Annotated in this window: 59 protein-coding genes, 1 tRNA gene and 2 pseudogenes (2 of these 62 cut by a window edge); 35 read left to right on the plus strand and 27 right to left on the minus strand. The window is 57.0% G+C overall.

The window, feature by feature from the left end:
- The 5 genes from pgsA to BM399_RS21170 form a co-directional block, all read left to right on the plus strand.
- A protein-coding gene (pgsA, locus tag BM399_RS10625) for a CDP-diacylglycerol--glycerol-3-phosphate 3-phosphatidyltransferase (RefSeq protein WP_092867676.1) crosses the window boundary here: on the plus strand, positions 1 to 77 show its 3' portion. It extends 511 nt beyond the left edge of the window; 77 of the gene's 588 nt are visible here — the last part of the coding sequence; its start codon lies off the left edge, out of view; the stop codon is at positions 75 to 77.
- Positions 78 to 84: 7 nt separating this feature from the next.
- A complete protein-coding gene (moaD, locus tag BM399_RS10630) occupies positions 85 to 363 on the plus strand; it encodes a molybdopterin converting factor subunit 1 (protein ID WP_092867677.1) in 279 nt (92 codons plus the stop codon).
- Position 364: 1 nt separating this feature from the next.
- The gene (locus BM399_RS10635; RefSeq protein ID WP_092867678.1) at positions 365 to 829 is read left to right on the plus strand and encodes a molybdenum cofactor biosynthesis protein MoaE; all 465 of its coding nucleotides are present in this window, start codon (positions 365 to 367) and stop codon (positions 827 to 829) included.
- 182 nt (positions 830 to 1,011) lie between these two features.
- Positions 1,012 to 2,316: an N-acetylmuramoyl-L-alanine amidase gene (locus BM399_RS10640; protein WP_092867679.1), complete on the plus strand. Its 1,305-nt coding sequence runs from the start codon at positions 1,012 to 1,014 to the stop codon at positions 2,314 to 2,316.
- A gap of 449 nt (positions 2,317 to 2,765) precedes the next feature.
- On the plus strand, positions 2,766 to 2,933 hold the full coding sequence (locus BM399_RS21170; protein WP_177228122.1) for a hypothetical protein: 168 nt from the start codon (positions 2,766 to 2,768) through the stop codon (positions 2,931 to 2,933).
- Positions 2,934 to 2,971: 38 nt separating this feature from the next.
- Here BM399_RS21170 and BM399_RS10645 read toward each other — a convergent pair whose 3' ends face one another.
- The 3 genes from BM399_RS10645 to BM399_RS10655 form a co-directional block, all read right to left on the minus strand.
- Complete coding sequence (locus BM399_RS10645; RefSeq protein ID WP_244531191.1) at positions 2,972 to 3,910, minus strand: diacylglycerol/lipid kinase family protein; 939 nt, start codon at positions 3,908 to 3,910, stop codon at positions 2,972 to 2,974.
- Positions 3,911 to 4,033: 123 nt separating this feature from the next.
- Positions 4,034 to 4,939 (minus strand): RNA polymerase sigma factor RpoH, encoded by a 906-nt coding sequence (gene rpoH, locus BM399_RS10650; RefSeq protein WP_092867681.1) that lies wholly within the window; start codon positions 4,937 to 4,939, stop codon positions 4,034 to 4,036.
- Positions 4,940 to 5,116: 177 nt separating this feature from the next.
- Positions 5,117 to 6,184 (minus strand): RluA family pseudouridine synthase, encoded by a 1,068-nt coding sequence (locus BM399_RS10655; RefSeq protein WP_092868176.1) that lies wholly within the window; start codon positions 6,182 to 6,184, stop codon positions 5,117 to 5,119.
- Between BM399_RS10655 and BM399_RS10660 the strand changes: the two genes are divergently transcribed.
- The 6 genes from BM399_RS10660 (at position 6,104) to BM399_RS10695 (ending at position 10,938) form a co-directional block, all read left to right on the plus strand.
- A complete protein-coding gene (locus BM399_RS10660; RefSeq protein ID WP_244531243.1) occupies positions 6,104 to 6,580 on the plus strand; it encodes a hypothetical protein in 477 nt (158 codons plus the stop codon). The genes BM399_RS10655 and BM399_RS10660 overlap by 81 nt on opposite strands.
- Before the next feature lie 128 nt (positions 6,581 to 6,708).
- A tRNA-Glu gene (locus BM399_RS10665) sits at positions 6,709 to 6,784 on the plus strand.
- A gap of 1,103 nt (positions 6,785 to 7,887) precedes the next feature.
- The gene (locus BM399_RS10680; protein WP_092867685.1) at positions 7,888 to 8,865 is read left to right on the plus strand and encodes a DNA cytosine methyltransferase; all 978 of its coding nucleotides are present in this window, start codon (positions 7,888 to 7,890) and stop codon (positions 8,863 to 8,865) included.
- A 60-nt stretch (positions 8,866 to 8,925) separates the two neighbouring features.
- Positions 8,926 to 9,771 (plus strand): NaeI family type II restriction endonuclease, encoded by an 846-nt coding sequence (locus BM399_RS10685; RefSeq protein WP_092867686.1) that lies wholly within the window; start codon positions 8,926 to 8,928, stop codon positions 9,769 to 9,771.
- A complete protein-coding gene (locus BM399_RS10690) occupies positions 9,768 to 10,490 on the plus strand; it encodes an HNH endonuclease (protein WP_092867687.1) in 723 nt (240 codons plus the stop codon). Before BM399_RS10685 ends, BM399_RS10690 begins: the two co-directional genes overlap by 4 nt.
- Complete coding sequence (locus BM399_RS10695; protein WP_092867688.1) at positions 10,483 to 10,938, plus strand: very short patch repair endonuclease; 456 nt, start codon at positions 10,483 to 10,485, stop codon at positions 10,936 to 10,938. Before BM399_RS10690 ends, BM399_RS10695 begins: the two co-directional genes overlap by 8 nt.
- Before the next feature lie 158 nt (positions 10,939 to 11,096).
- Here the strand turns inward: BM399_RS10695 and BM399_RS10700 are convergent, their stop codons facing one another.
- Positions 11,097 to 11,975: a hypothetical protein gene (locus BM399_RS10700; RefSeq protein WP_092867689.1), complete on the minus strand. Its 879-nt coding sequence runs from the start codon at positions 11,973 to 11,975 to the stop codon at positions 11,097 to 11,099.
- 398 nt (positions 11,976 to 12,373) lie between these two features.
- Between BM399_RS10700 and BM399_RS10705 the strand changes: the two genes are divergently transcribed.
- From BM399_RS10705 to BM399_RS10720, 4 genes are all read left to right on the plus strand, one after another.
- Positions 12,374 to 12,961, plus strand: a complete 588-nt coding sequence (locus BM399_RS10705; protein WP_177228123.1) for a recombinase family protein — start codon at positions 12,374 to 12,376, stop codon at positions 12,959 to 12,961.
- Positions 12,962 to 13,370: 409 nt separating this feature from the next.
- Positions 13,371 to 13,937, plus strand: a complete 567-nt coding sequence (locus BM399_RS10710; protein ID WP_143117798.1) for a hypothetical protein — start codon at positions 13,371 to 13,373, stop codon at positions 13,935 to 13,937.
- A 294-nt stretch (positions 13,938 to 14,231) separates the two neighbouring features.
- Complete coding sequence (locus tag BM399_RS10715; protein ID WP_092867692.1) at positions 14,232 to 16,223, plus strand: hypothetical protein; 1,992 nt, start codon at positions 14,232 to 14,234, stop codon at positions 16,221 to 16,223.
- Between the two features lie 164 nt (positions 16,224 to 16,387).
- Complete coding sequence (locus BM399_RS10720; protein WP_092867693.1) at positions 16,388 to 18,028, plus strand: GmrSD restriction endonuclease domain-containing protein; 1,641 nt, start codon at positions 16,388 to 16,390, stop codon at positions 18,026 to 18,028.
- Between the two features lie 60 nt (positions 18,029 to 18,088).
- Here BM399_RS10720 and BM399_RS10725 read toward each other — a convergent pair whose 3' ends face one another.
- The 14 genes and pseudogenes from BM399_RS10725 to BM399_RS10790 all read right to left on the minus strand — a co-directional run bounded on the left by BM399_RS10725 (position 18,089) and on the right by BM399_RS10790 (position 30,918).
- Complete coding sequence (locus BM399_RS10725; RefSeq protein WP_143117799.1) at positions 18,089 to 18,922, minus strand: hypothetical protein; 834 nt, start codon at positions 18,920 to 18,922, stop codon at positions 18,089 to 18,091.
- Between the two features lie 242 nt (positions 18,923 to 19,164).
- The gene (locus BM399_RS10730) at positions 19,165 to 20,385 is read right to left on the minus strand and encodes a tyrosine-type recombinase/integrase (RefSeq protein WP_092867695.1); all 1,221 of its coding nucleotides are present in this window, start codon (positions 20,383 to 20,385) and stop codon (positions 19,165 to 19,167) included.
- A gap of 223 nt (positions 20,386 to 20,608) precedes the next feature.
- The gene (locus tag BM399_RS21175) at positions 20,609 to 20,932 is read right to left on the minus strand and encodes a tyrosine-type recombinase/integrase (protein ID WP_177228124.1); all 324 of its coding nucleotides are present in this window, start codon (positions 20,930 to 20,932) and stop codon (positions 20,609 to 20,611) included.
- The gene (locus tag BM399_RS21180; protein ID WP_177228125.1) at positions 20,917 to 21,348 is read right to left on the minus strand and encodes a hypothetical protein; all 432 of its coding nucleotides are present in this window, start codon (positions 21,346 to 21,348) and stop codon (positions 20,917 to 20,919) included. Before BM399_RS21180 ends, BM399_RS21175 begins: the two co-directional genes overlap by 16 nt.
- A gap of 437 nt (positions 21,349 to 21,785) precedes the next feature.
- Positions 21,786 to 22,196 (minus strand): cupin domain-containing protein, encoded by a 411-nt coding sequence (locus BM399_RS10740; protein WP_092867697.1) that lies wholly within the window; start codon positions 22,194 to 22,196, stop codon positions 21,786 to 21,788.
- An 86-nt stretch (positions 22,197 to 22,282) separates the two neighbouring features.
- Positions 22,283 to 23,266, minus strand: a complete 984-nt coding sequence (locus tag BM399_RS10745) for a nitrilase-related carbon-nitrogen hydrolase (protein WP_092867698.1) — start codon at positions 23,264 to 23,266, stop codon at positions 22,283 to 22,285.
- Positions 23,267 to 23,318: 52 nt separating this feature from the next.
- A pseudogene (locus BM399_RS10750) lies at positions 23,319 to 23,640 on the minus strand (DMT family transporter).
- Positions 23,641 to 23,723: 83 nt separating this feature from the next.
- Positions 23,724 to 24,596: an NAD-dependent epimerase/dehydratase family protein gene (locus BM399_RS10755; RefSeq protein WP_092867699.1), complete on the minus strand. Its 873-nt coding sequence runs from the start codon at positions 24,594 to 24,596 to the stop codon at positions 23,724 to 23,726.
- Between the two features lie 221 nt (positions 24,597 to 24,817).
- Complete coding sequence (pdxR, locus tag BM399_RS10765; RefSeq protein WP_092867701.1) at positions 24,818 to 26,236, minus strand: MocR-like pyridoxine biosynthesis transcription factor PdxR; 1,419 nt, start codon at positions 26,234 to 26,236, stop codon at positions 24,818 to 24,820.
- A gap of 832 nt (positions 26,237 to 27,068) precedes the next feature.
- Positions 27,069 to 27,515, minus strand: coding sequence for a DUF3617 domain-containing protein (locus BM399_RS10770; protein ID WP_244531194.1), 447 nt, complete (start codon positions 27,513 to 27,515; stop codon positions 27,069 to 27,071).
- Position 27,516: 1 nt separating this feature from the next.
- The gene (locus BM399_RS10775) at positions 27,517 to 28,164 is read right to left on the minus strand and encodes a hypothetical protein (RefSeq protein ID WP_092868178.1); all 648 of its coding nucleotides are present in this window, start codon (positions 28,162 to 28,164) and stop codon (positions 27,517 to 27,519) included.
- Between the two features lie 78 nt (positions 28,165 to 28,242).
- Positions 28,243 to 28,932 (minus strand): response regulator transcription factor, encoded by a 690-nt coding sequence (locus BM399_RS10780; RefSeq protein WP_092867702.1) that lies wholly within the window; start codon positions 28,930 to 28,932, stop codon positions 28,243 to 28,245.
- Positions 28,929 to 30,410 (minus strand): ATP-binding protein, encoded by a 1,482-nt coding sequence (locus BM399_RS10785; protein WP_092867703.1) that lies wholly within the window; start codon positions 30,408 to 30,410, stop codon positions 28,929 to 28,931. The genes BM399_RS10780 and BM399_RS10785 overlap by 4 nt, the downstream gene beginning before the upstream one ends.
- 4 nt (positions 30,411 to 30,414) lie before the next feature.
- Entirely contained in the window at positions 30,415 to 30,918 is a 504-nt protein-coding gene (locus BM399_RS10790; RefSeq protein ID WP_092867704.1) for a hypothetical protein, read from the minus strand.
- Positions 30,919 to 31,302: 384 nt separating this feature from the next.
- On the opposite strand from BM399_RS10790, the gene BM399_RS10795 reads away from it, so the two are divergent.
- The 12 genes from BM399_RS10795 to BM399_RS10850 all read left to right on the plus strand — a co-directional run bounded on the left by BM399_RS10795 (position 31,303) and on the right by BM399_RS10850 (position 42,480).
- On the plus strand, positions 31,303 to 33,162 hold the full coding sequence (locus BM399_RS10795) for a methanol/ethanol family PQQ-dependent dehydrogenase (RefSeq protein ID WP_244531231.1): 1,860 nt from the start codon (positions 31,303 to 31,305) through the stop codon (positions 33,160 to 33,162).
- A 222-nt stretch (positions 33,163 to 33,384) separates the two neighbouring features.
- Complete coding sequence (gene moxJ / locus BM399_RS10800; RefSeq protein WP_092867705.1) at positions 33,385 to 34,293, plus strand: methanol oxidation system protein MoxJ; 909 nt, start codon at positions 33,385 to 33,387, stop codon at positions 34,291 to 34,293.
- A 53-nt stretch (positions 34,294 to 34,346) separates the two neighbouring features.
- Positions 34,347 to 34,928, plus strand: a complete 582-nt coding sequence (gene moxG, locus BM399_RS10805) for a cytochrome c(L), periplasmic (RefSeq protein ID WP_092867706.1) — start codon at positions 34,347 to 34,349, stop codon at positions 34,926 to 34,928.
- Positions 34,929 to 35,025: 97 nt separating this feature from the next.
- Positions 35,026 to 35,328 (plus strand): methanol dehydrogenase [cytochrome c] subunit, encoded by a 303-nt coding sequence (locus BM399_RS10810; RefSeq protein WP_092868180.1) that lies wholly within the window; start codon positions 35,026 to 35,028, stop codon positions 35,326 to 35,328.
- Between the two features lie 165 nt (positions 35,329 to 35,493).
- Positions 35,494 to 36,555, plus strand: coding sequence for an AAA family ATPase (locus BM399_RS10815; protein ID WP_092867707.1), 1,062 nt, complete (start codon positions 35,494 to 35,496; stop codon positions 36,553 to 36,555).
- Positions 36,552 to 37,409: a DUF58 domain-containing protein gene (locus tag BM399_RS10820; protein WP_092867708.1), complete on the plus strand. Its 858-nt coding sequence runs from the start codon at positions 36,552 to 36,554 to the stop codon at positions 37,407 to 37,409. The genes BM399_RS10815 and BM399_RS10820 overlap by 4 nt, the downstream gene beginning before the upstream one ends.
- Positions 37,409 to 38,389 (plus strand): nonribosomal peptide synthetase MxaA, encoded by a 981-nt coding sequence (locus BM399_RS10825; protein WP_092867709.1) that lies wholly within the window; start codon positions 37,409 to 37,411, stop codon positions 38,387 to 38,389. The genes BM399_RS10820 and BM399_RS10825 overlap by 1 nt, the downstream gene beginning before the upstream one ends.
- Positions 38,386 to 39,387, plus strand: coding sequence for a vWA domain-containing protein (locus BM399_RS10830; protein ID WP_092867710.1), 1,002 nt, complete (start codon positions 38,386 to 38,388; stop codon positions 39,385 to 39,387). The genes BM399_RS10825 and BM399_RS10830 overlap by 4 nt, the downstream gene beginning before the upstream one ends.
- A complete protein-coding gene (locus tag BM399_RS10835; RefSeq protein WP_092867711.1) occupies positions 39,377 to 39,958 on the plus strand; it encodes a hypothetical protein in 582 nt (193 codons plus the stop codon). Before BM399_RS10830 ends, BM399_RS10835 begins: the two co-directional genes overlap by 11 nt.
- Complete coding sequence (locus BM399_RS10840; RefSeq protein ID WP_092867712.1) at positions 39,955 to 40,941, plus strand: vWA domain-containing protein; 987 nt, start codon at positions 39,955 to 39,957, stop codon at positions 40,939 to 40,941. The genes BM399_RS10835 and BM399_RS10840 overlap by 4 nt, the downstream gene beginning before the upstream one ends.
- A 28-nt stretch (positions 40,942 to 40,969) precedes the next feature.
- On the plus strand, positions 40,970 to 41,512 hold the full coding sequence (locus BM399_RS10845) for an SRPBCC family protein (protein WP_092867713.1): 543 nt from the start codon (positions 40,970 to 40,972) through the stop codon (positions 41,510 to 41,512).
- Positions 41,509 to 42,480: a YncE family protein gene (locus BM399_RS10850; RefSeq protein ID WP_092867714.1), complete on the plus strand. Its 972-nt coding sequence runs from the start codon at positions 41,509 to 41,511 to the stop codon at positions 42,478 to 42,480. The genes BM399_RS10845 and BM399_RS10850 overlap by 4 nt, the downstream gene beginning before the upstream one ends.
- A 17-nt stretch (positions 42,481 to 42,497) precedes the next feature.
- On the opposite strand, the gene BM399_RS10855 is transcribed toward BM399_RS10850, so the two are convergent.
- A complete protein-coding gene (locus BM399_RS10855; protein ID WP_092867715.1) occupies positions 42,498 to 42,881 on the minus strand; it encodes a hypothetical protein in 384 nt (127 codons plus the stop codon).
- Between the two features lie 678 nt (positions 42,882 to 43,559).
- On the opposite strand from BM399_RS10855, the gene BM399_RS10865 reads away from it, so the two are divergent.
- Positions 43,560 to 44,102: a site-specific integrase gene (locus BM399_RS10865; protein WP_143117800.1), complete on the plus strand. Its 543-nt coding sequence runs from the start codon at positions 43,560 to 43,562 to the stop codon at positions 44,100 to 44,102.
- A gap of 237 nt (positions 44,103 to 44,339) precedes the next feature.
- Here the strand turns inward: BM399_RS10865 and BM399_RS10870 are convergent, their stop codons facing one another.
- On the minus strand, positions 44,340 to 44,771 hold the full coding sequence (locus tag BM399_RS10870; RefSeq protein ID WP_092867718.1) for a tyrosine-type recombinase/integrase: 432 nt from the start codon (positions 44,769 to 44,771) through the stop codon (positions 44,340 to 44,342).
- A gap of 20 nt (positions 44,772 to 44,791) precedes the next feature.
- Here BM399_RS10870 and BM399_RS10875 point away from each other — a divergent pair, with 20 nt between their 5' ends.
- Complete coding sequence (locus BM399_RS10875; protein ID WP_092867719.1) at positions 44,792 to 45,121, plus strand: hypothetical protein; 330 nt, start codon at positions 44,792 to 44,794, stop codon at positions 45,119 to 45,121.
- Here the strand turns inward: BM399_RS10875 and BM399_RS10880 are convergent.
- A complete protein-coding gene (locus tag BM399_RS10880; RefSeq protein ID WP_244531232.1) occupies positions 45,081 to 45,344 on the minus strand; it encodes a helix-turn-helix transcriptional regulator in 264 nt (87 codons plus the stop codon). The two genes, BM399_RS10875 and BM399_RS10880, sit on opposite strands and share 41 nt — an antisense overlap.
- Positions 45,345 to 45,701: 357 nt before the next feature.
- On the opposite strand from BM399_RS10880, the gene BM399_RS10885 reads away from it, so the two are divergent.
- On the plus strand, positions 45,702 to 46,265 hold the full coding sequence (locus BM399_RS10885) for a recombinase family protein (RefSeq protein ID WP_092867721.1): 564 nt from the start codon (positions 45,702 to 45,704) through the stop codon (positions 46,263 to 46,265).
- A gap of 97 nt (positions 46,266 to 46,362) precedes the next feature.
- On the opposite strand, the gene BM399_RS21185 is transcribed toward BM399_RS10885, so the two are convergent.
- A complete protein-coding gene (locus BM399_RS21185; protein ID WP_177228126.1) occupies positions 46,363 to 46,500 on the minus strand; it encodes a site-specific integrase in 138 nt (45 codons plus the stop codon).
- A gap of 589 nt (positions 46,501 to 47,089) precedes the next feature.
- Here BM399_RS21185 and BM399_RS10890 point away from each other — a divergent pair.
- The 3 genes and pseudogenes from BM399_RS10890 to BM399_RS10895 all read left to right on the plus strand — a co-directional run.
- Positions 47,090 to 47,527 (plus strand): annotated as a pseudogene (locus BM399_RS10890) (class I SAM-dependent methyltransferase); the annotation flags it as partial.
- Between the two features lie 423 nt (positions 47,528 to 47,950).
- Positions 47,951 to 48,406, plus strand: coding sequence for a hypothetical protein (locus tag BM399_RS20925; RefSeq protein WP_143117801.1), 456 nt, complete (start codon positions 47,951 to 47,953; stop codon positions 48,404 to 48,406).
- Between the two features lie 276 nt (positions 48,407 to 48,682).
- On the plus strand, positions 48,683 to 49,444 hold the full coding sequence (locus tag BM399_RS10895) for an SDR family NAD(P)-dependent oxidoreductase (protein WP_244531233.1): 762 nt from the start codon (positions 48,683 to 48,685) through the stop codon (positions 49,442 to 49,444).
- On the opposite strand, the gene BM399_RS10900 is transcribed toward BM399_RS10895, so the two are convergent.
- The 5 genes from BM399_RS10900 to BM399_RS10920 form a co-directional block, all read right to left on the minus strand.
- Positions 49,441 to 50,442, minus strand: a complete 1,002-nt coding sequence (locus BM399_RS10900; RefSeq protein ID WP_092867723.1) for an NAD-dependent epimerase/dehydratase family protein — start codon at positions 50,440 to 50,442, stop codon at positions 49,441 to 49,443. The genes BM399_RS10895 and BM399_RS10900 overlap by 4 nt on opposite strands.
- Before the next feature lie 138 nt (positions 50,443 to 50,580).
- On the minus strand, positions 50,581 to 50,970 hold the full coding sequence (locus tag BM399_RS10905) for a low affinity iron permease family protein (protein ID WP_092867724.1): 390 nt from the start codon (positions 50,968 to 50,970) through the stop codon (positions 50,581 to 50,583).
- 216 nt (positions 50,971 to 51,186) lie between these two features.
- Positions 51,187 to 51,957, minus strand: a complete 771-nt coding sequence (locus tag BM399_RS10910) for an exodeoxyribonuclease III (RefSeq protein ID WP_092868181.1) — start codon at positions 51,955 to 51,957, stop codon at positions 51,187 to 51,189.
- A gap of 146 nt (positions 51,958 to 52,103) precedes the next feature.
- A complete protein-coding gene (locus BM399_RS10915; RefSeq protein WP_092867725.1) occupies positions 52,104 to 52,643 on the minus strand; it encodes a YciE/YciF ferroxidase family protein in 540 nt (179 codons plus the stop codon).
- A 173-nt stretch (positions 52,644 to 52,816) separates the two neighbouring features.
- Positions 52,817 to 53,818, minus strand: a complete 1,002-nt coding sequence (locus BM399_RS10920) for an alpha/beta fold hydrolase (protein WP_177228128.1) — start codon at positions 53,816 to 53,818, stop codon at positions 52,817 to 52,819.
- 1,183 nt (positions 53,819 to 55,001) lie between these two features.
- Here BM399_RS10920 and BM399_RS10930 point away from each other — a divergent pair.
- A complete protein-coding gene (locus tag BM399_RS10930; RefSeq protein WP_092867728.1) occupies positions 55,002 to 56,054 on the plus strand; it encodes a sensor histidine kinase in 1,053 nt (350 codons plus the stop codon).
- Positions 56,055 to 56,115: 61 nt separating this feature from the next.
- Positions 56,116 to 56,171: the beginning of a response regulator gene (locus tag BM399_RS10935; protein ID WP_092867729.1), read on the plus strand. It continues 319 nt past the right edge of the window; the window shows 56 of its 375 coding nt (coding positions 1–56); its start codon is at positions 56,116 to 56,118; the stop codon falls past the right edge of the window.

Consider the following 56,171-nt stretch of genomic DNA (forward strand, 5'->3'; position numbering starts at 1 on the left):
GGATTGCCGCACTTCTTACGCTGGTGACCGGCTACGATTATCTGAAAGCTGGAATACGCCACGCGATCGATCGCTGAGGGCGCCATGACCGAAAAACCAAGCACCGGCGAAACTGTACTGCGCTATTTCGCGTGGCTGCGCGAGCGCACAGGCCTCAGCGAAGAGCGCCTAATACTGCCGGCGGATATCCTGACCGTCGGCGACCTGCTCCTCTGGCAGTCCCGTCGTGGCCATCCCTTCAATCAGGCTTTCGCGAAGCCCGAGGCGATCCGCGTCGCGATCGACCATAGCCACGCAAAACCTGCCGCTGAGATCGGATCCGCGCGCGAGATCGCGTTCTTTCCTCCCGTGACCGGAGGCTGAGATGGCCGTTCGTGTTTCGGAGGCGGATTTCGACGTCTCGGAAGAAATGGCGCGGCTCGCCGGCGACGATACCGGAATAGGCGGCGTCTCAATTTTTGTCGGCAAGGTGCGCGGCGAAGCGGGCGGCGAAAAGCTCGTTTCGATGACGCTCGAACATTATCCCGGCATGACGGAAGCCGAGCTCGAGAGGATCGAAGCGGAAGCTCAGCAGCGATTTCGTCTGTCGGCGTCGTTAATCATACATCGCGTCGGCGAGCTCAAACCGGGCGACAATATCGTGCTGGTTATCGCGTGTTCGCCGCACCGCGGCGATGCGTTTGGTGCGACAGCGTTCCTGATGGACTACCTTAAGACGTGTGCGCCATTCTGGAAAAAAGAGACGCTCGTCAGCGGCACCACCCGATGGGTCGAAGCCCGCGAAAGCGATGACGAAGCGGCCGCTGCTTGGGTGTCAATCGGCAAATAGCTGCCGCCTAAAGCTTTCCTCGAAACCGCTGATTTTAGCTCTTAACGAGAGATTAACCGCTGTTGCCCGATAATCTTAATAACCTATTGCTCCGACCGCTAAAACGCCATCTTCCCCGGGCACACAGAAGCGTCTGTGGCGCACTCGTGTGGGTGGTGAGCGCGCCTAGGGGGATTGCACTTATGCGTTGCTCGGCTCGACGCTCAATTTGCAGCGTCTTCGCAGCGGCTTTCGCCGCCGGCGCAGTGTGCCCGGCCTACGCTGCGAGCAAGGCCCCAGACACGACCACCGCTCAGAATGCCGATGTGCAGACCGCAGCCGTCTCGCCAGCCTCCACATCTGGTCCTGCGAAAGGCGCCACGGGCACCCGCTTCGTCATCGGCCTCGAAAGCAAAGTCGACTATCAGGTCTTTGCACTCGCGAACCCGAACCGGGTCGTCGTCGAGCTGCCCGGCGTCAACGTTCGGCTTCCGACGCTCGAAGGAAAGCAGCCAGCGGGCCTCGTCAAAAGTTTTCGTGCGGGCCTCGCGGCACGCGGCAAAACGCGCGTCGTCATCGACGTCACCGAACCGGCCGTGATCGAAAGCTCGAAGATCAGCAAAGACAAGGATGGCCGCTACCTCCTCTCTCTCGCGATCCTTCCCGCGGCCGCCGCACTTCCCGATCCCCGCAAATCACTGGCGAAGCCTTCGGCTCTCGGCGCATCCGACTTGCAGCCGCCCTCACCGCGGCTTGCCGAAACTCCGAGGGAACGAGCCGCAAAGGCTTTCAAGCAGATCATCGTTCTCGATCCCGGTCACGGCGGCAACGACTCAGGCGCCATGAAATTCGGGACGGTCGAGAAAGAGGTCGTCCTCAAATTCGGTCTCGTATTGCGCGACCTTCTCGAAAAGACCGGCCGCTATAAGGTATTAATGACGCGTAGCGACGATACATTCATTCCGCTCGACGAGCGGACGAAGTACGCGGAGCGCAACAAAGCAAACCTCTTCATTGCCATCCACGCCGACTACTCCGACAACGGCTCGCGGGCGCGCGGCGCCACGATCTATTCGCTGCGTGACGGCGTCGCCAAATCGCTCGAACGCTCGGCGAAAGGCAACTCGGCGCAAATGGTTCTGTCTGCCGACGAGATCGATACGGTCAAGAGCGCCAACGGCGATGTCGGTACCGTCAAAGACATTCTCGCCGATCTCGCCAACCGCGACTTGGAAATGACGCGCGAACGCAGCGGCATGTTCGCGAAGACGGTCATCGAGAACATGGGCGAAAGCACTCCCCTTCGCCAGGAGCCCGAGCAGCAGGCTGCGTTCCGCGTTTTGAAGACGGCGCAGTTTCCTTCCGTTCTGATCGAGCTTGCCTACGTGACGAACCAGCAAGACGCCAGCAACCTGAAATCCGACGAGTGGCGCGGCAAGGTTGCGCAATCGATCGCGACCGCGATCGACAATTACTTCTCACACGATATCGCGCGGCTTCCTATGTAGGCGTCTCGCGACTCCCTCCGGGGAGCCGGGCTCATTTCGTTTGCGTCTCTCGACTCCCCTCCGGGGAGCCGGCCGAGAGACGCAGACGATAACTCTAAAATAAAAAGAGGCCGGCTCATGGGAGACGGCCTCTTTTTTTGCGTGGCAGGAGTTCGTCGCACCGACCCCTGCATGCATCAGTTACCTCCTACATGGAGGATATTTGTTATGTTGTCGCCAGAGCAGAAACAGCCAGCGTCTCCTTGGCAAATCGCGCGAGGGATAAGCCTCGCTTGATCGAAGAAAACCGGTTGGCTGGTGACAGCGCTTCTGCATGAGGCACTCCATCTTCCAGGTGTCCGCCAACTCGCTCAGGAGAACGAGTGTTCCGATATCGAGACAACGCACGCGGACTCTCAGCACACGGGCTCGCTGAGCGGCGCGCTAACGTCTCAGGTTCGATATCGGAAATGCGGAAAGGGTTGGACAGGAACGTGAAGCTGCCGAACCTGGACCAGAACGACGCTCCCTCGGGCAGCCCTATCCATTGCTGCCGCGCGCCGTTCGAAGTCATCTGCCGGTCCATCCGGAACCGGTTCAGAGAAGAGAAGGGCATCGACCCTTGGTTCTCGCTCTGACGCTCGCACAAAGTTGTAAGGACACGCCCAACAACACTTCACACTTCATAGGCTAAGCGATTCGCATGACAATTCGTAAGATCAGCAACATAGCGGGGCGGGACGATCAGCCGAACGCGGGGGCCGTCGGCGCGAACCTCGACGGGAGACATTCCGCCTTCGTCTCCGTCGACCTGGAAATGTGTCCGTTCCCGCCGGCCGATCGTTGCGGCCTTGACCGGCAAGACGTGCACGCCCTTCAGTCTCGTTTCCGGCCGGGCGAGCCATCCCAGCGCCAGGGATAGCAGATTGGCTCCGATGGCCCGGCGAGAGCCTGCTTCCATCACGACGGCGATGAGCGTATCGCGCCCCACCCCGGCATCAGGGGCCAGCGTGAACAGGCTGCCATAGCGGGTCGCAAACGACAGGATTACCCAGCTCGCTTCGAACCTTCGCCCGTCGAGCTCGACGTCGAAAACGGGGTGCGCCTCGGCAAATGTCCTGATGACGGGATAGACATAGGCGCCCCGGCCGAACGCGCGTTTCGTCCGATAACTGAGCTTCGCGACGACGCGCGCGTCAAAGCCAGCGCCCAACATCAGAAAAAAGGGTTCGCCGTTGGCGAGGCCGCCGCGCATTTCGATTTGCTCGCCGGTCAGCAGCACATCGGCGAGCGCCTGAACGCCTTTCGGCAGGCCGATCTCGGCGGCGAGTACGTTGCCGGTTCCCAGAGGGACGAGGCCGACGGGCAGGCTCGTTCCTGCCGCCCCCGTCGCCACAGCGCGGAATGTGCCGTCGCCGCCCGCCGCAATGACCGCGTCGGCGGCGCTGCGTCTTGCCAAATCAGCAACGCGTTCCGAGGCTTCGGCAGAACTGCGTGCTGGGACCTGGAAGACTTCTGCCTGGCTATGGCGCAGGCTGCGGATCACGCCGTCGAGAAGGCGAGGAATGGCGACGCCGGCGGTCGAATTGAAAACGAGTGCAAACCGGCGGCGCATCTGTAGATCGCAATCCATAAGGCAATGGCGGCACCGGTTGGCGCCGCCATGTGAAGCTTACAGAGATAAGCGGGTATGCGCCTTAGACGATCCCGTCAAGGCCAGTATTGGGCTAGTGATGCGTCAGTGGCGGGCACCTTCGAGCGCCGCAGGCGCTTCCGCCTGCCGCGCTGTCGACGTTACCGCCTTCTGCACCTTTTCGAACGCCCTGACCTCAATCTGCCGGATGCGCTCGCGGCTGACGCCGAATTCTTCCGACAACTGCTCGAGCGTTGCCGGATCTTCAGTCAGCCGTCGAGCCTCGAACACCCGGCGTTCGCGATCGTTCAGGACTGCCATAGCCGACGAAAGATACGACTTACGCCGTTGCAGTTCTTCATCCTCGACGAGGCGATCTTCCTGGGTCGGCGTATCGTCAACGAGCCAATCCTGCCATTCGCCCGATTCCGATTCAGCGCGAATGGGCGCGTTGAGGGATGCGTCGCCACCGAGGCGGCGATTCATGTTCACCACGTCTTCCTCGGGTACGCCGAGCTTGGTCGCGATCGTCTTGACGTGCTCTGGCTTCAGGTCGCCGTCATCGAGCGCCTGGAGCTGGCTTTTTGCGCGCCGTAAATTGAAGAAGAGCTTCTTCTGCGCCGCGGTGGTGCCCATCTTTACGAGGCTCCACGAACGCAGGATGTACTCTTGAATTGACGCGCGAATCCACCACATCGCATATGTCGCGAGGCGGAAGCCTTTGTCCGGATCGAAGCGTTTGACGGCCTGCATGAGACCGACGTTTCCCTCGGATATAACTTCGCCGATCGGCAAGCCGTAGCCGCGATAACCCATCGCGATGCGGGCGACGAGACGCAAATGCGACGTCACGAGCTTTTCGGCGGCGTCCGAATCCTGTTTTTCCTGCCAGCGCTTGGCGAGCATAAATTCCTCGTCAGGCGCGAGCATCGGGAATTTGCGAATCTCTTCCAGATACCGCGTGAGACCCAGCGAACCGCCGGCCAGTGATGGAAGACCTTTAGATGCCATTGCCCTCTGCCGGACCTTCTCCCGTTTCCGGTTCGGCCCGTGCTCCCTTCAGATTGTGGGAGTCTGTACGCTCCCCCAACGTCTGGTGTTACATAGTAGTGAAATCCAGGAATTCACTAGGGGTTCCCGTCACTTCCTCTTGATCGGCCGTGACGATAACCCACATATGACCACCGCCTACTTCAAACGACGGCTGCGCTTCTTTTCCGTCGGCTTGACGTGAGTAGGCTTCAACGCCTCTCCAAGCTGTTCAAGGTCGGCTGGCAATTTGCTGCTAAACTTAAGCTTTTTGCCCGAAATCGGATGTTCGAACTCCAGTTCGGCGGCGTGAAGCGCCTGTCGCGTCAGGCTTGACGCCACGTCCTTCGCCTTGCCGGAAAGCGAGCCCAGCCGCGTCTTGAATCCGGCGCCATAGGTCGGATCGCCCAGAACCGGATGGCCGATATGCGCCAGATGCACGCGGATTTGATGCGTCCTGCCCGTTTCCAGCACGAGCCGCAGGAGCGACACGTCGCCCCCGGGCGTTTCTCCCGGGAATACGTCGATCACCTCATAATGCGTCGTGGCGCTGCGGCCGACCATGCCTCGCGTTACCGCGATTTTCATCCGGTTGGCGCGGCTTCGTCCGAGGCGGGCATCGATTGAACCGGCAGGCAGCGAAAGCTTGCCCCATACGAACGCGAGGTAGCTGCGATGGAGCCGACCGTCGCGGCCGTGGCTTTGGAACTGCTCGGCCAATCCCTGGTGCGCCGCGTCCGACTTGGCGACCACGAGCAGGCCGGACGTATCCTTGTCCAGCCGATGCACGATGCCCGGCCGCTTGATGCCGCCAATGCCGGAGAGGCTATCGCCGCAATGGGCAATCAAAGCGTTGACCAGCGTTCCCGACGCGTGCCCGGCCGAAGGGTGCACGACGAGGCCGGCCGGCTTGTCGATCACGATCAGATCGTCATCTTCGTAGACGATGTCGAGCGGCACATCTTCGCCCTCGACGCCGGTATCTCCCGCCTGCGGCAGGGTGACAGTATACACGGCGCCTGGTTTGACCGGTGTGCGCGGCTCACTTATCGTCTCGCCCGCGCGGACGTGGCCATCGCGTATGAGAGACTGGACGCGGGCGCGGCTCACCCCATCAATCTTCGAGGCGAGCCAACGATCGACCCGTTGGCCAGCATCTTCGGGGCCTGCGACAACCTCGATGAGGCTCTGTTTTTGTTCGTCGATGGGCACGGCGCTCGTAACTATCAGAAAGAAATTCTCGTGATGACTAACGATCAGCCGCAGACATCCTCGGCCGACTTGATGCGCGAACAGCGCCTCCAGCGCAATCTCAAGATCGTCGTCGGTGGACTTGCCGCGCTCATTTTCGTCGGGCTCGGAGCCGTCGCGGTGAAGGTGGTTGGCCTCGCGTCGGGCGGCTCGGGCGGCGCACAAACATCGCGGACTGTCACCGTTACGCCCGGTGCGACGCTTTCGCTGGAAATTCCAAAGGGCGCGCGGATCGTGTCGGTTTCATTGTCGGGCAACCGTCTCGCCGTCCACCATGAGGGGCCGAACGGCCCGGGGATTGCGATTGTCGACATCGAAACAGGACAACGCGTTGCCGAAGTGAAGCCGGTGGAATCGGTGCCGCGTAATTAACAGGCGCTTCATGGGCCTGCCGCTTCCTTTCCGAAGCGGTCGTTCCCTATCGCCTGTTCATGTTGTAATTGCCACGCGCTTCTGGGCTTGATCGGCCGCGAACACTCGACTACACGTCCTTTGCGCCTGCCCCGTTCGTCTAGTGGCCCAGGACACCCGCCTCTCACGTGGGCAACAGGGGTTCGAGTCCCCTACGGGGCGCCAGTCTGTCCAAGACGGACTTTTTGCCAAGTATTTCAATGCACTAGGTTTGGTAGGCAACTTCCGCAAGGCACTCAATGTGACCTAGCAGGAGCTGCTAAAATGTTACCTACTTACTCACCACACGATATCGTGCTGGTCTACACCTTTCCCCTTCAAGCTTACCCGATCCGTTGCGAACACCCCGCTTCGGGTGTGGTTTGCGAAGTCAAAGAGCGATTCGCCCCAAAGCTGGTGATACCTCATGCGGCTAACGAGAACGCTGCTGAGGATGCCTGCGAAGCGTGGGCCAACATCGCTGGCCGTCGAACTATCACAATCAGTGATCGACTTGAGTTGTGCCGCCACATCGGGAGTCCAGTCCCCGAGAGAATGAATTCCCCCAAGTCGGGCCTCAAGCGGGTGAATATCTTTGAACGGCTTGCCGCGGTTTCCCAGCGCATCCGACAATGCCCCAGTGGAGCGGTCAGACGGAGGCTCTCTCCCGGGCTAGGAACTGCGCTTGCGGCATGCATCGCGGCTCTTGCTCTGGCCGCTTTTGCTCCGGAACATTTGGCCCTAGCAGATGGCATCAGGTCAGAACGGCCCGAACCAGCAACCGCCCACATTCCGAGTTTGATGCTCTTCAGTTGTGTCGTGGTGCAGCCTTGCAGCGACGTGCACGCGGAGGATCGAAGATGACGACAATCGATACCCTAATGACCGTAGTATATGGCCTCGCGTTATGGGCGATCATCATCACATCGATCGTGAAGGGGTTTTGGACACCATCTCGGTTGCTGCGTTTAGTGATCGGCCTTGCCGTCATAGGTGCAACTCACCGAGCCCGCATAGGCGATTGGGAGGTCTGGACCGGGCTCGCAATTGTGGGGTTTATCATAGCTGAGTTCTGGTCTCGAAAGCCCAACAAAGCTCAAGACTAACTTCCGAATCGAGAGTCCTCGTCATCGACCTGGCTGAGGGCTCTCTTCTCTTTGGGAGCGCAGGTTATTGGCGGGCGACATTGAGGCCTTTCCCACGGAAGATGTGAATGTGAAGCTCCGAGAGCTAGTGGGGCTCTGGAAGACTGTGCTTACAATCGAAACCAAGCGAATCAGGCGGAACACATGCCACTTACGTCATTAGAACTTTGCGCAGGTGCAGGAGGCCAGGCTCTTGGTCTTGAACAAGCGGGATTCCGTCATGTTGCACTCGTCGAGATTGACGAACACGCATGCAAAACCCTCCGTGCAAACTTGCCGAGGAGCCGGGTCATTCAAGCTGACCTTCTCAAGCCGTTTGACGCCTCTGACTTTGAAGGTGTCGATCTGCTTGCGGGAGGACTGCCTTGTCCTCCGTTCTCAGTAGCGGGCAAACAGTTGGGAGCTGCTGACGAACGCAATCTTTTCCCCGCCGCTCTCAGGATCATTGCGGAAGTGAAGCCTAAAGCTGTCATGTTTGAGAACGTTCGAGGACTACTCGATCCTAAGTTTGGAGCCTATCGAAGGTTCATCACAGATAGCTTGGAGAAGCTTGGATTTGTAACCGACTTTAAGCTGCTCAACGCATCCGACTTTGGCGTGCCACAGCTTCGCCCACGGGTTGTCTTTGTCGCTCTTCGTCGCGAGTACGCCAGCAACTTCGAGTGGCCGAAGGTTCGTCGCAGACCAAAGACAGTGGGAGAAACGCTAGCCGATCTTATGGCTGACAATGGTTGGTCTGGAGTTGAGCGTTGGCTAGAGCAAGCAAATCAAATTGCTCCTACCGTCGTCGGAGGCTCGAAGAAACATGGAGGGCCCGACCTCGGCCCAACTCGCGCGAAAGCCGCATGGGCTGCTCTCGGCGTTGACGGCATGGGCATCGCAAATGATGCACCTAACAAAGGCTTCAAGGGATCGCCGAAGTTGACGATTCGGATGGTTGCTCGATTACAAGGATTCCCGGATCATTGGCAGTTCGTCGGACGCAAGACGCACGCGTATAGACAGGTCGGCAATGCGTTTCCGCCTCCTGTAGCACGAGCAGTGGCAGCTCAGATCAAGAAGGCTTTAATTTCCGGGACAAAGGAAAAGCCTTTACTTGATCAAATGAGAGTCTGTGCATAGCCGCATATGCTTCCATCGTTATAACTTTTATGAGTCTAAGTAGCGTGCCATGCTTCCGGGATGGACGAGGAGATTCTCAATCGGGTTGAGCAGTCTATTCTAAGCCGAATCCACGGCCTCACGGGCTTACGCTTGGCGTTTCCCGAATTGATGCGTCGAGCCGTGGACGAAGTAATCGATGCACCCCGATCAGGACGTCTAACGTTCAGAGAGCTCGAACCCACTGAGAAAACATATCTCGGCACGAAGATAGAAATCCTGGTCCGCAATCTATTAAAGCTGGAGCGTGGAGTTCTCGATCTGGATCTTGATGGCCTCGACGTGGATATCAAAAACACGACACGCGGCGATTGGATGATACCCCGAGAAGCTTTCGGGATGCCCTGCATCGTCATCAGCTCAAATGAACAAAAGGCGCTGTGCGACTTCGGTATCGTGGTGGCCCACTTCCGCTATCTTCGCCCTGGTCATAACCAGGATAAAAAGTTTGCGCTCTCAGCAAGTGGAAAAAAGCAAATTCGTTGGTTGCTGAAGGACGAGCCGTACCCAAAGAACTTTTTTGAAACGATTGATCGTGACTTAGCGAGAAGCATGATGATGCCTCGTGGCGGGACAGACCGCATCGTCCAACTTTTTACACTCCTTCAAAATCGCCCGATCCCCAGACACGCCATTCTTTCGATTGCACCCCAGAAAGACTCCATGAAGCGTGTTCGCAAAAATGGTGGTGCACGGGATGCCCTAACGGAGAAGGGGATCGAGATATTATCCGGTCAACGCGAGAGATCTTTGATTGCGGACCTTGGTCTTCCTAACTGCACGAAGGACGAGTTCCTTTCTCTTACCCCTTCGCCTAGGCAAAGGGTCCTCATAGAAACATTTCGTGCCGCCCAGAAGAAAAAATGACCCAAAAGAACTGGACGCGAGACGAGCTGATCTTAGCTCTAGATTTCTATATTGATCATCGCACGGCGCTTCCGCCCCAGTCCAGCTCGACTGCTTTGCAGTTTTCTCGAGAGCTTAGAAAAGTGGCGCCGGATATGGGTGCCTCACATGCCGCCTACCGCAACTTGAATGCGATTTTCATGAAGCTGGCTAACTTTCAGGCGATCGACCCCCAATATACAGCGCAGGGGCGAAAGGGTCTTCAGCGCGGTGGTAGGTCAGATGCCAACTTGTGGGAGCTCTTTTCAAGTGATCCGAAGCGGCTCAAAGAAATCGCCAATGCAATCAAGCAAGCGGCAGGGCAAGTTTCGACACACGAGGGTGACGACGTTGACACTATTGTCGAAGCCACTGAAGGCAGGATCCTGAGCCGCCTTCACACGTTCCGGGAACGAAACAGAGGTTTGGTCAAAGCGAAGAAAGTCGAGGTCCTAAAGCGAGAGGGAAAGTTGGCATGCGAGGTCTGCGAGTTCGATTTCGACAATGCCTACGGAGCCCACTCGACCGCGGCCATTGAAGTACATCATCGATTGCCCCTCTCTGCCCTTCCTGAACAACGCAAAACAAAGTTGAGCGATCTCGCGTTAGTATGCGCGAACTGCCACAGAATTATCCATTCTAGGAACCCGTGGTTTGAGATCGATGAGTTGCGTAAAGAACTGAGGATCACCGTTGGTTGACAGTATTACGGCCGCACGGCGAAGTTGGAACATGTCTCGCATTCGAGACCGAGACATGGAACCCGAGTTGATCGTAAGGAAGATTGTCCATTCCTCGGGCAAGCGATTCCGCCTTCACGGTGCGTTTGGAGCGGATCGCCTCCCCGGTAGACCAGACTTGGTATTCGCGAGATTGCGTAAGGTAATCTTTGTGCATGGATGCTTTTGGCATCAGCACTCCGCAGCTAAATGCAAGATCGTGCGCAAACCTAAGACAAACACCACATACTGGAACCAGAAACTATTGCGCAACGTCGAACGCGATGCTGAGCATTTGGCAGCTTTGAAGAAGGCCGGTTGGCGCACACTCGTTATTTGGGAATGCGAGATCGAACGTTCGGGCGAACTTGCTACAAAGCTCTCACGCTTTTTGTCCGAAGAAACACCGACGAAATCTGCTCTTCGTTGATAAACACCCGCAGCAATATCTCCGTAAGTCTATGTAGAGCGAATTCCAATAAAACCAGGCACGACCCAGCTACGTTTTTTCGTGTTGTCGCTTCGGGGGGGCAGTGACAGCTTTACAGGTCGAAGCTCAGTTTCGCGCCGGATGTTCCTATTCAGCACTTACGGCCAACGATCCTTTGACGCATCGCAGCCCAATGCTGTTGCGGCCGCTAATTGGACGAGTATTGAACTGGTTATCGGTTGGTTCGCCGAGTTTTTTTTCTCTAATATGTTCCGATTGTTGTGCAGGATTTCCGAGCACCGATACGGGTTGCCCCTCTTATCGGACAAAAGATGCGACAAGTTCTCTCTATTGTAACTTCCAGGTGAAGGAAATTCCGGGGACTTGTCGGTCAATTCTTCAAGCTTCGTTGTGTGTGGAAGAAACGTCGCCAGAACACGCAACGTAACTTCAAATGATGGGATGAGAAATACAAGCGTGCCCACTATCATGAAGAGCGCAGTTTTCCGCCGCATGAAAGGTGAAGACCGGTTGTCATCTTCCCATTCGAAGCGCAACAGATCGGCTCTTGTTGGGTCCTGCAACATATCGCCTGCAGCCCTAGTGAGCCTGTTCCTGGTCAAGCTCCCCAAAAGAATCTCGTTCGGGTCCGTGCCGGTGTGACGATCTAGGAACGCCTTCACTCTGGGTTTCAAAATTGTTGAAAGACGGGGATCGTCGTACAGCGCCAACTGCACAGCGATATAATCTTCCGCTGAGGCCCCCCTCTTTACCGAGCGGGGACAGTTGGACCAATAAAGCAAAAGCCCGATCAAAAGTAGAATCGCCCCCCACCAAATGAAGTGAAGTCGGTACGGGCTGAATGAGATATTTAGCTTGGAGGACTGAAGGAGTTCGCCGAACTTGTCAGACCACAAAATGATGTAACCCAATGTCGGGATGACGGCCGCAACTTGGGGAAGCCTCGAATGGGCGATGACGCGGCTTGTCCACCAGCTATCTACAGTTCGCAAATATTTCCCGAACAACTCCATCATCTGTATTCCCACATCATTTCAAAAGCCGCGAAAGGCGTCACGTTTTAGGGGGTAAAATTAGTGCACATGCTTGACCGAGAGCCGCATATACATCCCCCCCGGCATCAGTCTTTTTAACTGGCCCCTTTAATGGCCGCATAGCCATTTTCTTGGATACCGAGCAGGAAGCTGCGAACCGGAAGCCAAGCGGAGTCTGCTTGAAATAGGACTGGCTCAATAACCTGCCGAGTAGAAAACTCTCGGTGTCGTAGCTCGAAGCACAACCTAATCAGAAATCTAAACTAATGACAGAGTCAGAATGTCCTATCAGAAATCAGACATGCTTATTGATTATCAAATATCGGCTCACTATTGATAGAACGATATCAATATTCAATACCGCGATAGACCGAGGGACAATGATCAGAAAGCTCACCGCAAACGCACCAGTAGGACAGCTCATCGGATACGCAAGGGTCTCGACTGATGGTCAGGACTTCGCCTCTCAGGTTGACAGGCTCAGGGCTGCGGGTTGCACCAAGGTCTACAGTGAGAAGCAGAGCGGCACTAAACGTGACCGTGAGCAACTTCAGGCTGCTATCGAATACGTCAGAGAGGGTGACACCTTCGTCTGCATCAAGGCAGATCGCATTGCCCGAAGCACGAAGGACTTCCTCGACATCATCGACAAGCTGAATGCGAAGGGTGTTGCGCTGAGAGTGCTGGATCAGCCTGAGCTGTCGGGGGAAGGCGCTACTGCACAGATGCTCCGGACCATCCTTGCTGCCGTCTCAGAGTTCGAACTGAGCCTTATCAGGGACAGGATGAGCGAGGGCCGCAAGAGGGCCAAGGCTTCAGGTGCTGTCTTCGGCAGGCCCAAGAAGATCGATGCGAAGGCCGCTAAGACGGTCAAGATGCTAAAGAAGGACGAGAAGCTCAGCGTCCCTGAGATCAGCATCAGAACCGGACTGAGTGTAGCGAGTGTCTACAGGGCACTCAGGGCTTAAGGGCTTTCGGCCGTTGGGCGATTGCCATCAAGCGTTCCTCAGCGCAATTCCCCACACCTAAGAGGGAAAGGGACGCCCATCATCGCGACCCGCCTGAAGAGTCCGCTAGACCCGCTCCAAGTATTCCGCTGCTGCTTTCGTCCTCGCTATCGTTTTTTGTGGGTGACGGTGAGCGGCCTGATTTCTGTCAGTTAGCAGGCAATGCGCCGATGCTTGGAGCGGGCGCTGTTGGTCTACCTTTGATTCACCTCATCGCCGCACGGAGGCGAGAACCTCACAAAGCAAATGGCTGCGTTGCTATGCGGAACTCTATGGATCAATTCGTCCGCGCATCTCTGACTAACAGTTCTAGCATTTAGCACGCCTTTCCAACCACTGCCGCCACAAGCGGTCCACCTACAAGGACACCATGAAAGCCATCAACCTACGGCAGTATCTGCCTCTAAAAATACCTGAGGAGGTCTCGAAGCTTTACTCCGTTGCTGCACCTGCGGGTTCACTCGAAGCCTTTTCCAACAGACCTTGCTTCGCTGTGAAGATACGCAGAAGGAACCACCTCAATAGAGCTTTGAACTTTGCTCTCATCACGCAGGATGACGCACTAGAGATCTTACGTCATGGAGGCTCGTTGGCATTGTGGAAGGGAGGCTCAGATAAGAGCCCGACAGTGTTCTTCAAGCTCAGATTGTTTGATGCGCCCAAGGCTGGGACGACCTCAGCATCAGTTGCAGTAGGGCGCTTCCTGTTGGATTGCCAAGCTGGGGAGACCTGCACCACGCTTGATCGCAACCCTTACTGCCTTCTTCGGTCCAACCTCAAGTTCGTGAAGTTCTCTCCTGCAGTGATACCTGCGCGGGAACCGACAACAAGGCGGCTTGAGAGGCTTCAGACCGTCACGCCTCAACCAATACTCTGGAGTGAGTACCTAGTGAGACCTGAGCTGATCGATCCAAGTGGCTTCACATATCACGAGTGAGGACTCAAGCTTCAGCCTGTAGGGTCTCTCATAGCTCGTTGCGCCTCGGGTCGGTGCCCTCGACTTCATTCGACTGTTAGCAGTCTACAGCTCCACCTTGAGCTTGACCCTCAGTCGGCTTCGCCGGGGAAAGACCATGTAGGTGTGTTTGCTAATAGCAGCACCCTTAGCCCACCCATCGCAGTTCTTTAGCAACATCCATAAGTCGGACCAAGATCCCTATAGACCATCTCTTTAGGGCTGGTCGTCCGAGTTTCCAACCTTTCTCCCAAGCCCAAAAGGAACTTTTTCGCCATGGCAAGCAAGCCAACGGTGCTGGAGCATCGTGCCTTGTCTCTGATGAGAGCTAGGTTCGATGCGCAGTGTCATTACCCATCGCAAGACCAACAAGACGCCCTAGCAGACATTATCATGTGCCTCGAAAGGATGAGAACTGGGAGGGCAGCTAACAAGGTCTTCCTAAGTGCAGTCGACCCCGGAATTGGGAAGACCTCAGCACTCAGCGCATACTTGTCGGTCTACCTCGAAGACATCAGCAATCCGACACCTGTCCGTAAAATCGGTTCTGAAGGTGACGCTGAAGGCATCCTTATCTGCATCAATAGCTGGCGTGAGATCGAAGACCTACTTGTGACGCTCAAACCACATCTCTCTGAGGTGTTTGTCAGAGTCCCTAAGGGTCGGATCTTTGGCGACTCGAAAATGCGAGAAGCGTACTCCATGAGAAACCCAAACAATCCCGAAGACCGACCCTTCATCATCGAAGCGTCTGAGCTTGCGAAGGATGGTGATGCCGCAGCCGTGTTCATCGCTACGCATGAGTACATCTCACAGACCATTGAGCGATACGGATCAGCACAGACGGCTAAGCCGCTCTTCTTTCATGGTCGCCCTCGTTCAGTGCGAGTATGGGATGAAGCCTGGGTGCCTGCTGAGCCCATTACGATCTCCTGCCGACAGGTTCACGAGATCCTCAACCCTTTAAGCCAAATGAGCGAGGAGGTTTACAAGACACTCTCTGCATTCATCACTGAAGCGGAGAAGCGAGAGGACCGAGAGTGCATGATGTTTCCCGACCTCGTCGCAAGGGGCGTTACCTATGAGACCATTGACGCTTACCTTGATCGCACCCAAGCATCACATTCAACTGGTGAGGTAGAACGTAAAAGAGCGCTGCTCTATGCATGCATCATGGCTAGTGGAAAGCACGTGTCTGTCTGCAATGAGTACGGATACGGCAACACTGTTCTTACGTTCACCGATAGCTCACCCTATGCAATGACTCCGCTGCTGGTACTCGATGCATCGGGTCGAGTGCGAAAGCTCTACCACGACCTAGTCTCGCGACGAGTCGTGAAGCTTTTGAGGACTGCGTCTAAGGACTACTCACAGCTCAAGGTCCACCTATGGGGACGTTCTGCAGGCCGTGGGGGCTACAATCCGCTCAAGTCCACAGACTACCTTGAAGTGGCTGAGGAGGTTGTGAAGCTCATACAGTCTAAGCCTGGAGAACGCTTTCTGATCCTTCACTACAAAGCCAAGGACCACCCAACCCATCCCGTGGTCGATTTCAGGGAAGTCGTTCAGGAGAAGCTGCCTGCGGAGGACCATTGTCGTGTCAGGTTTCTGACGTGGGGCAAGCATAGAGCCACAAACGAGTTCGCAGAGTTTGAGAACATCGTGATCTTCGGCCTTCTCAATCTTCGCAAGTCAACACTCTCTGCTTTGCAGCGTATAGGTATGGGAGTGAGACCTGAAGACGGAGAGGTCGCATCTATTGCGGAGTTCCGACTAGGCGAACACAACCACAACCTATTGCAGGCAATGTGTCGTATCCGTGTGCGCAAGGCTCAAGGCAACCGATGTCCGCAAGCCTCTGCTTACATCATCGCGCACCCCAGCTCTGGCATCGGCAAGCTTCTTCCTGAAGTGTTTCCCGGCATTCCTAAAGTGGAGGCTTGGGGTAAGCAGGCAGACAGGGAGATAGCCCTCAGCCCGATTCAGAAGAAAGTCTACGATCATCTGCACGATTGGGCGAAGCGCGATCCAGGAGGTCAGGCTATTAGGTATGCAAAAGTGATGAAGGCATTCGGCATCTCTGATGGTTCTTATTTCAAGAGAGCTGTGCGCTTGAGTGCAGAGTTTAACGCGGCGCTAGAACAGATCGGCATCCATGAGGATAGGTCGAGGGGAAAGAACACTACTGCATGGTCCATCTTCGACCGAAGTCTTATTCCACAGCCAACTTTTCAAGACTTCGGCTTCACTGTCGAGAAAGCAGCATAAACCACGAGCCTATGTAAAGCAGACCCCGCTGGCTTAGCCGCTGGCGGGGCTTCAAATATCACACGGCTAAAAAATGAAATGAATTAGCTCTGACTTAGCTTGCCTTGCCAATATGCAGGCACCATACCGCATTGCATCTTCCAGGGTGATCCGGAGTTAGAAGAATGGCTAAAGCTGCCACCAATACTCTATCGTCTTCGCAATCTCGAGCTCCAGACCCGAGCGTTGACAGAATAGAGGAGCTAGCGAGTCGTATACTGAAGGGTGACATTCTTCTCCCAAAGTTTCAGCGCGACTTCGTGTGGGAGAAAAAGCAAATCGTCGAGCTCTTGGACTCGATAGCTAACAACTATCCGATAGGCAGTGTTCTGTTGTGGCGCAGCACTCAACCGCTGAGGAGCGAAAGAAACATCGCCGATCTTGCGATTGCGCCTACTCAACACGGTTATCCCGTCAATTACTTGCTTGACGGGCAGCAGCGTCTTTCGACAATTTGCGGTGCACTGTACTGGCAAGGCGGCGATCCGCAGAGCCGTTGGAACCTCGCTTACGATCTTCAGGAAGGAAAGTTCCTGCATCTGGATAGTCTAGATGATCCTCCGCTACATCAGATGCGATTGAATTTGATTAGGGATCCGGCCAAGTTTTTTAAGCAAGTCGCAAGCCTTGACACGCTTCAGTCCTTCGATGTGCAAGCCTTGAAGAAACGAGCTGACGAGCTCTTCAATCGCCTGAAGGACTACAAGATAGCGACGGTCACCCTGCACGATATGTCAATCGATACTGTCGCACCGATATTTGAAAGAATTAACAGCAAAGGCACGCCGCTCACGATGGTTGACCTTATGAGGGCAGCCACTTGGAGCGAAAACTTCGACCTCTTTGACGAGATCTCAGGCATCACAACGGAGCTCGATTCAAAGAGGTTCGGTGGGATCGAAAAGAAAACTATTCTCCGAAGTATTTCCGCTGCTGCAGGGGGCGGATTTTCAGAAGCTAGTATTGATCAACTGAGAAGGCATGATGCTGATAAACTTAAAGCCGCTGTGAATGATACCAAAGTCGCATATCTCCGAACCGTCGACTTTCTTGCGACCGATCTCAATATACCTAGCGATGCTCAACTACCTTACGCTAATCAGCTCGTCGTTCTCAGTGAAGTGTTCAGGCTGCGAAAAACTCCAACGGCAAAGCAGTATTCTGAGCTGAAGCAATGGTTTTGGCGTACAGCCGCTACGGGATATTTTGGCGGATGGAACACCGGCAACATGGCCGCAGACCAACATGCGGCGGTCGCATTCGCTAGCGAATCTTCGGCAAAACTTCTGCCCGAGCTGGGAAGCCCAAATGAAAGCATTTGGACAGAGCGAGAATTCCGATCAAATACCGCTCACTCGAAAATACTGATCCTTTTGCTGAGTTTTCATCACCCGCGTGACCTGTTGACTGGTCAAAGGATTGATGTCGCTCAGGCTCTTTATCAAGGGAACACAAAAGAATTTCATCACTTCTTTCCTCGCGACTACCTCAAGAATTCCAAGAAGTCCTCAATGCGCGACGCAAATGTTTTGGCGAATATCGTGATGCTTACTTCTGCGAGCAATAAGGCGATCACAAACCGATCGCCGTCTGAGTACTTAAAACAAGCTCAAACGCAACTTGGAAAAGCATTCAAAGAAGTCCTTACAAGCAACCTTGTCTCCAACGACGCCCTGGATGCAGCATTGAAGGATGACTATGAGGGCTTTCGGAAAGCACGCGCAGCGACAATCCATCATGAAGTCAGCAAACTTGCGGGTTGGTGACGACAGCATCCGGAGGCGAGAAAAGAACGAACTTCGCGCGGGTAACCAGAAACGCCTCAGTTAGTCGAGCGGCATTTTCCGTGACGCTACGGAGCACATTATCCCCATCGCCACACTGCACGAGAACCGGAGATCGTCGGTGTCGCGCGTAACAGGCCCGTCTTCGTTCAAGCCCTTGATTAGTTCAGATGCAACCGCTGCCCTTTTGCGTTTCGAAAGATCAGGAGATACGGCACCTACAAGGCCAGTAAGCTGCAGCATTCCCGCCAACGCAGACTCTTGATTTTCACGAGACCAAATGAGAGTCGCGTCTCGAATTTTCGCTAGCTGTTTGTTCTGCACGACGATGAGAGTGATCGAACCTTGAATCTTATATACGCGGGTGAACACCTCTTCGTTTGAAAGCTCATTGACCTGAACCAAAGGTCGGCCAGATATTGACGCTTCAAATAAGTTCATACGGCGAGTCAGTTGGTCCAGTGACACGTTAAGTACAATATCGTTGTATTTGAATGTCGTAGCCGACGAACTGGCCGGGGATGATGTTCCTTCGCTCAGTGGTTCGGGGGACTCTGCAGCCTGCTTCGCTTGGATCTGCTCATTTGATGCCCCGTAACTCGTGAAAGGCGTGCCGTTGGATCCAAAGGTTGTCGTCACACCTGCACCGTTGTGCCCTCCATCACTTCCGATCAACGCCAATCCGACGATTATAACGAACAAGATCACTATCGCAGTCATTTTGGTCGATGTGGACCACCCTTTAGTCCGTTCGCCATCATGCGAAGTCGACATCGTTGTCGATGTGGACCACCCTTTAGTCCGTTTGCCATCATGCGAAGTCGACATCGTTCCCCCAAAAGGTATTACCATTCCGTGACGCATGACCTGCTCCATCGGTCAACTTCCGTTCGTCTTACAATGATCCGAAAGAAAAGGTGAGTTACCATCCTACAAGCTGACCTCCAAGCCGCTCTGCAACGGCAAGCGGCGATACGTTCATGCTCATCATCGACAACAGTCCTCAACCTTCTTGGTAAGACCGGAAGCGATTTGCCCCGCTTCGCTAGCCCCCTTCTGGCGAACATTTTGAACAGTTTTGAGCAGCGGTTTGCATCACGCAAAAGACGAAGCAGCCCTTATTCTATGCTTGGAAGCTGAGCGGCCTCGACCACCTCTCTAAGTTGATCTAGTGAAGGTCCGTGATGATACACACCGACCGTGACGCCCTCGTTTGCGTGGCCGACAACAGCTTGCACAAGATATTCCTGGCAGTTCGCTCTCAGTCTTTCTGTGATGAAGGTGTGCCGCAACGAATGAAATGTTTTATCCGCCTGCCCCTCATGGTTTTTGCCTAGAAGTTTGGTTCTGTACTTAGCGAACCTCTTAACGAGCCCTTTCGATTTTCCGGCAAGCTCAGCGAACAGAAATTCTTCATCTGCCCTTCCCTGCAGTCGCGATGACAGGATTTCAGTGAGCTGCGAATGTATTGGCACCTTGCGCGTTGCGGCCTCAGTTTTCCCTTTAAGCACATCGAACACTCCGTCCTTACAGTTGGACACACGGAGCGCAGCTATCTCCCCAGCGCGAAGACCGCTTTGGGCTCCAATGGCAATCGCATGAAGCAGGAGTTTTGTTGGAGCATTGTTGAGGAGGTTCGAGACTTCATCATGGGACCAGGCAAGTCGAGTTTTCGACTTTCCTTTCGCAGAGACTTGTTGGCCCTGCCAAGGATTGGCCTCCGCGATGCCGCGTCTGACCATCCATTTCCAATAGCTGGAAAGGTACTGGATCAAACCATTGACCGTTTTCTGCGCAAGTCCTTGGTTCGATAGATGGGAGGAAAAATCTCCAGCGACCTTTCTGCTTATCGAGCTCACGAAGGTCTCAAGTCTTTTCTCCTGGAGCCAATGCTCGAACCTCGTAATCGCAGCCTTCCTAGCCTTCTGAGTTGTCTCCACTGCATGCGCTTCTCTCAGAAACCTATCAACGTTGAAGCTGATGGTGACGGCTTGCCCAGTTACCGTTCGATACCACTGGCGACCATTCTGTTTTTTATGAGCTTGCTCCAGTAGGACGAGGTTCAACGTATCCTTGTCATAACCGTCGGGCCTTTCGCGATATTCGCCCGCTATCGCTACATCGACGTCCTGAACGCCCTGCCTCAGAAGATCCCAACGGTCTTCGAGCTCGATCAGCTTGCGGGCCACGATCTTCCGAGCTTGGATCGCGTCTGCGGTCCCCAAGTTTTCGACGTGAAAACTTTTGCCTGAGTGCTCCGCCACGTCCTTCGGAAGACGCTTGAAGAACTGATATTGATTGCCCTTCCAACGTAAGTATTTGAGCTTTTTTTCAGGCATTTATGCTTCGACCTTGTCATCAGGAACGAATGGAACTACCGTGGCTTGTGACCTAGCGGTGTTGCCTACCTGAGTCGCCTAGTCGATTGAAATGCCAGCATTTATAGGTGCTTAGGAGGGTCGGATCTCCCTTCCCCTACGGGGCGCCACCTCAGCAAGAATCCTCTTAAATTCAAATGCTTAGCCAAGGTTGGACACTTGTCGGACCGCCTAGGTTGGACACTTACGTTCCATTTTTGGTCCCCGCGAATAGCGGCACAACGCTTGCCGCCAGCTTCTTTTGACTAGCGGCGCGCGTGTAACGCTCAGCCTCCTTCAGCGAGCGCCATCCAAACCACGCCATCAATTGATGAGCGCTCGCACCAGCTTCAGCGAGCGAGGTCGCGGCGGCCTTGCGCAGACCGTGTGCGGAGCAATCCATTAGTCCGGCTGCATCACAGCGCTCACGGAACCAGTTTCCGAACCCCGCCGCGCTGAAGGGCTTGCCGTACTCGGTCACCAGGAAGTTTAGGTCGCCGGTCGGGCTGGTGTTTATGATCCGTTGCAATCCGGCGGGATCGGCAGTTCTAGAGGCGTATCGCCCTTCTTCGTGGTGAAGCTGAGCCAGCCATTTTTTTGGTGCTGCTTGCCGAGCCGGACGACGTCGGAGCGTCGCACGCCAAGATAGCGAAGCAAAGCGAAAGCAAGCCGCTCCTTGGTGCCAACGGGCCAGCGATCCTCGAAACGTTGAATTTCGACTTCCGTCAACGTGTGGTACCCGCCGCCGCGAATGCGAAGGTAAGGCACACGATCTGTTACCGCGCCGTCTTCGATCAGCTTCCGGACTATGAACGCGGAATATAAGAGCGGCTTGTCGACCCTAAATGGCGCTCGCCCATCGTCCAGCGCCTCGCGTCCCTCAACGCGTATCGCCTCCAGGTGTAGCTGTAGTTCGTCTTTCCAGAGATCATCGAAATGCTGCATGTCCCCAACCCGCTTCGGCCCTGCGCTGCCGATGAATAGTGGGTTTGGAATAAGCGGAATTTTTGGAAGAAAATACCTCCGGGGTTTTGAGGCCCCGGCGCGCCGATATGAACCCTCGTGCGCAAACGCCAACGTCGGGACGTCAGCTGCTCTCACCGCACTCAAATCTCGAACATCGACGGCGGTCGGCGCGACTGAGTTCTGCTTTATCCCATAAGCGGAAGTCGGCAGCTCCTACGCTCCTGGACTGAGTCACTTTGCAAGTTATGTCGACTGCTCGGGGTAGACCGGCCGAAATCGAGACTTTTGCATGTGCTCTAGACTTAGATCCGACAATCAGCCCCAACGGCCAGCGGGTGCCACGTTATTCCAGCTGATTGGCAGGGTTGGCTGCAAACCGGCGCTCCGTCCGCTCAATTTCTTAAGTGTCTATAAGACTAATTGCTTTTCTCGCCTACGAGCACCGTCGGCGGGGTGCCTTTCGCTTTCACATAGAAGACAAGCAATTTCGCCGGTTCGGTGCCACTTGCGTTGCGGCTTACCGCGTGGATGTCGCTAGGCGATTCATAAAAGACGCCGCCAGCACGGACTGTCTTGGGGCTGTCGCCCTTGAGCTGCGTGACAACGCTTCCTTCCAGCACATAGACAAACAAGTCCGCGTTATGTCGATGCGGCTGGGAGACTTCGCCCGGCGCGAAGTCAACCACTTCCACCATGCCTTCCTTGCCTGGAAAGTCCGGAAGATCCTTGGTCATCAGGGTCCGCGCCTTTCCGGTGCCTGCATCCGCGACGCCCAAAGCGAGGACGCCACAGGCCGCAAGTGATAGGGCGAATGCGATCTTCGACATTGTCTGCTCCTTCAAAATTGCGTTGGTGAAAACTTCGGTGACGTTCTCGCCCCTCCGGCAACGAGCGCCGTCGACGTATTCGTCTGTTAAGTGATGGCGTCGCCCCAGGAGGGGTCTTGCGCGTCGCTTTCCAGCGATGCGCGATCATGGACGTGCATCGCAGGTCGGCGATCAATGAGCAGGCTGAGCAGCTCAGGGCGGCTGTAGTGCCCGCGAGAATCCATCAGCATCTTGCGCCGCGTGATCAGCGAGAAATCGAGGTCGGCGATAACCTCGCCCTCTCCGGAACGGAGGGGCTCGCCCAGCAACTCGCCTTCAGGCGAGACGATTGCCGTAAAGCAACCGCCTGATATCGGACCGATTGCGCCGCCCGTATCTTCTACAATTTGCGCCTGCTGATCGGGATTCAACCAACTGGTGGCGTTGACCACGAAACACGCGGACTCCAAGGCGTGCTGCCGAATGTTGACTTGGATTTGTTCGGAGAAGCGATCTCCTGCGAACGATCCCGGATACATCGCCGAGTGAATTTGCTCACCGTCCGCCATCAACGCGTAGCGCGCAAGGGGATTGTAGTGCTCCCAGCACGCGAGCTGGCCGATGCGGCCGACGGCACTGTCAACAGCGCGAAGTCCCGACCCATCGCCCTGCCCCCACAGCATCCGCTCATGGAATGTGGGGCTGATCTTACGACGGCGTTGGATCAGACTTCCGTCAGCATCGAAAAGCAATTGCGTATTGTAGATCGTGGAACCGTCGCGCTCGTTGGCACCGATGGATGCGACGATGCCTGCCTGCTTGCAGGCGTCTCCGATCGCCAGCGTCTCAGGCGACGGAATGGTCAAGGACTCCCTGAGCAGACGCTCATGCTCTTTGCCGAGCGAGATTTCATAGGGCCGTTGCAGGAAGGAGAAGTAGGGATAGTAGGGAACGATGGTTTCGGGAAAGGTCGCGAACTGGACGCCTTGACGGCCAAGCTCGAGAATCTTCTCAACAATCTTTGCGACCGTACCCGCGCGACTATAGAGGACGGGACTGATCTGGACCGCAGCGGCTTTGACGGTCGTCATGGAACTCTCCTTATTTGTTAAAACTGATGGCCTGAGGCTGTCTTTTGGGCCATCAATTTTTTGAAATCAGCTTGAGCCCGATGATGCTCGCCAGAATGAGAGCAATGCAGCCGATCCTCATCGGCGCAGCGGATTCGCCGAACACCGCAATCCCGAGAGCCGCCGTGCCAGCCGCGCCGATGCCGGTCCAGACGGCGTAGCCCGTGCCGACCGGAAGCTCGCGAAGCGAAAGCGAAAGAAGGATGACGCTGGCAACGCCGGTGCAGATGGTCAGCAGTGTGGGTACCGAACGGGTGAAGCCCATCGGATGATTTCATGCTGACCGCAAAGGCAATCTCAAGAACGCCAGCGATGCAAAGGAATGTCCATGCCATTTTGTGCGCACCAATTCTGTTGTTTCGTTTCGGAAAGCAGCGATGCCCTCGTCGGTCGGCCGCCGAATGTCAGGCCGGTGCACTCAATCGAGAGCCGTTCGAAATCCCTCACGCCACGTCGGATGTAGAGGTTTCCATCCCAGTTCCTGCCGCACCTTCTTGTTCGAAGCGGCTTGCTCGTAGCCGCTGAACTCGCCCTCCAGCGGGGCCGGCGCTCCAATCGCCGCCGCGAAAACAGGCAGCCATTCGGTGCCGATGGCAGGATCGTCGTCGACGATGTTGAACACGCCGGGCGGCCAGTCGATCGCGTACATCGCAGCCCGCGCGGCATCTTTCACATGGATAAACGAACTGGAACCCCTGCCTGCGGGTCGTCCGGCCCGCCGCACCGAGTCCGCAAACGGGCCGTTTTCCGAATACCAAGTGCCTGGACCGTAGAAGAAACCGTAACGGAGGATCACTCCCTCCGGGAGTTCAGACACCGCGGCTTCGAGCGCGCGCACGCCCTTGACGGTGTCGCGCACCTCAGGCGTCTCATCTGCGAGAGGATCGTTCTCCGTCGCAGGCTCCGGCTTATGCGCGTATACGATCGCCAGGCTTTGCGCGATCATCCGGCGCACGCCCGCCGCCTTTGCGGCATCAACTAGATTTCTCGTTCCGACGATCCGCAGGCGGTCATTTGCTGCGAAGTCCGCCGCCGTTAGGTCGGTGAGTTGGTGAATGATGACATCGGGATGGGCCTCACCGACGGCCTTGATCAAAGCAGCCCGATGAAAAACATCGACGAGAACCGGGCGAGCCCCGATCGCCTCGATTTGCGCAGCTTTTCGGGGATCGCGTGTGGTTCCGAAAACTTCGTATCCTGCCCTGACCAGCATCGGGAGGAGTTGCCGGCCGACCGCGCCCGTCGCGCCTGCAACTAAAACGGATCTCTTAGCTTTTGAATTATCGCTCACGGTTGGCACTCCTTACAAACAAGGATTGAAGGCTTGACTGTGCTAACGTGATGGATCGTGACCCAGTCTATAAGAGCCATGACCGACAATTCTTCGTAGGCCATGATGGAAGACGCCATAGCGATTGGCGTGTGGGTTGCCTCCGATAAATTTCGCAGCAAATGCGATAGTTTGTCGACCGCCAGATGGTCGCCCAAGATCGTGCGCGAACGGGACGCCGTTCACAACAGCTTCAATATCCGCCGTCCTAGTTTTTCGGCCTCGGCTTGAGAAGCGATGTTCGTGAAGCCGACAAGCAAGGCCGGCTCGCCAGCGCTGCCCATCATCCAATCCGACATTGCTTCTCCGTAAAGTCCATCCTCTCGCATGCGGGAGACGAGACGGCGGTCTGATCGTTGGCCTTGCATTCGCAAGATCAGGTGCATTCCTCCCGGCGGAGAATCAATTCGCATATGCTTCTTCAGAACGCCGCCCAATCCCGCCGTGGCTGCTTCGCGCCGCTCGGCATAGAGCTTTCGCATCCGTTGAATATGGCGGGCAAAATGCCCCTCGGAGATGAAGTCCGACACGATCGACTGCGTAAGCGTTGGCGTGCCGCCTACGAGCATCTCAACGATCTGCTCGAACCGTTCGACTTGCGCTTCTGGCACGACAAGATATGCGATCCGGATTCCGGGGAAGAGGACCTTGCTGAAGGTGCCGGCGTAGAGAACGTGCCCATCATGATCCAAGCTCTTCAACGCCGGCAGGGGACGGCTGACATAGCGATACTCGCCATCGTAGTCGTCTTCGATGATCCAGGCTGCATTTGTCACTGCCCAATCCAACAATGCCAAACGCCGAGGCAACGACAAGGACACGCAGAGGGGACTCTGGTGCGCAGGCGTGACCACAGCTGCTTGCGCGCGCGCGGCCCGCTTAATGCCCGCGGCAACGATCATGCCCTCGTGATCCACCGGCACAGGGACGGCTGTAATATTCAGGCAGCCCAGTATGTCCCGCGTTGGCGGGTATCCGGGATCCTCAAGCCAGACGCGATCTCGGGCTTTCAACAACGCATGACAAATCAGCTCGATGGTGTGGCGGTATCCGGATGTCACGAAGACCTGCGATGGCGAACACGTAATCCCGCGCGAGACCTGGAGATATGCGGCGATCTCGGCGCGAAGTTTCGGCAAACCAAGGACCGAGGGGTGCGCCATATCGGAGGGTTGCGTTGCGCGTACGCACCGCGCGCCAAGGCGGGCCCAAATCTTCCGTGGGAATGCATCCAGAGCAGGCAATCCCATCTGGAACGGTAGGATCGAATCCGGTCGGAAGCTAATCCCAGCCGCGCTGCTATCGAATCTTGGCGGCGCACTCGGCGGCATCGGCAGCTTGAGCCCAGGCGTAACGATCGTCCCGGCCTGACCGCGAGCTTGGATGTAACCTTCAGCAGCCAAAAGCGAATACGCCGCTTCAATCGTGCCCCTTGCCAGGCCTAGCTCCTTCGTGAGCGCACGCGCGGACGGAATACGGTCGCCTGGCTTTAATAGCCCGCTGGAAATCGCGCCGCGGACGCGATCGTAAATCTGGCGATAGAATGGTTCCGTCGCCTTCCGATCCAGTGGCCGGATGCCGCTGCCCTTGGCGGATTTCATGGACTAGCCCAATCTTCAAGCAGATCGAAGATTGATTGTACCATTATCATTGCCGGGTGCCGCAACATTGGGCGCGGTCCTGCGCGTATAAAGTAAATTCGGACTTACATGGACCAGCTGGAATTGCCGTCTATGGACCTTGGAATTAGGTCCCGCTCTTTGCAAAAGCGTTCCTCGTTCACTTTTGATCAACGCGCGTGTCGCGAAGCTGGAAATTCCGAGATGGCGAACATCCTGCATGTGAGTTGCAGCCCGCGTGGGCAGAACTCCGAGAGCCACAGGCTCGCTGAAAAAATCAGCGGTTTTTTGCCTTGGTGCGCAAGGCCATAACGGACGATGGAAGCTGGCTAGGTGCGGTTGGTGATGGAGTAACCAAGCAATATCATCATTTTGCCGGGCGGATTATAACGGGGCGGCAACCAATCAGAGCCCCTATTTTGAGGAGTACCCCGTGCGGTGGACGATCCGTGCACGATCGTCTGCTTAGGGCCGGACTGCGGCCACACCTAACATGAGATATTTCCTTAGGTCATCAAAGGTCACGTGACGACCGCTATCTCGGCAAAGGAGGCTGACTGCGGGACCTCTTTATCCCAGAAGCGAATTCCTGGCGGCGTTGAACTACACTCGCCCTAGCCAGTCGCACCACGACCGCTTTCGGATAATCTGCGGACCCCTATCCGGGCGAAGCCTCGCAAAGCGGGTTTTGACGCGCAGCGAAAAGACCAAGCTCGAGGTCATACTTCCGGAGCTGTGGAATTCGCGTTTAATCCTCCGGCATTACCGACAATGGACCGCGAAGCTTGCTCATCGCTCGTTTCGCGCAATCGCGTTAAGGCATGCACTTTGACCCTAAATATTTTCCGTCGACGGTGACGCCCATGTTGGAAATGCCACCCTCCGGGGGATCAAAGGTCATCTTCGACATAGCGCGATACCAGGTCGCAAAGTCTCCGGTGAGGACGGTGCTCGTCTTCTGCTTTCCGCTATCGGTTTTACATTCGACATCGACATAGAGTTCGTCGCCGAGGCGCAGCACTTTCGATGTCGTGCAGTTTTGCTGGCCGACGCCGGTAATGATGCTGTCTGACTGCGTGATGCAAGTCTCGAACGTCTTCATGCCGATGGTCTCAGCCACCGTCGTCAGTTGCCAGAGCCCCGGTCTGCGGAGCGGCAACTCTTCGGCACCAGCGGGTTTTGTCGTTTCGATAGCCATTATCGCGGCGCCCATGAGGCCAAGCGGAATGGGGCGAAGAAGCCTTGGCATCACTGTTTTCATTTCAGTTCGATGAAACCTTCGGCGCCTCGATCGCGATATTCTCGCCGACCACAAAGGTGCCGTCGAACAATCGCTTGTCGGGTTCGGTCACGGGCGCAACGATGTTGCGCACCGGGAGGCCGGTCGCCTTATCGACGTAGACGGTCTGCTGGTTGGGAACCGAAACTGCCGACATACGCGGACCTTTGTCCTTTGCATCGGCCGGCAAAAGCGAAGGGAGCACGCCTTGGTAGACGGCGTATGTCTTGCCTTCAAATTCCTTGTCGCCCGCGCATTTGTAGTCGGTCATGCCCTTCGGGGCTTCCGCAACCGTTTCCCTTACCTGATTGGCCACCGTGGTGGCGAACGCCTCGGAAAGTGCAACCCAGCCCGATCCCTGGTTGGACCAGGCTTGCTTGCCAATCACGATCATCTCCATGGGCAAACCGTCTTTGCCGAGCACGACCTTCTGATGCATACGGTCCGGCAGAACGTAATCCGCACTCATCTTGAGAGTACCCTCGGCATTGGAAATCGTCGTTTCCAGCCGAAAAGACTTAGCCTCCCGCAACTTTGCGAATGCGGCGTCGACCTGCTCCTTGCAGCTTTTGTCAGCGAGGGCGGGAGCAGCCGATGCCAGTATGAGTAGGCCGGTCAAAATCGAGCGCATGACATATCCGGTTTGAATGATTGCGAAAACCGGCACAGGAATCGCGCGAAAGCGAATGCCAAGTCATGGCAATTTCTTCTACCAATATTTCCCATCTTTCGAGGGCGGCGTGGTCCGGTCGACCATCCTCTGACCCGACATCTCAGGGAGATAATCGATGGCGATGCGCATGAGTTCGGGAAGCGATTTGACGCCGAGCTTTCCCTTGATCTGCGAACAGGTGTTGGCAATCGTTTTATAGCTCACATGCAGTTCCTCGGCGATTGCCGTGTACTGCTTTCCCTGGGCTATCAGCTCAAGCGTCTGAAGCTCGCGCAGGGTCATCGCGCTCAGCGGATTGGAACGGCCTTTCGTTTCCATCACGGCTATCGCCGAGGCGATCGCGTGACTGAGAAACGGTTTGCCCTGGCGGACAGCCTGCAGCGCCTTGATGATGTCGACGGAAGAGGTGTCCTTCAGGATGTAGCCGTTGGCACCGAGACGCAGTGATTGACTGGCAATCATCGGATCTTCGTGCATCGTCAGCACGAGAATGGGCGTATGCTTGTCGTGCACCCGAAGCCGCCTGATGAAGGTCAACCCGACAAGTATTCCCTTCTTGATCGCAAGATCGATGATGATCACGTCGGGCTTGTCGCTTCTGTAAGCCCGGAAGCCTTCGATCAGGTTGGAGGCGAGCGTGATATCGACGATGCCTGCGTCCTCCAGAACGCGCCGGCAGCCTTGCAGCACGATCGGATGGTCATCGATAACGAGAATTTTGGTCATGCGGATGCCCTGTTGGCTCCCATAGCGTATCTTTCATCATCGCTGGGTAGCGCTGGAATTTTTATCGAAAGAGTCGTTCCATTCGGCTCATGGCCATCGACGACGAGGCTGCCCCCCGCCGACAGCACGCGCTCGCGCATGGCCGATAATCCGAAGCCAGCCCGAGCGCCGGGCCGCAGGCCTTTGCCGTCATCGCTGACGCGCAAGCTGATCAAGATTGGTGCATTCTGCGCGGCGCCATGACTGCGTCCCGCCTCCTCCTTCAGCTCGACCACGATATTTTCTGCGTGACCGTGGCGCATGGCATTGGTCAGTGCCTCCTGCGTCGCGCGATAGACAATCAAGTCGATCCTATCGCCGTAAGCGCGCGCAAACGGGCCCACCGACGAGACGATGCGGACTTCTGGATGACGGCGTTCGAAATCGCGGATCAGATCTTCAATCAAGGCCGTCATCGGAACCTTCCCAATTGAAACCGGATGCAGGCGCTTCAGCAGTTCCCGGTTCATCACCTTCAGCCGATCGGTGATCGAGAGAATTTCCTCAACCCGCTTGGCAATTCGAGCCGCGTCACCCTCCTTCAATCCCGCTGCGAGCCTGGCAACCGATTCCGCGTTCGCCGTGATCCCAAACAGACATGGCCCCGCCTCGTCATGCAGCTCGCGAGCGATCTCTCGCCGCTCTTCTTCCTGTACGGACTGAATCTGCCGATAAAGCTCGCCGTTTTCGGCGCGGGCCTGATCAAGGGAGGCGGCAAGCGAATTGAACTTCCGCGCAATATCCGCGACTTCTCCAAGTCTTGGAATGCTCAGGCGCTGAGATCGCTCGCCCGCCTCCAGAGCCACCAACCCGCGAGCGAGGGCGACCAACGGATCGAGGATCCAGCCGAGGACAAAATAGAACGCTCCTATCAGCAGCGTTATGGATGCGATAGCGACGACGGCCAAGGCCGAAAGCTCTTGCCAGCTCTCTGCGATCTCATCATCAGGATCGCCTTGGAGAAGAAGTGATCTCTCCCCGTTGGGAACAACGATCACACGTGAGTGATCGCTGTCGCTCTCCGGCTTCATCAGTTTTTCAAACCAGTCGGGCGTCTTGTCGAGCGTGGACACCTCGTCCCGCAAGGTCAGCTCAGGCCTTAACAACCTGGGGCTGGCACCTGGCTCTTGGACGTAAACGCGGGCGTGCCTCAGATGCTGCACTTCACGCGCGACGAGATGATCGAGATCGGCCAACTTGTCCTGGGCGGCGGCGCGTTGCACCAGTTCACGAATGTAGCCCTCGGCGAAATCCAGTGATGCATCGATTTCGACATTGACCGCTTTGCGTCCGTTATAGACAGCGACCGCTCCCGCCACGATCGATGCGAAAACGAGCAGAGCAGACATCGCAAGCAGTACTTGGTTGCGAATAGACCGGCCGCGCCAAACGGTGTCCGACACCCGGCCGGCGAAAGCACCAAGCGATAATGCAGACATTGCTTCAGCCTCCCTCACCGTAACGCTTGGAGAGCTCGTCGAAGGCACGCTCGCTGGTGAAGCCCGCCTTGCGCATATTGTAGTACTGATGCGCTGCTGCACCGAAACTTTCGATGTGCCCTGGAGCGATGGCCCGCGTCAGCTCGGCGATGAGCATAACGGCGGTCTCGTCGCCGCCTTGCTCCTTGATCATTTGCTCAAGCTGCACGGCGCGGTTGGCAATCATGCGCGGAGAATCCTTGAACCTCTTGGAGGCTTCGGCGAGCGAATTGCGCAATCTATGGGCTTCCTCAGAAGCCAGCTTCGCACCTGACTTCCCTTGGCGCGCAATCAACCAATCGACGGGCTGGATTTCATCCTGCCGCGCGAGCCAGCCGGCTTCATCGGCCTTCACAATTCCCGAGCGCTTTTCGCCGCCTTCCTGACGCTGCTGCTCCTCGCTGCACGCCGAGAGCAGTGCTGCGGTGACAAAACATGCGATCCTTAAGAAGGATGACTGCGAGTTCACGATGTGGATCTTTCAAACCAGATTGCGCCTGACGCGGCAACTTTATGTCAGAGGGCCTTAGCAACTTCCAGGTCAACGTCAGCAGGTTTCTTTGCCGAATCTTCCCGGCCCAATTTGCCGCTCCATCTAAAGACCGGCTGTCCCGAGGCCGATAGGGTCCGCCCCGTACCGCTTTCGAAAGTGCCGGGCAACCAGCGATCCGGACGGCGGTGCGCATCGAAGGGTGGACACGGGTTTGATCGCCCGTAATCCGCCCGAACCTCAAAGGGGAAGCACCGGCACTCAACCGTCCGCGGTTAAGCGGCGCTGTCCAACAAGAAAAAGCTGGCTTTGGAAACGCGAGGTTATATGGGCATGAAGAAAGTCATTGGCGCTTCGATGCTGATGTCGGCGTCCTGCATGGCGATGGCAGTCGCACTGCAAATGGGCGTTGCATCCAGCGCTCAGGCGAATGAAAAGCTTATCGAGCTCTCAAAGAGCAAAGAAAACTGGATTATGCCGGGTCGTAATTACGACTCCAACAACTACAGCGAAGACGACCAGATCAACGTTGGGAACGTCAAGCAGCTGAAGCGCGCCTGGTCGTTCTCGACCGGCCAGCTCCACGGCCACGAAGGCACGCCCCTCGTCGTCGACGGCGTCATGTACGTTCACACGTCCTTCCCCAACAAGACCTTCGCTCTCGACCTCAACGATCCCGGCCACATTCTTTGGCAGCACAGCCCGAAGCAGGATCCTGCTGCTCGCTCGGTCGCCTGCTGCGATCTCGTGAACCGTGGTCTGGCGTACTGGCCGGGCGACGACAAGCTCCCGCCGTTGATCATCAAGACTCAGCTCGACGGCCATCTTGTTGCGCTCAATGCCAAGACGGGCGAAGAATTCTGGAAGGTCGAAAACGCCGATATCAAGGTCGGACAGACCGAGACGCAAGCTCCCTATGTCGTCAAGGATATCGCGATCGTCGGTTCGTCGGGCGCCGAGCTCGGCGTCAGAGGCTACACGACGGCCTACAACATCAAGACCGGCGAGATGGTCTGGCGTAGGTACGCCACGGGTCCCGACAACGAAGTCGGTATCGGTGACGACTTCAACAAGGCCAACCCGCACTACGGTCAGAAGGGCCTCGGCACGGCAACCTGGGAAGGCGACGCCTGGAAGATCGGCGGCGGCACCAACTGGGGCTGGTATGCTTACGACCCGGCTGTGAACCTCATTTATTACGGAACGGGCAACCCTGCGCCTTGGAACGAAACGATGCGTCCGGGTGACAACAAGTGGACCATGACGATCATGGCCCGCGACGCCGACACCGGCACGCTGAAGTTCGGCTACCAGAAGACGCCTCACGACGAGTGGGACTTCGCCGGCATCAACGTGATGATGCTTTCGCAGCAGAAGGACAAGGATGGCAAGGAGCGCAAGCTTTTGACCCATCCGGACCGCAACGGCATCGTCTACACGCTCGATCGTGAAAACGGCGACCTCATCTCGGCCAACAAGCTCGACGATACGGTCAACGTGTTCAAGACGATCGACCTGAAGTCGGGTCTGCCCGTTCGCGATCCTGAATTCAGCACGCGTATGGATCACAAGGCGACCGAAGTCTGCCCGTCGGCCATGGGCTACCACAACCAGGGCCACGACTCCTACGATCCTACGAAGAAGCTGTTCTTCATGGGCATCAACCACATCTGCATGGACTGGGAGCCCTTCATGCTTCCCTACCGCGCAGGTCAGTTCTTCGTTGGCGCAACGTTGTGGATGTATCCGGGACCGAAGGGCGATCGTCAGAACGCTTTGGGCCTCGGCCAGATCAAGGCCTACAACGCCATCACCGGCGAGTATAAGTGGGAGCACATGGAGCGCTTCTCGGTTTGGGGCGGTACGCTCTCGACCGCTGGAAACCTCGTGTTCTACGGAACGCTCGACGGCTTCATCAAGGCGCGTAACTCCGACACGGGCGAGCTGCTCTGGAAGCACAAGCTGCCTTCCGGCGTGATCGGTCACCCGATGACGTATCAGCACAATGGCGTGCAGTATATCGCCATCATGTCGGGTGTTGGCGGCTGGCCGGGCGTCGGTCTGGTGTTCGACCTTCAGGATCCGACAGCCGGTCTCGGTGCAGTCGGCGCCTTCAAGAACCTCCAGAACTACACGCAGATGGGCGGAAGCGTCGAAGTGTTCTCGCTGGATGGCAAGAACCCCTATGACGACGTGACCGTCGGCGAGTTCTCGAAGGGCTAACGTCAAGCTCAGTTGCGGCATCGGATGAGACAATCGGATGCCGCAACTTCTGCTTCGCCACGGCCTTTACGGCCAAGAACCATGCTGGGCCGCGCGGCGTTCGCAGAATGGCACTTTCTTCGGCGCGAACTCCGCCTCCCCAGAACTCCCTGCAGTCAATTAGCTCAGACCCGCTCAACGCTTGAGTTGCGGCGCCATCGGACGTTGAAAGGTGACGGTCATATGACTTCCCGGCCTCAGAAGAACTTCAGCGACAGCCGTATCTTCACGACTGCTCAGCTCGCGGCTGCAATTGGCATCACGGCGTTTGCGTTTTTTACGGCCGCTCCTTCGCTCTCGGAGGAAGCCTCCGCACCCGCCGCCGCTGATGCATCGACTCTGCGCGTATGCGCTGCGGAGAAGGAGCTGCCCTATTCGGCGAGCGACAAATCGGGCTTTGAGAACAAGATCGCAGAAGCACTTGCCGACGCGATGGGGCGGAAGGCTGTATTCGTTTGGTCGGAAAAGCCGGCCATCTACGCTGTGCGGGATCAGCTCGATAAGAAGCTTTGCGACGTCGTCGTCGGTGTCGATACAGGTGACGAGCGTGTCCTGACCTCGCGAGCGTACTATCGCGCGCCTTACGTCATTGTTCAGCGCAAAGACTCTCAACTGGATATCAAGGGCTGGGATAGTCCCGATCTCACCAAAGCCACCCCGATCGGCTTCGTTCGCGGAAGCCCCGCCGAGGTCATGGTCACGAAGCACGATCTCTATAACGATAGCATCAACTACGTCTCGTCTCTGACGAACTTCAAGGACAAGCGAAACAGTTACACGCGTATTCCGCCCGAGCGGATGGTTGCCGAAGTCGCTGATAAGACCGCAGGTGCCGCCGCCGCGTTCGCACCTGAAGTCGCCCGCTACGTCAAAGCCAATTCCGATTTGAAGATGATCGTCATTCCCGACGACAACGTCCGCTCTGATGGCGAGCCCGTCCCGCATCACTTCGATCAGTCTTTCGCCGTCCGCAAGGACGACAAGGCTCTGCTTAGCGCGATCGAGACGGCTTTGCCGAAGGCGCAGGAGAAAATTGAGGCGATCCTGAAGGAAGAAGGCATTCCGTACGTGGCGCCGGCGCCCCGGACATAACTGGCTTCGGCGATCGTCGCCGGTCATTCAATGAAGTGGAAGAGAAATCACACATGAAATTCACGGTCATGGCAGCGGGTTTCGCTGCCTGTGTAATGATGGCAAGCGCACACGTGGCTGTCGCACAGAATGACTTCAGAAACACAGTCACAGGTGAGGTCCTTGACATCTATGGCCAGGCTCCGGAGGCGGGCCGAGACACGCCAGCCGTGAAGAAGTTCATGCAAACCGGCGTAAATCCCTACACCGAAGTTAAAGGCTGCCTGCCGAAGGGCGAGGAGGTTTATCTCGAATCCTGTTCGGGCTGCCATGGCCATGTGGGCGAAGGCAAGGTCGGGCCGGGCCTCGCAGATTCCTATTGGACCTATCCCAAGAACACCACCGACAAGGGCCTCTTCGAGACGATCTTTGGCGGCGCGAACGGCATGATGGGTCCGCACGGCGGACATCTGGAACTCGACAATCACCTGAAGCTGATCGCGTGGATAAGGCATCTCCAAGTGGACGACGTCAAGGATGCCGAATGGTTGACCGATGAGCAGAAGAAGTCCTTCAAGCCGTTCAACAGCGATGAATGGGAAAAGACGGGCCGCGCCGCGGCGCTAAAGGAGAAATGCGCGATTTCCGGAAACTAGCTCAACATCGGGCGCAGCTGTCTCGATGTCGACTGGTACGGGAACAATGGTGGAGCGAAACCACCTCACGACGAAAATGAAAAATGGAGGAAAGCCCATGACGAAGATTGCACTCCCATTGATCGCCGGAACCATCCTTGGCATCGCGGGCCTCACCGGCATTACGGCTCCCGCTGCCCTGGCCTATGACGGCACCAAGTGCAAAGAGCCCGGTAACTGCTGGGAGCCGAAGCCTGGCTACCCTGAAAAGATTGCCGGCACGAAGTACGATCCCAAGCACGATCCCAAAGAACTGGCCAAGCAGTCCGCTTCGCTGAAGGCGATGGAAGAACGCAACAAGAAGCGCGCTGAGCACTTCAAGAAAACCGGCAAGTGGGTCTACGACGTTTCCAAGATCTAGTAGACCCAGGCCAAATCAAAATCCTCGGATCTTGCTACGCTTGCGAGACACGATTCCTCTCCGAGGTAACTGGGGTGCTGTTTCGACAGCACCCCCCTTTTCCTATGATTTGACTCCATTCGCTGCCGCCGGACGGAGCACGTCACGTTTTGGGAAACAAGACCAATGAACGGCCCAACACTTGACCGGCGCCACGCTGACGACAGCAGCGAGCCGCCTCTGGACCTTCAAACCTGGCGCAGTTCGGCGTTGGATTTTGAGCGGGAAATCGCGAAAGCAGTCGTCGGACAGGAGCGCGCCATCCGGCTCTTGACCATCGCGGTCTTCGCGCGCGGTCATGTTCTGCTCGAAGGCGATGTGGGCGTCGGCAAGACCACCCTTCTCAGAGCCGTGGCGCGTGCGCTCGGCGGCGCTTATGAGCGCATTGAAGGCACGATCGATCTGATGCCTTCGGATATGATCTACTACACCTTCCTCAATGAAGAAGGTAAGCCGCGCGTCGAGCCCGGACCGGCGCTTCGTCATGGCCGCGAACTCTCCGTATTCTTCTTCAACGAGATCAATCGCGCGCGCCCACAGGTGCATTCGCTGCTGCTGAGATTGATGGCCGAGCGCAGCATCACGGCATTCAACAAGGAGCATGTGTTTCCGCACCTGCTCGTCTTTGCAGACCGAAACCGCATCGAGCGTGAAGAGACGTTCGAGTTGCCTGCCGCTGCTCGCGATCGCTTTCTGATGGAAGTGGCTATTTCGACGCCGACGGACGAGAATTCCCGGCGCGAGCTTCTCTTTGCAACGCGCTTCCACGACGTCGACACGCTCATTGCGTCGCTTGCCGATGGCGTCGTCGACAATCGGCGGCTCAACAGGCTCGCCAGTGTCATTCAGAACACGATCGTCGTCAGCCCTGCCCTCGAGCGCTACGCGCTCGATCTGTGGACTGCAATCCGCGAGCCTGCATCGGCAGGTGTGCAGATCGCCAACGTTGATGTCACGCGACTGATCGCGGGCGGAGCAAGCCCGCGCGGCATGAGCTATCTCATCCGTGCAGCACGTGTCAGCGCGTGGCTCTCTGGCCGGGATATGGTTGTACCGGAGGACATCCGGGATATTTTTCATCCGTGCATGGCGCACCGGATCTTCCTTACGCCCGTCTACGAGCTGAGGCGCGACGACATCGTGCGGTCTCTGATCGCCGATGTATTTGCCAAGGTCCCCGCGCCATGAACGAAGAGGCGAGAGATCTAGCCTACAGCATCCCATGGCGCACGAGCGGCGTGCGGATGGGCTCGCATCGAAGCTATATGACGGGCAGCGGCGGCCTTACGCGCGATATCGTTCCGCTGACAATGTTTCCCGATCCGCGGCGCATCGCCATTCGGGCCTCCCTCAGCGATCCGTTCGAACGGCTGCTTGTACGCCGGGCAGAGCAGCCTAGCGCCATCGATATCGCCGTGCTTGTCGACGTCTCCGCATCGATGGCGTTCGAAGGCCGTTGCGACAAGATCTCGCTCGCGGCGGATCTCGCGCATGCGCTGGCGATTTGTACCGAGCGCGCCGGCGATACTTTTGCGCTCTATCCGTTCGATCGCGAGCTTCGGCAGGATATTCTTCTGCGCAAGACCTTGTCGCGCGGCGCGCACGTGGAAGCCATCGAACGTCTTCGCAACTTTGCACCCGACCAGCCCGGTACCGCGGGAATTGTTGAAGCGGGCGCGGCGATAGCCGGTTCGAAAAAGCTTGTCTTCCTCATTTCCGATTTCCTGTGGCCGGAGGAAGCAGCGCGGGCGGCCGCAGAGGCGCTCGCCTTCCATGACGTGATCCCGATCGAGCTGCGCGATAGCCTCGAACTCGACGGCCTTCCCGATTGGGGGCTGCTCAATCTGCGCGATCTCGAAACCGGGCGGCATCGGCTCGTGGCCATGAGGCCGAAACTCAAGGCTCGCTGGCGCGCGCAGCGAACCGTACAGCGCCAGCACGTTGCACTCGCGCTCGAAACGGCGTCGCGCGAGACCTTCACCGTCAGCGATAACATCGATTGGATGCGGCTCGCGTCGTTCCTGCTACATGGAGCGGCCTGATGCGCAGCTGGCTCGCTATCGCCTTCCTCCTTGTGAGCGCCGGGGGAAGTTCAGCGGCCATCGACGCCGTGAACATCTATGAGCCGCGGAAATTCGGCTACTTCATCGGTGATATCCTGGAGCGCCGGGTCGAAGTCATCACAAGCGGCGATACTCAACTTTTCACGGCAGCGCTGCCTCGGCCCGGCCCGTTGACGTACTGGCTGGATCTCGTTTCGATCAAGCACACCGAGCGCGAGGCCAGCGGGCGCAGGATCTATGACATCACTCTCAAGTATCAGATCTTCTACTCGGCACTCGAGGCAAAGCGGCTCGATATTCCAGCCTTTCCGCTGAGATTTATAAATCCAGGCAGCGCCGCACCCGATGCCCGCGCGCCGGGCGAGCCAGACGCATCTTCGCAACTCGGCAATTATACCGCGTCTGTGCCCGCACTCGGGCTGGTGATCTCTCCTCTCCGCGAAATCGCCGTTGATAATCTGATGCCGGACAAGACCATTGAAATCTCGGACATCATGCGGCCGGACGCTGTCGCGCAGGAGATCAGCACGGCGCCGAAGGTGCAGCTGCTGGCTCTTTCCGCAGCCGTGCTCGCTGTTTCAGGCATCCTGTTACTCTCGCATTACGCTGTGTGGCCCTTCGCGCGCCGTGCGAAACGGCCATTCACGCAAGCCGAGCGGCAAATCCGGAAACGTCAATTCGCGGCATCAGGCGAAGCGCCCTATGGTGACTTGCTGCTCATACTGCACCGCGCGTTCGATCAGTCCGCCGGGCGGCGTGTATTCGCTGCGGACGTTCCAGAGTTCATCGCGAGGCATGAGCGCTTTGCTGGCCTCAGCCCCAAACTCAAATCGTTCTTTGAAAGCTCGCAGCTCTACTTCTTCTCCGGCGATCGGCGTCTTGCGGAAGACCGGTTCCCCTCGAGCGAGCTCACGCGGCTCGCTGGCGATCTCGCGCGGGAGGAGCGGGCCGCGGCATGATCTTCACCAACCCGATCGCGCTCCTTCTTCTGCCGCTTGCACTTCTCCCGCTCTTGCTCGGTACGCAGCGGCAGGAAGCCTATCCGTCCCTCGCGGGGTTCGAGCCTGATGGGCTTTCGGTCGCGATTGCCTGGGCGCTGCGCATAGCGGGCATGGCAGCGATCTTGGGATTGATCCTCGGCATAGCGGGCATTGCTGTCCGCGAGCGATCCGTTGAGCGGTTTGGGCAAGGTGCTCACATCGTTCTGCTGATCGACCGCTCCGCGAGCATGAATGACACGTTTGCCGGCAGGCAGCCGAGCGGTGAGGAAGAATCCAAGTCGTCTGCCGCCAAGAGGCTGATCAAGGATTTCATTGTCGAGCGCGAGCACGACAGGTTCGGCGTTGCGGCGTTCTCCACGGCGCCGATGCACGTCGTTCCGATCACCGACCGCAAAGACATCGTGCTGGAGGCGATCGACGCGATTGATCGTCCGGGTCTTGCCTTCACTGACGTGGGGCGCGGCCTGGGGATGGGTCTCAGCATGATCCAAGAAGATGTTCTTCAGGGGTCGCGGGCCATTATTCTCGTTTCAGACGGCGTGGCCGTCATCGGGCGCAGAGTGCAGGAAGCGCTGCGAGCCGAGTTCGCCCGCAGGCCCGTTAATCTCTATTTCCTCTACCTGCGGACGGAGGGCGCCAACAGCATGTTCGCGACACCGCCTCCGGGCGCAGAAGATACGCCTCAGGCACTGCCGGAGCGGCACCTCAACAAATTCTTCCAGAGCTTGCGCATTCCCTATCGCGCCTATGAGGCCGAAAGCGCGGAAGCCATCAAAGCTGCCATTGCCGATATCGGCAAGCTCGAGCAGACACCACTCGTCTACACCGAGCGCATACCGCAGTACGACTTATCCCGCTGGGCTTATGTCGTGGCGGCGCTCTCTCTCGGTCTCTTGCTCGTTGCCAAGCTTTGCGAACGTACTATCAAGCGCGCGGGGGTGATCCATGCGGCGTAATTCGATCTCGGCTCTCCGCAATTGGCGGCGCGGTCCGGCGCTTTGGCTCTTGGCGGCTGCGAGCATCGCCTGCTTCGGATATGCGGCGCACGATCTGATCAGCACACGCGGCTCAAACAACAACATTCGCCAACTCGTTGACCGTCGGGACGTCCCGGTCGACGTCAAGCGCGCGCACCCGCAGGAGATTTTGGCGCGCATCAGCGAATCCGTGCGGCGGGATCACATAGAAGACGCGCAATCGATTCTCAGCATCGCCGGCGCGACGCTTCCGCCGTCCGTCCGCGCGTCGGCACTCTATAACATCGCCAACGCCAGAACGCGCATGGCGGCAGAGGCTGTCCGGAAAGGCCAGATCGATAGCGCCGCTGCCATGATCAATTTGGCGAAGTCCGAATACCGTCTCGCATTGAAACTCGATCCGCAGAGCTGGGATACCCGGTACAATCTCGATGTTGCGATGCGCATCGTTCGCGATCTTCCGCAGGCTGAAACTGAAGATACGACCTCCTCTGAAGCGGCCAAGAAGCTCTGGACGGATCTGCCCGGCATCCCCAGGGGTCTGCCATGACTCGCATCGGCATCAACTTCGACCGGCGCCTGATTCTGCTGCTTGCGGCACTGACTGGTGCGATCGTGGCGATTATCGGCATCCACATCATCCGCAATCAGCGCGTCGCCGACGTTCTGGCCGTCATCGACATCACGGGCAGCATGAACACGCGCGACATGGGCAATCCTCCTGGATCGCTCGACCGCCTCGAAGCGGTGCGGCAGTCGCTCATCGGCATGATGCAGGATATTCCGTGCCAATCGCGCCTCGGCCTCGGCGTATTTTCCGAACGCCGTTCGTTCCTGTTGCTCAATCCCGTGGAAATCTGCAGCAACTATGACGCTCTGGAAGGCGCCATCTCGGGACTCGATTGGCGCATGGCCTGGCAAGGCGATAGCTATGTCGCCAAGGGGCTTTATTCGGCGCTCGATATCGCCGCCAGCTTGAAGTCCGATTTGATCTTCTTCACGGACGGTCATGAGGCGCCGCCGCTTCCGTTCACGGGCGTGCCGGAGTTCGAAGGCAAGCCCGGCGCGGTGAAAGGGCTGATTGCCGGCGTCGGTGGCAGCGAGAAGACGCCAATACCCAAATTCGACGACGAGGGCCGCCAGGTCGGCGTCTACAATCAAAGTGACGTTCCGCAGGAGAACCGCATCGGGGCCGCGCCCAAGGATGCTGAAACCCGTGAGGGTTACAATCCGCGGAACGCTCCGTGGGGCGCCTTGGAGGCTGCCGGAGATGAGCAGCTATCATCCGTGAAGACCGCGCATCTCCAGGACCTCGCATCGCGCACCGGTCTCTCCTATGTCGGACTGCAAAAAGCCGGAGCGATAGCGCCGAAACTTTTGTCGTCCAGCGAACCGCGCATTGTACCCATCAGCACGGACATGGCCTACGTGCCGGCGCTCTTCGCGCTTCTATCGATTTTGGCAGTCTATGCGCTGCAGTTCGTCGAACGCGCTCCAATGCGCCGCAGCCCGCGTCCTGCCAGACCTCTTTGAAATTCTACCCTAGAAGGAGCCTTCTTGAATGCCGATTAAGTTACGTTCTCTTCTAGCGTTCGCAATCTTTTCGATGGGCGCGCAGGCCGCCATGGCCCACGGGCCCACGCCGCAAAAAGTGGAAGAGAAGATTGCGATCTCGGCTCCTGCGGCCGCGGTTTGGAAGCTCATCAAGGATTTCGGAAGCATCGGTGCTTGGCATCCGTCGGTCGCAAGCGTGAAAAGCGAAGGCGGCAATGAAAGCGGCGCAACGCGCACGCTGACGCTCAAGAGCGGCAGTGGCGATCTCGTCGAAGGGCTCGACGATTATCAAGACAAGGACATGTCCTACAGCTATCGGCTGGCGACGGAAAACCACGAGGCTTTCCCGGCGAGCTTCTATTCCGACACCATCCAGGTTGTGCCGGCGGGCGATGGCAGCGAGGTCGTGTGGATCTCGCGGTTCTATCGCGCGGACACGACGAACGAGCCGCCTGAAGAGAAGAGCGATGCCGCAGCCGTGAAGGCCACGGAAGATTTCATCAAGGCGGGCCTAGGAGGCATCAAGACGAAAGCCGAAGGCAAGGGATGAAACCCCTCGCCGGCCTCATAATCCTTCTCGCCCTTCATGCTGTCGTATTTGCGGGTACGGCAGCGGCGCGAGATGGTGCTGCAGAGAACATCTACGTTCTCAGCCAAGACGATGGCATCCTTTCTGTCATTGACACGGACGTGGACGAGATCGCCGGGAAGATCAAAATTCCCGGAAAGCCCGCGGCCTTTACGATCAACTCCATTTCGGGCGAAGCGTTCGCGACACTTCCGGATAGCGGAGAGATTGCCGTTATCAATCTCCGAGGCCGGAGACTTGCGCGCGTGCTCAAGATCGGTGGCCAGCCGTTCGGCGTTGCTTCGCGCGCCGATGGCCGCTTGTTCGTCGGAGATTGGAGTGCGAACCGCGTCTCGATCGTCGATCAGACGTCGGGCGACGTCATCGCAAGGATACCGGTGGGCCGGTCACCGGCTCATCTTACTCTTACGCGCGATGGGGCCCGCCTCTATGTTGCCGACCGTGAGGCGAACAGCGTCGCTGTCATCGACGCCAAACGTTTCGAAGTTCTGACGGAGATTCCGGTTGGGCGGGCGCCGTTCGCGCTGGCCTTGAGTTCCGATGAAAAGCAACTTGCCGTCGCCAATGTGCAGTCCGCGACGCTGTCGATTGTCGATACGTCCAAACTTGAAATTCGTTCATCGGCTGCAACGCGCGCGATGCCGTACGGCGTTGCCATTACGCACGATGATGCGGTGGTCCTTGTCTCCAACCAGCAGGGCGGAAGCATATCTGTCATCGACGCGAAGACACATGCGCCCCGCGCCGAAATCAAAGTCGGACGCTATCCCGAAGGCGTTGCTGCACTGAAGAACGGGAGCAAGGCTTACGTCGCGAACTGGTTTTCAGCGAGCGTTTCCGTCCTGGACCTCAAGACCAATACGGAGATTAAGCGCATCAGCTGTCCGGAAGGGCCGCGCATGGTTCTTACCGGTTCGGCAGCCCCCTGACCCGCGTTCACATCTAGTCAGAGCTCGCGGACGGGTTTCGTTGATCGCATCGAGCCAAAGTGCGTGCCGGTCCAACGCTCGACTTTCTCGGGCAGAAAAACAAAGCTCTGCACCTTGTAGACGATGCCGTCGCTGATGACGGTCTGATCGTTCATGGCAATCGCTTGGGCCGGCAGGAAGAAAGCGCAGGTCTGCTTGCCAGCAGCCTTGTTGACGGTATTGGCGGCAATCTCTCCGGTATCACCGGCCGCTTCGCGCTGGAGGAATGCGATCTGGTCTTTTTTTGCGCCGCAGAAATATCCGGAAACCCGAACGGGATCATCGGCTCGTGCCGCGCCAAAGGCGCAAGCTGTCGTCACTGCGAGGAGGCAAGAGGCGCGCCATACGTTCGTCCACTGCATCGGATATCTCCAAAGCCAAACGGTTCATGACTGCGTGAACCCAATCCCCGAACGTCTCCTCGAACTTTCTTCTCAACTTCCGAGAGCGTGCGGGAAACCTTGGTAGACTTCAACTGGGAAGAGCGGCAAAAATAAAAGGGCAGCATAATCGCGATTTGGGAGCAACTAAAGGGCCAAGGAAACTATTTTACGAAACTCAGGAACAATTTGCCTAAGCTGCCCCACGGCGTCGTTTTTTGGTTGTCTGCTTTTTCGATGGCGAGAGCCTATTCGCGGACCGCAACGTAACGTGATGGGCGAGCAAAGAAAGGTCCGCTTTCTCGGCAATGCGGCCGTTGGGGTCCGCTCGCTCGGGGACATCCGCGGCTTTCACTGCAATCAAATCTCGAACATTGACGGCGTCGTCGGTTGGACACATCAGACAAAACACTATGGAAATGGCCGAGAGGTTTTTGGGGTCGAATCTTTCGCTAATACATTGATTTTAAAGACCGCCCCTCACTCCCCTACGGGGCGCCAACCCTCCCTTGATATCGCAGCAGAAATCACGTTTCCGGCCGGATTTTGCGGAAATTCGGCCGAAGTGATCGATACAAATGCGCGATACAAACGCCGCCGGCGCTCGCCTGCCAGACGGCACTCGACGCCTTTATCGAGATCATCGGCGGCGACAGACCGATGTCTGAGCTCGATTTTGAGACCGTGATGACCGTCAACGCGCACGTACAAAAGTGGATTGCGAATAAGGAGATCGTCCACGATACGGGCAACAAGTTGATCGGGCGCGTTGCCGCGCTATGGCGCGACATCCATCGGCAAAAGCGGCTGAATTTGCCGGACTGCTTTCAGGGGACGCGGATCAAGGGTGGCGAGGACAGCCAGCGGGTCGCATTTCCGGTGTCCCACGTCCAGGAGCAGATCCTGGCACCTGGAATGTTTGACAATCTGAACGACGAGGCGCGTGACCTGATCTACTTGGTGGCAGAGACCGGCATCCGCCCATCGGAGGCGGTGAATGTCCTACCGCACCACATCGTGTTGAACCACGAGGTGCCGTATCTCAAGATTGTCGCCGAAAAACGCGTTACTAAAACGAAGAGTTCGCCACGCGAAGTACCGCTTGTCGGGCTGGCGCTCGAAGTGATGCGCCGTCATCCCCAGGGGTTTCCCCGTTACTACGACAAGGCGGCATCGCAGAGCTTCGATCGGTGCCCGGGCTAACGCCTTGCCGGGACACCGATCTCCTCGCGTCACAACAGTCGATTGCCGAAGCCGTGCTCGTGGAACAACCGGCGTCGCCGGCAGCGCTGGTTGCCGGAATGGTCCAGAGCGCATTCTCACAGTCGATCTCATCAAATTTGGCACCGCGCACTTCTGATGAGCGTGCTGCCGTCAAGATTAAGAATTGCAGTGCGAGCTTGCTCATCGAAGCTCCCGCCGTTAGGCGCAGCCTCCAAATCAGGCGTGGATTTTCCCGATATGGCAGAGACGGGTGCGGCGAACTTTACGCCCGCGAGAAGCAAGGACACAGCGTATGGCCTCGCACGGATTTACCTTCGTGCGAAGCCCGTAAGCAATACTGAAATCCAATACCTCCCGGATTCTCCCGAGAACGCGACTGGCCGTTTCCGGCTTGTCGTGCCAAATCGAGTCGATTATCGCGCTGATATCCTGAGATCCGATTTCCTCCACGCTCATATCCCCTATTTTGGCAAATACGTAAGCCTCCATTGTGCTTTCCCATTGGGCGATATGCTTTGCGTTTGAGAGGCTTTGTTTCTTTTCCGAAAAATATCCCTGAAATGCCTCCCGAAAGGTTGGAACGTGCTCTCCCTGGATTTGCAGGCTTGCACGCAGTGCATTGACTTTCTGCTCATACAGACACGTCAAGCTCGGGCGGGCCTCTTGGGTTGTACGTCGCCACGACGCCTTGGCGGAGACACCCCGCTAAGCCGCAACGACCGGAGCAACCGTCCCCTGCCCTGCCCGCAATCACATTCGGCCCGCCGCTCGAAGCCTTCGCGGCGGAACGGCTGCAGCGGAAGCCCGGGCAGGAACTGCACCTCTCCGTCGCCTTCGATGCCTACAAGGAATGGTGCGGACTCCGGCAAAGGACCGTGCTGGGCCGCACACGCTTCGACCACGGCCTCATCAAGCTTGCTCAGGAGATTGGCCTTGACGTCGAAATTTCGTCGCTGATCATTCACGATATCGCATTGCGCCGTCGCCATGCGCGCTGAAGTCAAGACCGTTGGATTGCCCCCTTTCCGCGTTGCGCTCACTCACGCGTGTTTTTATCCATTCGTTGATCTCGCTATCGACCCACGCGGTCCGCCCCCGGGACACCCTTACCGGCATCGGGAATTGTTCACGCGCGGTCATTCGATAGATTTGCGCTTTGCTGAGACTGGTACGGCGCGCGACGTCCTTGACTGGCAACAGCGTGACGACAGCTTCCTTCATCGTCAGCACGGCTCGACCGTCTTCGAACGGGCTTCTGGCCTTGGCCGGAGGACGTCCGGGACGAGAGGGGACTCTTCTGTTTGGTTTGCGTACGCCCTCCTGCGGCTTGCCGCTTATTTGAAACTGCCTGGTGCATGAGCGCCTCGCTGGATTGCCTCAATCAAAAGGGGTCCTTTTGTGCAGCGTTGTTGCAGGATGGTTAGCGTCGACTAAGCTCGGCATTACAGAGCATCCAGCACGCAACGTGCGCGGCTCGTAATGATGAGCAAAAAGGACCCCTTTTGATACGTTTTCTACGCCTTCTCGCATGCGATTTCGAACCACAGTTCGGGGCCAGAAGGGCTGGGGTTTGATGTCATGCTGATCGGCTACGCGCGGGTTTCAACCGACGAACAGAATCTGGATTTGCAGATCGGCGCGCTTCAGCAGGCAGGATGCGAACGCATATTTTGCGACCGAGGCTATTCCGGAGCTCTCCAAAGCCGACCAGCCCTTGATGATGCGCTGAAATCTCTTCTACCAGGCAGCACGTTGGTCACCTGGAAACTCGATCGGCTCGGAAGAAGTCTGTCGCACCCAATCTCGCTGGTCAGTGATCTCGAAGATAGAGGTATCGCATTCAGGTCGATCTCAGACGTGATCGATACCTCGACGGCGGGTGGCAGACTGCAATTTCATATGGTCGGCGCGCTCGCGGAATTTGAACGGGCGCTCATCAGTGAGAGGACAAAGGCCGGAATGGCCGCTGCGCGTGCGAGAGGCATCGCTCTCGGTCGCCCTTCCAAGCTGACAGAGCCACAGATCAAATCTATCATCTCGGACCAGCGGCCCGCGCCCTTGTCGGATATTGCGAAGCGGCTCAACGTCTCCCGCTCCACCGTAAGACGAGCGATCTCAAAACGGCGTAAGCTATTTGTTTGAAGCTGGAGCTTTATCCCATCAGCTGTCATTGCCGCTGCCGTAGTTGGCGTCCCTCAACACTCGCCGACTAAGTCTGTTCGTAGCGGAAATGCCAACGTCAGATGTCTATCTTCTCGGCTATCTCGACAGCATCAGCGACCTCGATGCCGAGATAGCGCACGGTGCCCTCAAACTTCGAATGGCCGAGGAGCAGCTGGACGGCGCGAAGGTTGGCGGTTCGGCGGTAGATCAGCACCGCCTTGGTTCCGCGTAGATTGGTTTTTCATCATGGCCGTTGGCCTTCCATTTTCGAGGCCCATAATGCCCTGCGTTGAATGGGCACTTGCTTGGGGCGGAACTGAATTGAAAATACTGCGGTTGTCCATGGGATGCGCCATAGCCCTCAGAATAAGAGGCCACCGGTTTTGGGTTGCCCCCGCGGGTGTCTCGTTTGGCTTTCTCAAAAAATAGGACGATGATGGAACTGAGCGATTTTGTCCGACGCGCACGCGCGTCAACGCTATCGAAGCAGGCGCGATACGATGCGGCTTTTGAAAGAATGAAGCGCGATTTGCGGTTACATGACGTGGTAGCGGTATCTCCGATGGCAGCGCGAACTTCCGCCCAGAGACCCAAGGGCGATCGGGCGACAATAACGCTGCCGGAAAAATGATGGCAGCAAATGGAATTCAGTGGTTGAGGGTCGGCACTATTCACTCGCGTCTACACAGCGTGTCATCGCAACTTTAAACGTCGTGTTGAACGACCACCGCTGCAGGTGCGTCGAGCATCCAAGTCACGCCTGTCTCAGGGAAAGCGATTTTGGAGTTCGCGAGGAGCTTTTGATCGGGCGAATGGATGGGGAAAGCGCCACGAACCCATGGATCGCGAAGTACATATTTCCTGGAGGCTACATACCCTCGCTGGCCGAGGTTCTGCCGGCCGTTGAGCAGGCCGGCCTCATTGTCACGGACATTGAGATCCTGAGGCTGCATTACGCAGATACGCTTGCCGCATGGCGTGATCGATTTGCTCGCCGCCGTGATGAAGCGGCGGCGATCGTTGGCGAGAAGTTCTGCCGGATGTGGGAATTCTATCTTGCCGGAGCGGAGGCTGGCTTTCGCTATGGAGGCTTGATGGTCTTCCAAATCCAGCTCGCGAAAAAGATCGACGCGGTTCCCCCAACCAGGACCTACATCACTGAAGAAGAGTTTCTGCTGCGAAAACTCGAGCGGGCCCCGGTACGTGCTCGAGCGCGAAAAACCGCTGCTACGCCCGGGTGAAGACCGGCCACAGTGGCTACTCACCGTTCGTCCCGAAGGGCTCGATCGCCTTTTACCGGTAGCGGACTCTGGGGAGTAATGTCTGGTTTTGGCCTATAGCGCCGAACTCGGCTCTCGAAAATAGCGAACAAGAAATAAAGCAGTGTGCGCCGCCATCCCAGACTGGGCGGTCCTTCAGACGCTGCCTGTTGCGTCACGGCTGTTGATCTCTCGGCGTACCCGCAAGTTTATTTGAGGTTGGAAGGCCGACGCCGTCCGACCTCTTTCATCTCCTGATGATATCGATGACATCCACCCGCAATTTTAAGTGCTTAGAACAGCTTCAGATTGAGAGGAACAACGCGGCTCCGAGGCACGTTGCACTGTCAGCGCGCTCGTGCGCTTCGAGGTCGGCTGTAGCAGCCGAAGGTGGAGAAGAAGACCATGAAAAACAAAGAGCATCTAACCGCGGGAGCATTGGCACTTTCTGCAGCGTTTGGACTCGCAAGCGTTTGTCTTGCGGCTGAAAATGCCCCGTCCAGTGCAGGCATGAAGATGAGCCAAAGCGAGTGCTCCAATCTCTGGCAACAGGCCAATCCCAGCAATTCATCAGGACTGACAGCTAGCCAGGCTAAGGGCTACGTTTCCGACTTCAACGCCGCCAACCCGGATGGAGACGCGACCATTGATCAGGCCGAATGGATGAGCGCTTGTAATAAGGGGCTCATCACCAACACCTCGAGCAGTGGTGCTTCAACTGGCACGTCGGGCAAAACGTCGGACCGCACTCCTGGCGAAGCATCTCCAACTCGCACTCCGGGATCTACCTCGGCGGGAGCGCCCGGGACAGACGCTGGCCAGACACCAGAGGGCACGTCTGACCGGACCCCCAACAAGTAGCTTTGGTTCTCAAGTGGGCGGTCGGATTCCATGGACCGCCCCGAGCTCCCAGAGTTTGGATGGCCCCCCCATCGCGCTTGCCTCCGGCCAACCATTGGAGGGGCATGTTCGAGGGGCCGCGCAATTAAAGCTCTTATAGCCTCGATGCGTTGAAACACGTTGAGGCATCCTTTTGCGAGGCCACCGCGGTCGCCCGATCAGAAAGAATTTTCCTTGCAATCCCATGTCGTCGTTATCACCGGGGCCGCAAGCGGCATCGGCCAGGAATTATGCCGGTTGTTTGCTCGTCGCGGAGCGAAAATTGGGCTACTCGATCGCGACCAAAGTAAGCTCGAGCTTCTCGCCGATGAACTTCGCGAGGCTGGGGCCCACTGCTTCGCTGCTGCGGTGGATGTTGGGCAGCGCGAGCATGTACATGCCGCCGTTCGACGGATCGGCAGCACACTTGGGCCCATTGATATTGTGATCCCGTGCGCTGGCATCTGCAGAGCGTCGACGGTCGATGATCTAAAGGTCCCCGAGCTCGAAGAAATTGTGCGGACGAATTTTCTGGGCGCGGTCTATATGATCGAAGCCGTCCTGCCCTCAATGCTGGAACGCAAGCGAGGGCAAATCGTCGGTGTCTCGAGCCTGGCTGGCCTACGCGGCATCCCATTCGAACCGGGTTATTCCGCAAGCAAGGGCGCCGTTGCCATTTACTTGGAAAGTCTTCGTCGCGAGCTACGTCCTAGGGGCATCCGTGTCACGACGGTGTTCCCGGGTTATGTGCAGACGCCGCTGCTCGACGAGATCAATGTATTGATGGGGGCGGATATGTCGAATGGCAAAGCATCGACGCCCGCGGCTGCCGCGGCGGCAATCCTCAAAGCCATTGAACGGGGGAGTTCACACGTATTTTTCCCGTGGTCGCTCGGCCTCAGCGTTCGCTTAAGCCGGCTCTTGCCGCCGAGCTTGTACGACTTGGTAATGGAACGAATGTTTGGTCGGCTCCCCATTTCCCGCGTGCCGACCCCGGTGGCCGACTCCGCTAAATCCTAATGCGATACGAACACGGGATCGATGAGCTTCTCAGCGAGCATCCAGTCGATGCATTCTTTGAGCATCAGTTCGATTGATACAGGCCGGTAATCGAGTTCGCGGACGGCCTTGTCGCTTCGGCAGCGTATATTCGCGCTCAGATACGCCGCCGACTCCCGCGTAATCATCGGCTCACTGCGAGTGATCACCGACGCCCCGTCGAGCATCCGACCGGCCAAACGCATTCCTAATGGCCGGCCCACCCACATATTGGTTGGTCGACCAAGCATTTTACCCACCATCTGAACTATCTCTGCATAGGAAGCCGAAGTGCCGCCCAGAATATAATTGTGTCCTGTCCGGCCCTTTTCCACGGCCGTGACGTGCGCCCGCACGACCGCCCCAACATCACAATAGCAGTGACTTCCCGGCGGGATGAGCGGCAATTGCCGGTTGGCTGCCCGGCGAATGAATTGTGACCAGGAGTTCCAGTCGTAGCGGCCGATTACATTTGCGGGGTTTAAAATGACCGCGTCTAAGCCGCGTGCGATGCCAGCTGAGACTTCCTCCTCAGCCATGACCTTGGAGTGCTGGTAGTTAAAGCCACCTTTGCCCAGTTTTGGCGCTGTCTCATCGAATGGCTCTTTCGGAAGGCCATAGACACCCGACGTCGAAGTATGAATAAATTTCTTTGTTCGCTTAGCTAGTGCCGCCGTCACGACATTGCGTGTGCCATCGACGTTGGTCCGCCATTGTCTTTGCAGATGCCCCGGCCACATGCTGGTGTCGCCCGCGACGTGGAAAACGGCATCAAGCTCCTCAGGCATGGCGCGTTCAAGCGAGGCGAAATCTTCGATCGTCCCTTTCACGAGACTGACGGAATATTTTTGCAATTGAGTGAGCCGAGATTCCGGTCGATGCAGAGCTGTGACCGTCCAACCTGATTGGACGAGATGCTCGATGAGATTGAGACCAATAAAGCCCGTTCCACCAGTGACGAATGCGGTCTTGTTTGGCATGGTTGCCTTTAAATAGTCGGGTGATGCAGGGCAATTCGAACTGAAAAGTCGAAGACGCGATCGTTAGCTTGAAGGGTAGCGACCGATGATCGTGATATCTGATGTGCCGCGCCGCCCTTTCCAAGCCCGGTTTCCGGATCAGCGCGGGTTACGTTCGCTTCCTTCTTTCGACTGCTTTATTGCAGATTGCAGATCGTCAAACTCTTCCTCGGTTCCGTGCTCTAAATCAATGAGACGGTTGCTCGCCGCCTTGGTGCTTCTTATCAGTTCATCCAATTTTAGCTGGATCGCACGCCCATCCCTATTCTGACTATGCTGGATTAGAAAGACCGCTAGAAATGTTAGGACGGTGGTGGCGGTGTTGATGACCAATTGCCATGTATCGGAATAATGGAAGATTGGTCCGGAAATCGCCCATAAAATGCAGGCGGCTGTCGCAATGATAAACGCGGGTGCGGACCCCATGAGATTTGCGGCGCCGCCCGCGAGTTCAGAAAATTGTTTCGATAGCTTGCTGTAAAAATCCATCGGGTTCCTTATTCAACAGGAAAAGCGCCTCGGCTTGCGCGGAGCGCCCGACCTGGAGGCGGCTTTTTTCTCAGGAGACTGCATCTGGGCGCTGTCTGGCTCGAGATGCTTGGCGGGCGCTTTAATCATAGCGGCCTAGCCGTGTGATGTGGCTGCCGGTTGAGCTATGCAAAGCCAACGAGGGCGCATCCAAATTTGTTCCGTATGCGTTCGATATCACTTCAATTCGATCCAGACTGGCGCATGGTCGCTTGCACCCGGACGTCCACGAACACTTTTATCGACCCCTGCTCGCCTAAGCTTCTTTGCGAGCGGCGGACTGATGAGTATGTGATCGATTCTCAGCCCGGCATTGCGGGCAAACGAATTTCGCCAATAGTGCCAAAAAGTGTAAATTTGCTCATCTGGATGGAGCGCGCGAACGGCATCCGTCCATCCTTGATCGACGAGCTTGAGATACGCCGTACGCACCTCTGGGCGGAAGAGCGCGTCGTCCCGCCACCGCTCCGCCGCGTAGACGTCGAGGTCCGTCGGCATGACATTATAATCTCCGGCCAAAACGACAGGCTTGCCACTGGCGAGCAGCTCTTTGGCGTGCTGAGAAAAGCGTTTGAACCAACGTAGTTTATAATCGAATTTGGGGCCGGGAGCGGGATTGCCGTTTGGAAGGTAGAGGCATCCGACGGTCATCTTTGCGACCCGGCATTCTATGTATCTACTGTGTACGTCGTCTGGATCTCCCGGAAGACTACGGCGCATCTCCTGGGGCTTGGACCCGCGCGCGAGAATTGCAACGCCGTTCCAGCTTTTCTGGCCATGCCACACCGCGCCATAGCCGGCTTTTATCAGCGCAGCTTCCGGAAACTTCTCATCGGTCGTCTTAAGTTCCTGCAGACACACGATATCGGGCGCCGACTCATTCAGCCAACCCAAGAGAGCATCGAGCCGACCGTTGATGCCGTTGACGTTGTAAGTGGCAACCTTCAATCCGCCCTCTTGCGTGTAGCAACAGCCGCGCGAAGCCGTGTAGGTGATAGAGTCAACGGTACGATTGTTGCCGGACATGAGAAAAGCTCGGCGGCAAGCCGAGCTTCCTATTCGTCATCGGCTACAAGCATCCGTGACGTCGGTGCCTATTTCGAAGCCGCGCGCTTCTTTGGCATCATCGCGCCTTCGTGTTTCTCGGGTAAATCGTCGGCATCAACATTTATTTCCGTCTCGGCCAACTGGGTGAGTGCTTGATCTGTTGCCTTCTCTTCCGCAAGCGTCTCGCTTAGCAGGTCGGCCGCATCGTCCATCCCGAGCTTGTTTGCCCATGCCCTGAGCGTGCCGTAGCGGGAAATTTCATAGTGTTCCACAGCCTGCGCTGCACCGACCATGGCGGCATCCCGAACGGTGTCGGTCTTCGCCTCTTGCATGAGTTCCTCGGCTTCTTTGAGAATGCCTTCTATAGCGTCGCACTTCTTGCCGCGAGCATTCTTCCCGATAAGCTTGAAAATTTGCTCGAGGCGTTGGATCTGACTTTCGGTTTCACCATGGTGCTTAGTGAAAGCAGCAGACAGGTCTTCGGAAGAAGCTTTTTTCGCCATCTTGGGAAGGGCTTGGAGAATGTGTTTTTCGGCGTAGTAAATGTCGCGAAGCGTGTCTTCAAATAAGTCGGCGAGCGTTTCCATTGTTTGTCCATTCGGGGGTTAGCTGGTCTCCCGGCGAACGCAAGGCGCACACCGATTGTTCCGACTCGGGTTGGAAGAGGCGTGCAGTTCCTTCTAAAGCGGAACTGTGCAGCACACCGAAGGCAGCGGCGAGCCAGCGCAATGGCGGATCGTTGGGATTTCAGCGTACCTGTTTATCCGAACGCGCGGGTCTTTGCGGAAGTCCCCTCAAAAACAGGACTAGCCCGGCTGGACAATTCATCGACTAGTCTGATTACCAACGCCGGATCAACATGATGACTCATATGACCCACGCCTGGGAGAACATCCAACGTGCTGTTCGGGAGGGAGCGATGCAATCTGGCCGATTGCTCAGACGTCGTTACGATCTTGTCTTCAGCGCCAGCAACGATGTGGACCGGCAAGTGAATGTCTTCGTAATGAACCGAGATGTCTCGAGCGAAGCTCGGCATGCCGACAGTATCATCGGCGACGGACTTCAGTTGAGATGGACGGGATGCCATAGGGACAGAAAACATTCTTTCAAAAACTGTCGGTACAGCGCGCGGTGAAAAGAGAGTTTTGAATGTGGAAGACGCCATAATTCTCGAAAGCAGTGGCAAGACAGTGTTTCGAAGAACATTGCCAATCAGCGGAAGGCTGGCCGGTGTTTGAAGTACGACATCGGCTTGGGCGGTCGGGAAATAGTATCCGGACAAAAGCACGAGCCCCTTGAGGCCCGTCGGATTCTTCAGCGCAAGATTCAACGCAACCAACGTCGCCCAGGAATGGGCGACCAGCACCGGCGAGCTCACGTTAAGAACACGGAACGTCTCATCGAGGAGCTCCGCTTCGCGTTCAGGTGTCCATGGTCCGGTCCCTCTTGTGCTTGCTCCGAAGCCGGGTCGATCGAAGATGAGAACGCGGTATTTCGAAGCCAGCGCCTCAACTAATTGCGTCGAAGCAAAGTCTTCCATCATACTCCCATTGCCGTGCAGCAGTACGACACAAGGGCCCTCCCCGCGGTCCAATAGATGGATGCTTTCGCCGCTGACATTTACACGCCTGCCTGACAGGCGCCGCGTGCTTTCTGCCTTGTATGTCAGATAGCGGACCAAAACTGCCGACGAGAGTAAGACACCCACACCGATTAACGCCGCTTGAGAAATTGCCCGCTGCGGGCGACTGATTTGCATCTTGAACTCCTGTGTCCAATAGCGAACACCTCGCGTCACCAATCGTTCCTGAGGGTCTCCGGACGGTGCTGCCATCCAAGGCCATAGTTCGCAGCAGGATGAGGCTTAAAGCTGAGGCGGCAACCGACTAGGTGAGTGGCGCGCTGCTGAAAAAGGCAGTCATGCCGAGAACGTGACTATCTATTGTATACACTTGCGCGCAGTGTTGAACGATCGTTGGCCCGTCAAAGCAGGCGCCAACGGCTGAGAGTTGGTTTGCTCCCGCCTGTATGTTGCGTGAGTAGCCCATGAAATTTCCCCCAGGACACTATGACGAGAAACAAGTTCGCGCTCTGACGAAGCTGCTCAATGACGTGTGCGCGGATTTGCGGATTAGCCCGGACAATCAACCCAGGCGCGAATGGGTTGCCATGGTTATGATGGTTTGTTCCGACCGGGAACCCTGCGACACTCAAGAATTACGTTCTGAAATCGGGCGCCAGTTTCTGCTGCTGGAATCTCGTGAATCGCAGGACGCTGAGGGTTAGCCCATCACGCTCATTCCGACCTGCGGCCTTTGTTGAATAGTCACCCGTGGTCACGTTCGGAAACTTAATCGGCGACCGGGGAGTATCATTCTTAACGGTCGAGCTATTTTGCTCAGACCCGAACGCCAGCAAATGCTGAGCGAGATTTCCGAGGAAACAAATGAAAGTTCATTCGAGTGCCTTATTGGCGCTGAGCGCCTCTCTTGCGCTCAGTGTAATGACTGTCACGGCCAACGCGGGTCCTCATGCTGACGGGCCAGGGGCAAGCGGTATGAATCATTCCAGCGGGAGCGCCGGTCGCTCAAGCGGAACGGAACGTGGCGCAGGCATGGGTCATAGTTCACACCGCATGGTAGGCAACTGGAGTGGCGGCAATCGTGGCCATGGCGGTCATTCGCGCGGTGGCAGAGGCTACGGATATGGCTACGGTTCCGGCGTTTACATTATTGACGACTCCGATGACTACCGGGATTGCTACTACCGGCATCACCGTCGCGTCTGTCGCGATTAAATTCACCAAGTTTTGAGACCATGTTGGCCCCATACCTATCGCATTGGGGCCAACCAAAGCTTTTTTCTTGAGTTATGGTATGTCGACGTATTCTGCCGAGTGATGGCTTTCGCACCGCGAGCCTCCGGCCCTTGAGGGCCATACGATGGCTTCTGTTACCTCTCAGCACGTTGAAGCAGCCAGCACTCTCGCTGTCATCGCTTCATCCAACGAGCCGCTGCTATTCCTTACTGCCGATCTGAACGTAATCGCTGCGAGCGCATCGTTCTGCCGGACATTTCAGATTGATGCCGCCGGCATTCCTGGTCGGCAGCTTTCCGAGATCGGCGGTGGCGAGTGGGCAATTCCCCAACTCAATTCGCTGCTTGCGGCAACCGCACGGGGGACGACCCCAATCGAGGGCTACGAACTCGAACTCACCTTGATTGGCCAAAAGCCTCGAAGCTTGGTGTTAAATGCTCGCAAGCTCGACGACGGCGACAACGACCGTGTTCGGCTCCTTCTGGCGATATCTGACGTAACAGCCGCTCGTGCAGCGTCTCGGGAAAAAGATGATCTCATCCGAGAGAAAGCGATTCTTCTGCAGGAAATCCAGCACCGCGTTGCCAACAGTCTCCAGATCATCGCGAGCGTGCTGATGCAAAGTGCTCGCAAGGTGCAGTCCGAGGAGGCGAGGGGGCATCTTCAAAATGCGCACCATCGCGTCATGTCGATCGCCGAAGTTCAGCGTCACCTCGCGGCGTCAAGCCTCGGAGACGTGTCGCTTCGGCCCTATTTCGTCCAACTTTGCGAAAGCCTCGGCGCATCGATGATCCAACACCCCAACCGTCTGTCGATCGTGGCGACCATCGATGACAGTGTCGTCAATGCAAATACGTCGGTGAGCTTTGGTCTGATCATCACCGAACTGGTGATCAATGCTCTTAAACACGCCTTCCCATGCAACCGGCACGGCAAGATCAGCGTTGATTTCCGATCCCATGGAGCGAAATGGGCTCTATCCGTCGCGGATGACGGTATTGGCATGGCGACGGGCTCCGACAAAGCCAAACCCGGGCTCGGAACAGGAATCGTCGAGGCGCTCGCCAAGCAGCTCGGCGGCAAAATTATCGTGCAGGATTTAAAGCCCGGCACTTCGGTTCGTGTTGTTTACGACGAGATGGTCACGAGAACTGCCGAAGCACGATCAATTGCCTAATCGAGGTTACGACACTCTTTCACATCACAGCGCGAACGACGTCACTCCGACCGGACAAGATATGCCGACACACAAGAACGTGGTTTTGGTCGTCGAGGATCACCCGATTATTCGAAG

The sequence above is a fragment of the Hyphomicrobium facile genome, assembly GCF_900116175.1.
Classification (GTDB): Bacteria; Pseudomonadota; Alphaproteobacteria; order Rhizobiales; family Hyphomicrobiaceae; genus Hyphomicrobium_B; species Hyphomicrobium_B facile.

Bases quoted from the DNA above. Each gene is read 5' to 3' on its own strand.
- moaD (WP_092867677.1), top strand. From the start codon at position 85: ATGACCGAAAAACCAAGCACCGGCGAAACTGTACTGCGCTATTTCGCG.
- BM399_RS10635 (WP_092867678.1), top strand. From the start codon at position 365: ATGGCCGTTCGTGTTTCGGAGGCGGATTTCGACGTCTCGGAAGAAATG.
- BM399_RS10640 (WP_092867679.1), top strand. From the start codon at position 1,012: ATGCGTTGCTCGGCTCGACGCTCAATTTGCAGCGTCTTCGCAGCGGCT.
- BM399_RS21170 (WP_177228122.1), top strand. From the start codon at position 2,766: ATGCGGAAAGGGTTGGACAGGAACGTGAAGCTGCCGAACCTGGACCAG.
- BM399_RS10645 (WP_244531191.1), bottom strand. From the start codon at position 3,910: ATGCGCCGCCGGTTTGCACTCGTTTTCAATTCGACCGCCGGCGTCGCC.
- rpoH (WP_092867681.1), bottom strand. From the start codon at position 4,939: ATGGCATCTAAAGGTCTTCCATCACTGGCCGGCGGTTCGCTGGGTCTC.
- BM399_RS10680 (WP_092867685.1), top strand. From the start codon at position 7,888: ATGCCACTTACGTCATTAGAACTTTGCGCAGGTGCAGGAGGCCAGGCT.
- BM399_RS10685 (WP_092867686.1), top strand. From the start codon at position 8,926: ATGGACGAGGAGATTCTCAATCGGGTTGAGCAGTCTATTCTAAGCCGA.
- BM399_RS10690 (WP_092867687.1), top strand. From the start codon at position 9,768: ATGACCCAAAAGAACTGGACGCGAGACGAGCTGATCTTAGCTCTAGAT.
- BM399_RS10700 (WP_092867689.1), bottom strand. From the start codon at position 11,975: ATGATGGAGTTGTTCGGGAAATATTTGCGAACTGTAGATAGCTGGTGG.
- BM399_RS10705 (WP_177228123.1), top strand. From the start codon at position 12,374: ATGATCAGAAAGCTCACCGCAAACGCACCAGTAGGACAGCTCATCGGA.
- BM399_RS10710 (WP_143117798.1), top strand. From the start codon at position 13,371: ATGAAAGCCATCAACCTACGGCAGTATCTGCCTCTAAAAATACCTGAG.
- BM399_RS10715 (WP_092867692.1), top strand. From the start codon at position 14,232: ATGGCAAGCAAGCCAACGGTGCTGGAGCATCGTGCCTTGTCTCTGATG.
- BM399_RS10720 (WP_092867693.1), top strand. From the start codon at position 16,388: ATGGCTAAAGCTGCCACCAATACTCTATCGTCTTCGCAATCTCGAGCT.
- BM399_RS10725 (WP_143117799.1), bottom strand. From the start codon at position 18,922: ATGGAGCAGGTCATGCGTCACGGAATGGTAATACCTTTTGGGGGAACG.
- BM399_RS10730 (WP_092867695.1), bottom strand. From the start codon at position 20,385: ATGCCTGAAAAAAAGCTCAAATACTTACGTTGGAAGGGCAATCAATAT.
- BM399_RS21180 (WP_177228125.1), bottom strand. From the start codon at position 21,348: ATGCAGCATTTCGATGATCTCTGGAAAGACGAACTACAGCTACACCTG.
- BM399_RS10740 (WP_092867697.1), bottom strand. From the start codon at position 22,196: ATGTCGAAGATCGCATTCGCCCTATCACTTGCGGCCTGTGGCGTCCTC.
- BM399_RS10745 (WP_092867698.1), bottom strand. From the start codon at position 23,266: ATGACGACCGTCAAAGCCGCTGCGGTCCAGATCAGTCCCGTCCTCTAT.
- pdxR (WP_092867701.1), bottom strand. From the start codon at position 26,236: ATGAAATCCGCCAAGGGCAGCGGCATCCGGCCACTGGATCGGAAGGCG.
- BM399_RS10770 (WP_244531194.1), bottom strand. From the start codon at position 27,515: ATGAAAACAGTGATGCCAAGGCTTCTTCGCCCCATTCCGCTTGGCCTC.
- BM399_RS10775 (WP_092868178.1), bottom strand. From the start codon at position 28,164: ATGCGCTCGATTTTGACCGGCCTACTCATACTGGCATCGGCTGCTCCC.
- BM399_RS10780 (WP_092867702.1), bottom strand. From the start codon at position 28,932: ATGACCAAAATTCTCGTTATCGATGACCATCCGATCGTGCTGCAAGGC.
- BM399_RS10785 (WP_092867703.1), bottom strand. From the start codon at position 30,410: ATGTCTGCATTATCGCTTGGTGCTTTCGCCGGCCGGGTGTCGGACACC.
- BM399_RS10795 (WP_244531231.1), top strand. From the start codon at position 31,303: ATGTCGGCGTCCTGCATGGCGATGGCAGTCGCACTGCAAATGGGCGTT.
- moxJ (WP_092867705.1), top strand. From the start codon at position 33,385: ATGACTTCCCGGCCTCAGAAGAACTTCAGCGACAGCCGTATCTTCACG.
- moxG (WP_092867706.1), top strand. From the start codon at position 34,347: ATGAAATTCACGGTCATGGCAGCGGGTTTCGCTGCCTGTGTAATGATG.
- BM399_RS10810 (WP_092868180.1), top strand. From the start codon at position 35,026: ATGACGAAGATTGCACTCCCATTGATCGCCGGAACCATCCTTGGCATC.
- BM399_RS10815 (WP_092867707.1), top strand. From the start codon at position 35,494: ATGAACGGCCCAACACTTGACCGGCGCCACGCTGACGACAGCAGCGAG.
- BM399_RS10820 (WP_092867708.1), top strand. From the start codon at position 36,552: ATGAACGAAGAGGCGAGAGATCTAGCCTACAGCATCCCATGGCGCACG.
- BM399_RS10825 (WP_092867709.1), top strand. From the start codon at position 37,409: ATGCGCAGCTGGCTCGCTATCGCCTTCCTCCTTGTGAGCGCCGGGGGA.
- BM399_RS10830 (WP_092867710.1), top strand. From the start codon at position 38,386: ATGATCTTCACCAACCCGATCGCGCTCCTTCTTCTGCCGCTTGCACTT.
- BM399_RS10835 (WP_092867711.1), top strand. From the start codon at position 39,377: ATGCGGCGTAATTCGATCTCGGCTCTCCGCAATTGGCGGCGCGGTCCG.
- BM399_RS10840 (WP_092867712.1), top strand. From the start codon at position 39,955: ATGACTCGCATCGGCATCAACTTCGACCGGCGCCTGATTCTGCTGCTT.
- BM399_RS10845 (WP_092867713.1), top strand. From the start codon at position 40,970: ATGCCGATTAAGTTACGTTCTCTTCTAGCGTTCGCAATCTTTTCGATG.
- BM399_RS10850 (WP_092867714.1), top strand. From the start codon at position 41,509: ATGAAACCCCTCGCCGGCCTCATAATCCTTCTCGCCCTTCATGCTGTC.
- BM399_RS10855 (WP_092867715.1), bottom strand. From the start codon at position 42,881: ATGCAGTGGACGAACGTATGGCGCGCCTCTTGCCTCCTCGCAGTGACG.
- BM399_RS10865 (WP_143117800.1), top strand. From the start codon at position 43,560: ATGTCTGAGCTCGATTTTGAGACCGTGATGACCGTCAACGCGCACGTA.
- BM399_RS10880 (WP_244531232.1), bottom strand. From the start codon at position 45,344: ATGAAGGAAGCTGTCGTCACGCTGTTGCCAGTCAAGGACGTCGCGCGC.
- BM399_RS10885 (WP_092867721.1), top strand. From the start codon at position 45,702: ATGCTGATCGGCTACGCGCGGGTTTCAACCGACGAACAGAATCTGGAT.
- BM399_RS20925 (WP_143117801.1), top strand. From the start codon at position 47,951: ATGAAAAACAAAGAGCATCTAACCGCGGGAGCATTGGCACTTTCTGCA.
- BM399_RS10900 (WP_092867723.1), bottom strand. From the start codon at position 50,442: ATGCCAAACAAGACCGCATTCGTCACTGGTGGAACGGGCTTTATTGGT.
- BM399_RS10905 (WP_092867724.1), bottom strand. From the start codon at position 50,970: ATGGATTTTTACAGCAAGCTATCGAAACAATTTTCTGAACTCGCGGGC.
- BM399_RS10915 (WP_092867725.1), bottom strand. From the start codon at position 52,643: ATGGAAACGCTCGCCGACTTATTTGAAGACACGCTTCGCGACATTTAC.
- BM399_RS10920 (WP_177228128.1), bottom strand. From the start codon at position 53,818: ATGCAAATCAGTCGCCCGCAGCGGGCAATTTCTCAAGCGGCGTTAATC.
- BM399_RS10930 (WP_092867728.1), top strand. From the start codon at position 55,002: ATGGCTTCTGTTACCTCTCAGCACGTTGAAGCAGCCAGCACTCTCGCT.